The organism is Oerskovia sp. NPDC057915 (assembly GCF_042887685.1).
Taxonomy (GTDB): Bacteria; Actinomycetota; Actinomycetes; order Actinomycetales; family Cellulomonadaceae; genus Oerskovia.
In genome coordinates this window covers 79976-137092 of sequence record NZ_JBHVOS010000010.1, presented here as the reverse complement: position 1 = coordinate 137092, position 57117 = coordinate 79976, and the positions used below count along the sequence as shown (strand labels likewise).

Here is a 57117-nt window from a genome sequence, read left to right as displayed (position 1 = left end):
CCTCGAGAAGCGCGGCGTCACCGTCGACTGTGAGGCGCCGCGCGGGATCGCGCAGGTCAGCCGGTCAGATGGTGAGCCGGCGGCGCAACCCCAGTCCGATCCCGACGACACCGGCGAGCAGGCTCCCGCCCGCGATCGCCGACATGCCGAGCGAGAGCTTTCCGGCCGGGCTGTTCTCGACGTCCGACTTCATCTTGGTCGTGCCGTCCGAGATCTCGACCGTGCCGTCGGCGAGCGTGCCCGCGCCGTCGGCCAGCGCCGAGCTGCCCTTCGCGAGGTCACCCGCACCGTTCGCGAGGGTCGTCGTGCCCGCGTGCAAGGTACCCGCGCCCTCGGCGAGCGCCGAGCTGCCCGCCGCGAGCGACGCCGCACCGCTCGACAGCGCGTTGATGCCCGTGTGGAGGTTCAGCGACCCGTCCTCGAGCTTCGTGGTCCCCGCGAAGAGCTCCCGGGCACCCGTGGCGAGCTTGGCGTTGCCTGCGGCGAGGTCCTTGGCGCCCGACTGCAGCCTGCCGGCGCCGGCGTCGAGCGCGGTCGCGCCCTCCGCGAGCCGGGTGGTGCCCTCCGCGAGCGCGAGCGCTCCACCGTTCGCACGGGCTGCCCCGGCGGACAGCTGGGTCGCGCCGGTGGCGGCGCTCCGGGTGCCGGTGCTGAGCTCGCCGAGCTTCGTCTGGAGCTGGGCCGCCCCGGCCTGGACCCTGCCGATCTCACCGTCGAGGGTCGTGACTCCGGCGGAGAGGGAGTCGACTCCCGCACCCAGCCTGCCGATCCCACCCTTGAGGGCCTGTGCGCCCGCGAGGAGCTGGGGCTTGTCCGCGGTCCCTGTCCCCAGAGCGAACTGGAGTCCGGTGGCACCCGTCTCGAGACCGCCTGCGCCGGTGCCCAGCTTCTCGAACGCCGCGGCCAGCCCGAGGATGCCGGGCTGCTCCGGCGTGCCGCCCTTGAGCGACGTGAGGTCGGCGGCCAGCTTCTCGAACGCGGCCTTGGCGGTCGGGTCCGTGGTCGCGTCGGCGGAGGCCTGTGCCGACGCTGCGAGGGTGCCCAGCGTCGCGGCGGCTGCGCCGGCCTGTGCCTTGGACGCGGCGGCCCCCTCGCGCAGGGACGTCGCGCCGGCCACAAGGTTCCCCGCGCCGGTCCGCGCCGCCGTGAGCCCCTCCGTGACGCGGTCCGCGCCGACGTCGAGCTGGGCCACACCACCACGCAGGCCCGTGACGGCGTCGCCGAGCTTCTGCTTGGCCCCCGCCCTCAGCTCGCCCGACCCGGCGACCAGGCCGCCCGACGCGGTGTGGATGGCTTCGGCGCCGGCGGCAGCGCGTGACGCGCCGTCGGCCAGGGCGGCGGCACCGTTCTTGAGCTCGGTGGAGCCCGCGGCGAGCTGCGCGGACCCTTCCGCCGCCGCGACGGCACCGGGCGCGAGCTCCGCGGTGCCGGCCCGCAGGTCGCCTGCCCCGGCCGCGAGCTTGTTCGCGCCCGCCGAGGCGTCGGCGGCCCCTGGCGCGAGCCGGGCTGCTCCGGCGTTGAGCTCGTCGGCCCCGGCCGCGAGCTGGGCGGCGCCGTCGAGCGCGGTCACGCCGCCGGCGGCGAGCTGGGTCGCGCCGGTCGAGGCCTGCGTCGCGCCGGCGGAGAGCTTCTCGGCCCCGTCCTCGAGGTCCTTCGAGCCGTCGGCGAGCTTGCCGGCGCCCTCCTCGGCGCGGGTCGCACCGTCGGCGAGCTCGGCCGCGCCCGCTTCGAGACGGGTGGCTCCGTCGTCGAGGCGCGTGGCGCCGTCGGCGACCTTGCCGTTGAAGACGAGCAGGTAGGCGACGAGCGCGACGACGGCGAGCGCCAGCACGACAAGGGCGCCGATGGTCAGGGCTGAGTGCGCGCGCGAAGGGCGCGGGAAGGCGTGGTTCGTCATGTGCGAGGGTCCTCTCGTGGCCGGCGTCGTTGCCGGTCTGACTCCGGAGTGCCCATCACCTTGGTGCAACTCCGAGTATCAGATAAATCACCGTCGACGCTAGCAACGGCCGCGAGGGGGAGGAAAGCAAGTATCTGATACTTCGAAAATCACAAGTTGGTAAAGGCCCGCCGCGTCCTGCGCGACGGGCCTCCCCGCGGGTGGCACCGGCGGTGCCGACAGCGCCTGCAGCACCGGCAGTACCGGCGGCGCCCGAGGGTCCCCGGCTCAGATCTCCAGGTTCGCGAACAGGACGCTCGCGAGCGCGAGCCCCACCACGAGGTTGAAGACCGCGGCCGACCCGAACACCACGACCGGCTTCCACCCGGCCTCCCGGACCGCCGTCACGTTGAACTCCAGCCCGATCGACACGAACGCGACGATGAAGAACACCGTGCTCAGCGACTTGAGGATCGCGATGTCGGGCGCGGCCGCGTCCGCGCCCACGGAGCTCACGTAGAGCGTCGCGACGACGGAGGCGAGCAGGAACCCGAGCACGAACTTCGGGAAACGTGTCCACAGCTCGCTCCACCGGGGCGCGGCCGCCCCCGCGACCCGGTCCACCCGGAACGCGAAGTACGCCGTGAGGGCGATCGCGACGACGCCGATCAGGGCGTTCTGGGTGGTCTTGACGATCGCGGCGACCTGCAGCGCCTCGTCCCCGGCCAGCGCCCCCGCAGCGGTCACGGCGGCCGTGGTGTCGATGTTCCCGCCGATCCAGGCCCCCGCGACCGCGGGCGACAGGCCCAGCGCCTCGGACAGCGCGGGCAGGACGAAGATCGACGGCAGGGCGAACAGGATGACGAGGCTCGCCGCGTACGCGAGCTGCTCCTTCTTGGCCTGGACCGCGCCCGCAGCGCTGATCGCGGCGCTCACACCGCAGACCGACACGGCGCTCGCGAGCAGCGCCCGGAGCCTGTCGTCGATCCCGAGCCGCCCACCCAGCCACCACGTGAACCCGAAGACGAGCGTGATGAGCAGGACGGCCTGCGCGATGGCCGGACCGGCGGCCGAGACGATGAGCGACAGGTTGACCGTGGCCCCGAGCAGCACGAGACCGGTCTTGATGAAGAACTCGGTGCGGAAGGCCGCCGCCAGCCGGGAGCGCAGGCCCGCGGCCGACAGCACGGCGTTGCCGAGCAGCCCGAGCGCGATCGCGTACACGGGGTACTCGACGGACTTCGCGATCCCGCCGAGCGGAGTGCCGGCCAGCCACTCCGGGACGCTCTGCTCCAGGAACCGGGCCGACCAGGCGAGCCCGAGGAGGACCACGAAGCCCGCCACCAGGTACAGGCCGCCCGGCGAGCGCCCGTCCTGGACGACCGAGTCCTCGAGCGTCGCCCGGGGCGCCTCGCCGACGGGCGCCTCGCGGAAGGGCGCCCCGTCGACGGGCGCCCCGCCTGCCGCCGTCTCGGGGGAGCGGGCCTCACCCGTGGGCGGCTCGGGACGGATGGTGGTGCCCGTGTCAGGGGTCGTGCCGCTCATCAGGGCACCAGCCCTTCGGGGATCAGGCCCAGGAGGCCGACGGCGACGATCGCCAGGCCGACGACGGTCGCCAGCCAGTCCTCCGAGACGTGGACGCGTCGGACGGCGTCGACCGTCACGGGCCGGGCGGCGGTGGCCGTGGCGGGGTCGCCGGGTTCGACCGGCGGTGCGGCGTCCTCCGTCCTGGCGGGTGGGACGGTGTTCTTGCGAGCGGGCATGGCAGGTCCTCCGGGGCTTCCGGCGTCGGGTGGGCGCGGCGAGGGCGACGGCCGGCGCAGGGCAGCGCGGCGCCGTCGCCCTACGGACACCCCTGCGACGCACGGAAGATCTGCATGGCCGACAGGGTGGCGTTCGCTGCCGGCCGGGACAAGGGGGCGTCCACGCTTCGGGAGGACGTGACGCCGCGTTACACGGTCGGGCGCTCGTCGTCCGCGGCGAGCGCTTCCTCGAAGGCCCGGAGCAGCCGGTCGCCGAACAGCACGAAGCGCACGTCCCCCACGCCCCGGTCGCCGCCGTCGCCCCACGCGCGGACCGCCGCCACGGCGACCCGCGCGACCTCGTCGCCGTCCCAGCCGTAGACCCCTGCGCTCACGGCGGGGAACGCGACGGACGTCGCGCCGAGGTCCGCGGAGACGTCGAGCGAGCGTGTGAAGCACGAGGCGAGCAGCGCGGGGTCGGTCTGGCCGCGGTGGCGGTTCGGCCCGACCGTGTGGACGACCCACCGCGCCGGCAGGTCGAATCCGGGCGTCGCGACGGCCTCGCCGACCGGGAGCCCGTCCGGCAGGGTGGTCCGCCGCAGCTCGCGGCACGCGTCGAGCAGCCGGGGACCGGCCGCGGCGTGGATCGCGCCGTCGACCCCACCACCCCCGAGCAGCGACGAGTTCGCAGCGTTGACGATCACGTCGGCGTCGACGGTCGTGAGGTCCCCGAGCTCCGCGGTCAGGTGCATCCGTCCATCCTCGCGCGTGGCACGCCCGGGCGCGTCCCGTCGCCGAGCGTGACGTTCGGGCTGTTCCCGGGCTCGCGGGCGCACTCGGACGTCACGCTCGACGTGCGGCGCGCGGACCACACGCAGAAGGCGGCCCGACGACGTCACGCACGTGACGCCGTCGGGCCGCCTTCTCGAGGTGAGCCGGTCAGGTCACCAGACCTTGTCGCCCCGGATGACCACGTCCGAACCGCCGTCGACGAAGACGACCTGTCCGCACATGTGGCTGTTCTCCGGGGAGACGAGGAAACGCAGGAGGTTCGCGGGGACCTCGGGACCCATGATCCCGCCGAGCGGCATGGGGACGTGGGACTCGACGGCCCTGGTCGACTCCTCGGTCGCGAGCATCTCGGCCGTCATGCCCGTCTGGACGATGCCCGGGCCGATCGCGTTGAGGGGGATCCCGGCGCCGGCCCAGTCGGCGCTCGGCGCGACGCGGCGCAGCCAGTGCGCGACCGCTGCCTTGCTGCTGCCGTAGATGATGTCGCCCGTCCCGGCGGCGGCGAGCTCGGCCGCGCGGGCCAGCGCGGCGGGCTCGTCGCCCGCGAGGGTGAGGTCGACGAGCTCGTCGTCGACCGGCAGGAGGCTCGCCATGGAGCACGTCACTGCCGCGCGCGGGGCGGGCGACCCCGCCAGGAGCGGGCGCAGGCCCTCGAGCGTCGCGAGGGCGCCGAAGTAGTTGACCGCGAGGGTCGCCGGGCTGCCGTTCGACAGGCCCGCGTTGGCGACGACCGCGTCGACCGTGCCGCCGCTGAGCGCGGTGACCTGCTCGACGAGCCCGGTGCGGCCCGCGTCGGTCGTGAGGTCGACCGTGACGTCGGCGTCGCGCAGGTCGACGCCGATGACGCGGTGGCCGTCGGCCTCCAGCATCCCCTTGAGGGCCTTGCCGATGCCCGAGGCGGTTCCGGTGACGACGACGGTGCGCATGATGCCCTCCAGAGCAGCAGGTGCGGCCAGCTCGTCCTGGCCGTCCCCTTCAGGCTAGGCCTCGAAACTGCTGAGAACGGGCGCCCGGGACCTCCGACGCGGTGATCGTGACGAAGGTCCCTGCGGCCCGTGCGGTCCGCAGCAGCCGGGCGGCCGCCTACCAGCCGCCCTGCGCGAGCACCTTCCGGATGCGCTTCTCGCTCACGGGGCCGTCGGTGCCGAGCTGCTGCGCGAACAGCGACACCCGGAACTCCTCGATGAGCCAGCGGGCCTCGTCGAGCTCGGCGAGGCGCGCCGGGTCGGCGGGGCCGGCCGCGTAGGCGGCGCGCGCCTTGGCGTACGCCTCCTCGACGTCGTGCACGCGCCAGGCGAGCTCGGCGTCGCGGTTCGGGTTGGTCGCGGCCTTCTCGATCCGGTACGACGCCGCCCGCAGGTAGCGGGTCAGGTGCGGCAGGCGGTGGGCCGGGGTGCGGGACACGAAGCCCACGCCCACGAGCCCGGCGACCTGGTCGCGGACGTCCTGGAGCGTGTTGAGCAGCGCGAGGCTGTTGGCCGAGCGGATCTCGCCGTCCAGGGTCCGCGCGGCCGTGAGCGCGGCGACGACGTGCCCGACGATCTGGTGCACCTCGTTCTCGAGGTGCCGCTTCACGAGGTCCCGCGCGGCGACGTACGAATCAGCGCTCCGGATCTGTACAGCATCGGGCAGCGGCCCGTACTGCGAGGACCTGGCCCCGGACGTGAGCGCGATGACGGCCGCGAGCTGGAGGTCGGCGACGAGCGCCTCGGTGTTCCGGTACGGGCTCGCGGCCATGGTCAGGGACTGCGTCCCCGTCCAGCGGCTCGTGACCCGCGCGGTCTGCAGGGCGGTCTCGCCGAGCAGCAGGCGTCGGACGCCGCGCGCGTGCTCACGGTCCTGCCTCGAGCGGTCGGCCAGGACGCGGAGCGCGACCGACGGCTTGCCCTTGGCGTCGACCTCCTCGACGAGCGCGGGGTACCCGCGCACGACCATGCCGGCCCCGGCGGGCGTCGACACGACCTCGGGCAGCACACCGTCGGGGAGGCCCGTGGGCCACGTGGTGAGCCCGGTCGCCTCGGCGACGACGACGGACGGGGCGCCGCCGTCGGGCACACCCGAAGCACCAGCACCCCCTGAGCCCTCACCAGGTCGCCCTGCGGAAGGTGCGCCGGACGCGGTCGCGGGGAGGGGGGCGGTGGCGCCGGAGGGCGTGGAGGGGCTGGCGGGAGCGTCGCGAGGAACGAGCGACGCGGATGGTAGCCCGAGGCCCTCCGCCCCCCTCCCCGCGGCCTCCGCCCCAGCCGCAGCCTCACGCAGCGCCGCGCCGACCGCCCCCTTGACCGCCGCCCGCACCGCCGCCTGCGCCTGGGGCGCGAGGCGTCGCTGGAGCGAGACGAGGTCCTTGGACTCGTCGAGAACGACCTCGCCGCCGCGACGCTCCTCGACGACGCGGAAGGTCATGCGCAGGTGGGCGGGGAGGCGTTCGGTGCGGGCGTCGTCCCAGGCGTCTTCGGGGATGACGACGTCGCGCAGGGCGCGGACGGCACGCGTGAACGCGACGTGGAAGGGTTCGGCCATGTCGCCCGCGCGGGTCACGTCCTCCCACGCGGGGGTGTTCTCGCGGAGCCAGGCGACGACGTCGCGCGCGACGTCGGGGGCGGGGACGAGCTGGACGCGCACGGGCTTGGGCAGCGAGCGGATGGTGGCGGTCGCGAGCTCGTCGAGGAGGCCGGGGACCATCCAGTCGAAGCCGTCGGGGACGACGCGGTTCAGCACGCTGATGGGGACGTGCACGGTCACGCCGTCAGCGTCCGTACCGGGCTGGAACTGGTACGTCAGGGGGAGAGTGAGGTCGCCCTGGACCCAGGTCTCGGGGAACAGCGAGGTGTCGACGGACTCGGCGTCGGGCACGAGCTGTTCGAGCGTGAAGGTGAGCAGGTCGGGGTCGCGGCGCCTGGCGGACTTCCACCAGGTGTCGAAATGGCGGGCGGACACGACGTCGTCGGGGATGCGCTCGTCGTAGAACGCGAACAGGACGTCGTCGTCGACCACGAGGCCGCGCTGTCGCGAGCGGGCCTCGAGCTCCTCGGCCTCCTCGAGGAGGCGGCGGTTCTCGTGGAAGAACTGGTGGTGCGTGGTCCACTCGCCCTGGACGAGCGCGTGGCGGACGAACATCTCGCGCGCGGCCTCGGGGTCGACCTTTCCGTAGAGCACGGTGCGGTCCGCGACGATCGGCACGCCGTAGAGCAGGACCTTCTCCTTGGCCTGCGCGGCACCCTGCTTGGTGGACCAGTGCGGCTCGGAGTAGGTGCGCTTGACCAGGTGCGTCGCGAGCTCCTCGGCCCACTCGGGCTGGATCTTGGCGACGTCGCGGCCCCACAGGCGGCTCGTCTCGACGAGCTCGCCCGCCATGACCCACACGGGGGGCTTCTTCGACAGGGGCGAGCCGGGGAAGATCGCGAAGCGCGCGCCGCGCGCCCCGAGGTACTCGTTGCGGGCCTGCTTCTTGGCCCGCTTCATGGCGAGCTCCTTCTGCGGGCCGCGCAGGTGCGCGACGGACGACGCCTTGACCTCGGTCGCCTCCTGCATGCCGATCTGCGAGAGCAGCCCCGCGAGGAGCGACTGGTGGATGGTGTCGTCGTCCCAGTTGAGGCGGCGCTCGACGGGCTGGTCGGTCGCCTCGGCGATCGTGGTGCCCGACGACGGCGCTCCCGGGCTCGCGTCGCCCCGGGTGCGGGGCGTGTAGGACATGTCGATCCCGAGGGGCTTGCTCATCTCGCGGAGCTGCGCGACGACGTCCTGCCACTCGCGCACGCGCAGGAAGTTGATGTACTCGGCCTTGCACAAGCGCCGGAACGCCGACGACGACAGCTCGTGCTGCTGCTCGCGCACGTACTCCCACAGGTTGAGGTACGTGAGGAAGTCGGAGCGGGGGTCGGCGAAGCGGGCGTGGAGCTGGTCGGCCTGGGCGCGGTACTCGGCGGGTCGCTCGCGCGGGTCCTGGATGGACATGACGGCCGCGATGATCGCGACCTCGCGAGCCACGCCGCGACGCGAGCCCTCCCAGATCATGCGGGCCAGGCGCGGGTCCATGGGGAGCTGGGCGAGGACCCGGCCGATCTCGGTGAGGCGCGTGACGGCGCGACCGGGCTGGGCGTCCGTGCCCGCACCACCGCGGCCGGCAGGCTCTGCCACGGTCTCGAGCGCTCCGAGCTCCGACAGGAGCTGCACGCCGTCGCGGATCGAGCGCGTGTCCGGGGGCTCGACGAACGGGAAGCGCGCGACGTCGTCGGGCGAGGAGACCACGCCCACCGAGATCATCTGCAGCAGGACCGACGCGAGCGACGTGCGCAGGATCTCCGGCTCGGTGAACTCGGGGCGGGAGAGGAAGTCCTCCTCGGAGTACAGGCGGATCGCGATGCCGTCCGCGACACGCCCCGAACGCCCCGAGCGCTGGTTGGCGCTGGCCTGCGCGATCGGCTCGATCGGCAGCCGCTGCACCTTGGTCGCCTTCGAGTAGCGCGAGATGCGGGCCGTGCCGGGGTCGACGACGTAGTGGATGCCCGGGACCGTCAGCGACGTCTCGGCGACGTTGGTCGCGAGCACGACGCGGCGCGAGGAGTGCGCCTGGAACACGCGGTGCTGCTCGGCCGACGACAGGCGCGCGTAGAGCGGCAGGATCTCGACGAAGTCGGGGCGCTTGGCGTCGCGCGTGCGCTCGCCCAGGCGGGACTCGAGCGCGTCGGCCGTGTCGTGGATCTCGCGCTCGCCCGACAGGAACACCAGGACGTCGCCCGGGCCCTCGGCCATGAGCTCGGTGACCGCGTCGACGATGCCCGTGACGAGGTCCTTCTCCTGCGCGCCCTTCGCCGGGCCCTTGGTCTGGCCGCCCCGCTGGACCTTGCCCGTCTCGGGGTCGACGTCGGGGCTCAGGGGGCGGTAGCGGATCTCGACGGGGTACGTGCGGCCCGTGACCTCGATGACGGGAGCCGTCTCGGGAAGGTGCGCGGCGCCGTCGGGCCCCTCGCTCGCGTCGGAAGCAGCCGGAGCGCTCGCCGGGTCCGGCGACCCGGCCGCCGACTCCGCAGCGAGCAGCTCGTCCGCGGTGAGCGGCGGCAGCGGGCCGCCCGGCGCGAAGTGCCGCGCGAACCGCTGCGAGTCGATCGTCGCCGACGTGATGACGACCTTGAGGTCGGGGCGCTGCGGCAGGAGCCGCGTGAGGTACCCGAGCAGGAAGTCGATGTTGAGCGAGCGCTCGTGCGCCTCGTCGATGATGAGCGTGTCGTACGCGAGGAGCTGCGGGTCGCGCTGGATCTGCGCGAGCAGGATGCCGTCGGTCATGACCTTGACGAGCGTCTGGTCGCTCGACTGGTCGGTGAACCGGACCTGGTAGCCGACGATCTCGCCCAGCGGCGTGCCGATCTCCTCGGCTATGCGCTCCGCGACCGTGCGCGCCGCGATCCGTCGGGGCTGCGTGTGCCCGATCTGGCCCTTCCGGCCCCGGCCGAGCTCGAGCGCGATCTTGGGGAGCTGCGTCGTCTTGCCCGAGCCCGTCTCGCCCGCGACGATCACGACCTGGTTCTCCGCGATCGCCTTCGCGATGTCCTCGCGCCGCGCCGAGACGGGCAGCTGCTCGGGGTAGGTGATGGGCGGCACGACGACCTGCGCACGCCGCTCGGCGGCCTTGGCGAGCCGCGTCGGGTCGACCTGCTTCGGGCGTCCGCCGCGGCGGTCGCCACGCGTCGAGGAGCGCTGCTCCCTGCCCGACGGCGGACGCTCGCCCCGGGCGTTCCTGTCGCCCTCGGGCGTCTTCTCGGCGCGGCCGCGGCCGGCGTTCCGGCGGGGGGCGGAGCCCTGGCGGCCGGCGGTCTCGTCGGCCTGCTCACGGTCGGTCCCGCCGGACTGCCCGGGGGTGCCGTCCTGCCCGTCGACCTGGGACTTCACCCGCCCACGCCCCCCACGACGACGCTGGCCCGTACCCTCGCGCGGCTTCCCGGCCGGAGTCCTGTCCAGGGGACTGTCCAGGTCGGGCCGGGCGGGGCCGTGCGGTTCGGTGCTCACGACCAACCATTCTCTCAAGCGGCCGCAACTTCAATTGCGGTGGTGTCGGTGTCGGCGGTGTCGGCGACGTCGCGGTCCGGTCCGTGGCGGGCGGCGCTGCGGCGGGCGGTGGGCGGCAGGCGCGCCGGGTGTCGCGTCCGACGCTACGGTGACGACGTGAACACCGTGGCCGAGGTCGTCGGCGCAGCGCTCCCCCTCGCGGTCGCCGTCGCGCTCAGCCCGCTGCCGATCATCGCGCTCGCGCTGCTCCTGACCTCGCACCGCGGCAGGTCGTCGGCCGTGCTGTTCGTCGCGGCACGGCTCGTGACGCTCGGTGTCCTGCTCGGTGTCGTCGTGGCGGCGTCCGACTACGTCGAGCACCTGCTGGGGTCGAGCGGGCTGCCTGCCGGGGTGCGGCTCGTCCTCGGTCTGTCGCTCATGGCGCTCGGGCTGACCCGGTGGCGGCCGCGCCCCGAGGGGAAGGACGCGGACCTGCCCGGCTGGCTCGCCTCGATCGCCGACGCGTCGCCGTCGCGCAGCCTCGTCCTCGGCGCCCTGGTCACGGTCGCCAACCCCAAGGAGCTCGCGTTCGTGCTCGCCGCGGGCATCACCCTAGGTGGGGCCTCGCTCGGGGTCGCCCAGGAGGTCGTGGTGGTGCTGGCGTTCGTGGCGGTGGGCGGGCTGACGGTGCTGCTCCCTCTGCTCGCGGCGCTCGTCGCTCCCGAGCGTGTCGGGCCGTCGCTCGACCGGCTCCGCGAGTGGCTGACCGTCAACATGAAGCTCGTCATGGGCGTGCTGCTGCTCGTCATCGGGGCGACGGTCGCGGGCGGCGCGATCGGGGACCTGTAGGTCGCCCGTCGACACCGTCGTCTCCTCGGGCCTTGCGGCCACCACGCACCGGGCGCACCCTGAGGGCATGGCCACGTCATGGGTCGACCGCTGGCGGCTGGAGCTCGATCAGCTGCGATGGTTCCCCGCGGCCCAGGAGATCCGGGCGGTGCGGCGGGAGGAGCCGGAGGACGTCGTGATCCGCTCGACGTCGGCCCGTCTCGTCTGGGAGCCGTGGCGGCTGCTGCCGGTCTACGCGGTCCCCGCGGCGGACGTGCACGCGCCCCTCGTCGAGGGCGAGCACCAGGGCGGGCAGGTGCGGCACGGCCTGATCCCGCACCCGCTGCACTTCGAACGACACACCTGCCCGGGGACCGAGCTGTGGCCCGACGGCGCGGACGAGGTCGAGGGCGGTGCGGCCGCCCCGTTCTTCCGTCCCGACGACAAGGACCTCTCCGGGCACGTCCTGGTCGACTTCCAGGCGTTCGACTGGTTCGCCGAGGACCAACCCCTGGCAGCCCACCCCCGCGACCCCTTCAAGCGGGTCGACGTCGTGCCCAGCTCGCGCCACGTCGTCGTCTCCCTGGGCGGCGCGGTGCTCGCCGACAGCGACCGGGCCATGGCGCTCACCGAGACGTACCTGCCGCTGCGGTGGTACGTCCCGCGCGAGGACGTGCGCTGGGAGGCCCTGACACCGAGCCCGACCACGAGCGACTGCGCCTACAAGGGGCACGCCCGCTACTGGTCGCTCGCGTCGGGCGACCCCGACGGCGCGGACATCGGCTGGAGCTACGAGGACCCGTTGTCCGACGGCGAGAGGGTGCGCGGGTACGTCGCGTTCTGGTGCGAGCGCACCGACCTCACGCTCGACGGCGTGGAGATGCCGCGGCCCGAGAGCCTGTTCTTCCCCCGAGGGCGACGCTGACCGGAGCGGCCCCGGCACCTCCCACTCCCACTCCCGGTGCCGAGGGCGCCCGGTGCCGAGCATGCGGTTGTCGTCGCGAATGCCCCGGATACGGACGCCAACCGCATGCTCGCCTGACGCCAACCGCATGTTCGGCGAGCCGGGGCCACCGGCGGGGCGGCAGGCCCGCCCGACCTCAGCCCACGCGGACGCTCAGCACGAGCTGCTCGCCGACGTCGAGCCGGACGTCCGAGAGCGTGACGCCCGGCGGCAGCGAGGACGCGAGGTCGATCCGCTTGCCGTCGACCTCCTCGAGCTTCCCGCGCACGGCCAGGAGGAGCGCCGCGACGACCGGGTTGCGGCTCGTCGCGCCGATGTTGCTCAGGGTGAGGACCATGGCCTGGTCGATCTCGGCGGTCGCGGTGATCTGGGCGCTCGCGGACAGGAAGCCCTTGCGGATCTTCGCGGACGCCACGATCGACGCCGCCCGGGGGCCGCGGGACGTCAGGTCCACGTCGAGCGACGTGAGGGTGAAGCCCTGGTCCGCGAGGGCCTTGGTCGCGAGCTCGCGGACCGTGGTGACGAGCGCGTCGCGGCTCGCCGCTGCGCGCAGGTGGCCGCTCACGGGGTGCTCGGTGCTCTGCCCGGACTCCTCGATCGAGAGCGACCCGTCGGCTCCCTCGACCCAGGTGAAGCGCAGGTCGCGGATCTCGGCGTCGAGGTCGACCGCGACACCGGCGAGCGTGACCGGGTGGCCCTGGGCCCGGATCGTCCGGGCGACCGCCTCCTCGCGCGCGGTCACGTGCTCGACGTTCTCGGCCGGGTCGGGGGCGTCGGCGGCACCCATCGCGCGGACGACGAGCCCGGTCACGTCGACGTCGAGGCTCTGGACGTCGGGGCTGCCGGGGACCGTCGCGGCGTCGATGCGGACGCGGTCGAGGCCTGTGGCGTGGTCGCCCAGGTTCCTGGTCATGACCTCGCGCAGCCGGTCGGCGAGCGCGGGGCCGGTGTCCGGGCGTGGGGCACGGCCGAACGGGAGGACGTCGTGGGCGGGGCTCTGGTCGTCGGACATGCGGTGAGCCTACGACGAGGGCGACGGACACGACTGCCGAGGGTGACGCAGATGCCCGCCGAGGGTGACGTGCGTGCAGGCCGAGGGTGACGCTCGTACCCACCGAGGGTGACGCTCGTACCCGTCGAGGGTGACCGAGCGATCCCCCTCGACGTGCCATCTGGTCACCATCGGCAAGCAGTGGCGTCACCCTCGGCAGGGAGGACGGTCACCGTCGGCGTCCGGCAAGGTCACCCTCGGCGGGGAGGACGGTCACCATCGGCAAGCAGTTGCGTCACCCTCGGCGGGGAGGACGGTCGCCGTCGGCGTCCGGCGAGGTCACCCTCGGCGAGCAGTGACCTCCGCGAACGCCCGCACCGGGAACGTCCCGAACCCCTCCACCTTGGGCGGCACGGCCGTGAAGCGTGCACCTCGCGGCGGCACGTCGCCCAGGTTCGTCAGGTGCTCGACGACGTGGATCCCCGCCGCGAGGAGCAGCGAGTGCGCGGGGCGTGCCCCGCCGGACGTCACGGGGTCGGTGTCGTCGATGTTCAACGAGTCGATCCCGACGAGCACCACGCCCGCGTCGACGAGGTGCTGCGCACCGGCCTCCGTGAGGAACGGCGCGGGCTCGCCGTAGGCGGGAGTGCCGAAGTGCCTGTCCCACCCGGTCTGGAGCAGGACCGCGCTCCCGGCGAGGTCGCGGTCGAGGAAGACCTCGGCGCCGATGCCGCGAGCACCGCCCCGCGAGGGGTCGACGACCTCGCTCAGCCGGAAGACCTCGGCGGGCAGCCCGACGAGGGTCTCGAGCTCGAGCCCGGACAGGTCGGTCCCGCCGTCGTACCGGTGGAAGGGGCTGTCGAGGTAGGTCCCGGTGTTGCCGATCATCGTCAGCACGTCCATCGCGAACTGCGTCCCGGGCGCGTACCTCGCGACGGAGTCGGAGCGCGTCAGGAAGGGCGTGATGGTCGGTGCAGGCAGGCCAGGGTAGGTCACGAGGCCCTCTCGCACGGTGTGGCTCAGGTCGACGAGCCGCACCGCGCGGGGAGTGCCGTCGCCCTCGGCACCAGCGCGGTCACCCTCGGCGTCCACGGCACCACCCACCCCGCGGCTCCCCACGTGCGCTTCCTCGACGATCGTCAGCCCCGTGATCTCGACCGACCCGACCAGCGCGAGGCCGAGGTGGCGGACGAGGAGGCGAGCGACGTCGTCGGGCTGGAGATCACCCGACGGGACGTCGAGGCGGAAACCCTCCGTGCGGAGGCTGCCGCCGTTGGCGAAGGTCACGTGGGCGTCGAAGTGCGCGCGCTGCTCGGTCATCACCGGAGTCTCGCACCGCGCGCGGGCCCTCGGGAAGACGCAGCGAGGCCGCCGCCCCCCGGAGGGGTCGACGGCCTCGTGGCGACGGGAGGTCAGTACGTGCTGAGCTCGCCCGACGAGGCCACGACGACGATCAGGACGATGTAGAGGATCCAGCCGATCGTGCCGATCACCGTGAAGATGATGCTCAGGATGAGGCCCCACTTGGCGAGCTGGTTGTCGAAGCCGGCCTCGCGGGACTTCTTCCGGGCGATCGCGCTGACGACGATGCCTGCGACCGCGAAGACGAAGGCAAGCACGAAGCCGACGATGCCGAGCGTCTTGCCCGGGTCCTCGACAGGGGCGCCGTAGTACTGCGGGGCGGGAGCGGACTGCGGTGCCTGCGGGGCGCCGTAGGGGGTGGTCATGGGGGTTTCTCGTTTCTCTCGCGCGCCCGGCCGTTGTCGGGTGCGTGGGGGCCGTGGCGGCGGGCGCCACGAAGTGCGGTGCTCATTCTGGAGGAGAACGGCACCGTTGCCCAGGGGGATTTCTCCCCGTGCGGGTGAAAAACGAGACCCAGCTCCCCGGGGACGGGGAACGGGGCAGGCGGTCAGGACGCGGCGCGGCTCGTCTCGCCCCGGAGGTGGTCGATGGTGTTCTGCACGTCGCGCAGCGTCGAGCCGACGTCGGCGCCCTGTGCCACGGTCTTGTCGGCGACGTAGCGGAGCTGGGCCGAGGCTGCGTCGAGCGCGACCTGGGCGTCGGTGAGGGCGAGGGCGGCGCGTCCGTCGCCGTACTCGTCGGTCGCGGCCTGGGCGAGCGCGGCGTTGGCCTCGTCGGTCGCGGCCTGAGCGTTCCCGACGGCGTCCTCGACCTCGCTGCGCAGACCGGCCGGCAGGGTGGAGAGCTGGGTGGTGGCCTTCTCGAGGTCCAGGCCGATCGAGTCGACCTGACACTGGGTGTCCTCGAGGAACTGGGTGACCTCTGCGGCCGATGCGGTCGCGCTCAGCGGCAGCATCATCGCCAGGGCGAGGAAGCTGGCGGCGGCGAGCCGGGCGGCTGGTCCTGATGTCTTCGGCGACGTCATGTCGAGAAGTCTGCACGGCGAACCTGGGAAAAGACAGGGAGGACATGGACAGCTGGTGGAGATTTCGCCCACAGTCGTGGGGGCGGGGCGCACGGGCCGTGCCGGCCGTGACGGCGCGTCCGCCCGGGTAGCGTTGCCGTCGTGCCCCACCCCGCAGCCCCCGCCCTCGAGGCGACCCGATGATCCGCCGCGCCCTGGCGCGCGCCTACTGGGCCGTGAGCCGGTGGACCTTGCGCACCGAGCAGCCTCCGACCGACCGGCCCGGCATCCTCATCGGCGCCCCGCACACGTCCAACTGGGACTTCGTGCTCATGCTCGCGATCTCGACGAGCGTGGGTGTCAGGGTCCGCTGGCTCGGCAAGCACACCCTGTTCAAGGGCGTCATGGGGCCGTTCGCGCGGGCCCTGGGCGGCATCCCGGTGGACCGGTCGGACCCCAGCCGAGTCGTCGACGACATCGTGTCGCGCGTGCGCAGGGGCCAGGTGTTCTCGCTCGTCATCACGCCCGAGGGGACGCGCAGCAAGGGTGAGTACTGGAAGTCGGGCTTCTACCGGATCGCGCGTGAGACGAGCATGCCCGTAACGCTCGGCTACGTGGACCGCACGACCATGACCGCGGGGCTCGGCCCCACGCTCGAGCTCACGGGAGACGTGCGCGCCGACATGGACGTGGTCCGCGCGTTCTACGCGGACAAGGCCGGGTTCGACCCGTCGCGGCGCACCGAGCCGCGCCTGCGCGAGGAGGACCGGCCGGCGCCGGACGCGACCACCGGAGAGGTCGGCCCGACCGTCTGACGGACGCGGCGCCGTCGGGCCTGCTGGTCGCCTGCCCGACGGCGCAGCGCACGTCGCGTGCACCAGCGCGCCTCGCGTCGCCCTCAGCCGGCCGCCCTCAGCCCGCCGCAGGGTCGGTCGGCGCATAGACACGCAGGCCGCCGGGCACCATGGTGAGCGTCGCGTCGGTGACCCTGCCCCCGTCGAGCTCGAGCGTCTCGCCGTCGTGCGCGAGGATCACCGCGTCGTGGGGGGTGCCGTCGCCCAGGCGCAGCGAGAGGTCGGGCGTGGTCCAGGCGTCGAGCGCCAGGTGACGTTCGAGGGGCCGCACCCGCTCGGCCACCGAGGACGCGCCGCCGCCCGCGACCGTCTCCAGGAACAGGCGCGCCCTGCTGTACCGCTTCTCGGCGCGGCCCGTGCGGACGTCGAGCACACCGTCGTCGAGCCGGACGCGCTCGACCGGCGCGAGGTTCTGCGGGACGTACCGGTTGACCCCCGCGAAGAAGGACCAGTAGGACCCGACGACCCCGTCGACCGACACCTTCAGCGGGGCCGCGGCCCGCAGCACGCGCGCCGTGGCCCAGACCGTCGCCGGCCACTTCCCGAGCCGCTTCTCGGCACGTTCGCGCTGCGACACGAGCTCGGGGTAGATGCCGAGCGAGAACGTGTTGAGGACCGTGACCGGGTCGCGCCCGTCGACGCGGAGCTCGGCGACGTCGACGCTCACGCCGGACCCGGTCCGGACGGCCTCGACCGTCGCGGACATCGACGTGAGGTCGGCCGCCTTGGCGAAGTGGTTGAGCGTCCCGCCGGGGAGGACCACGAGCGGGAGGTCGTGGTCGCGCGCGGCGCCCGCGGCGGTCGCGACGGTCCCGTCGCCGCCGCTGATCCCGAGGGCGAGCGCCGGGCGGGTCGCACCGGACCCGCCGGACTCCCGGGACCCGCCGGCGTCCTCGCCGCGTGCCGCCCGGTCGTAGATCTCGCGCAGGTCGTCGCCCTCGGCGAGCACGTGCACCCGGGCCTTCGGGAGGTCTCGGCCGAGGACCTCGAGCGGGTCCTCCTTGAGGATCCGTCCGGACCCGGCAGAGGTGTTGACGACGACGAACAGGCCCTCGCCGTCGGGGAGCGCGGGCACGTCGGCGCGCGGCCCTGCGGGCACGTCGGGCCCGGGACCCGGTGGGGAGGGGACGAGCCACCGACCGAGCACCGCGAGCCCGACCCCGAGCGCCGCGCCCCCGACGACGTCCGAGAGCCAGTGCGCGCCCACGTGCAGCCGCGAGTACATGACGGCCCCCGCGACGGGAGCCACGACCAGGCCGGCCGCGGGCCACTCCAGGGCCACGCCCGCGGCGAACGCCCCCGCGGTGGCCGAGTGGCCCGACGGGAACGACGGCGTCGTCGGGTAGCGGCGCAGGCGCCGCACGAGGGGAAGCGGGTCGGCCGAGGGGCGGTCGCCCCCGAACAGCCCCTTGCCGAGCAGGTTCGCGGTCGCGCTCGCGGCGGCGACGCTCACGAGCCCCCGCACCGCGGCCCGGCGTCCGCGCGCACCGGTCGCGGCCAGCCCCGCACCGAGCCCCATCCACAGGACGCTGTGGTTCGCGGCGGTCGTGAGACGCACGAGCGCCGCGTCGGCACGGGGCCCGAGCTGCCGCCGGTACGTCCGGTCGTTCATGCGGCGGTCGAGGCGGGCGACGGCCGGGAACGCCTCGTGGGGCTTGACGAGCCCCGTGAAGCGCGGCTTCCGTCGCGGGGTCTGGGGTGGCGGGACGGGAGCGGACGACATCCAGCCACGGTAGGACGGTCGCGCCCCGCGCGCCCACCCACGCCGTGCCGAGGGACCCCGCGCACCCGGGGGAGCGGCGCCGTCGGGCATCTTCGTGCGGCCCGGCACCCTCGTTCTGACACAACTCCGATAAGTTCTCCCTATGGGCACCACCCCCGACCCGATCCGGGTCTTCCTGCTCGACGACCACGAGGTCGTCCGCCGCGGCGTCGCCGCCCTCCTCGAGGCCGAGGACGACATCACCGTGGTCGGCGAGGCCGGTACCGCCGCCTCGGCGCTGACGCGGATCCGCGCCGTCCGGCCCGACGTGGCCGTGCTCGACGTGCGCCTGCCCGACGGTTCGGGCGTCGAGGTCTGCCGCGACGTGCGCTCGGAGATGCCGGAGATCGGCTGCCTCATGCTCACGTCGTTCGCGGACGACGAGGCGCTGTTCCAGGCGGTCCTCGCGGGCGCCTCGGGCTACGTCCTCAAGCAGATCCACGGCTCGGACCTCGTGGGGGCCGTGCGGACCATCGCGGGCGGCGGCTCGCTGCTCGACCCGGTCAGCACCGCGCGCATCCTCGACCGGCTGCGCACGCCGCAGGCCCAGGAGGTCGACCGTCTCGAGGGGTTGTCGCCACAGGAGCGCCAGATCGTCGACCTCATCGGCGAGGGGCTCACGAACCGGCAGATCGGCGAGCGCCTGTTCCTCGCGGAGAAGACCGTCAAGAACTACGTGTCGCACATCCTCGCGACGCTCGGGCTGCAGCGCCGTACGCAGGTCGCGGTCCTGGCGACCGAGCTGCGCACGGAGGACCGCCCGCGCGGCTGAGCCCGCACGGTTGAGCCCGCACGGGCCGCAGGGCAGCGCCCGACGGCGGGGCGTGCGCGGGTGCGCGGGTCGCCGTGGGCGCGAGCGCGTCACCGTCGGTGACGTGGTCCGTCACCCTCGGCGGTCTGGGTGGTCACCCTCGGTCGTGAGGGCCTCAGGCGTTCGGGATCCGCCACACGAGCGCTGTACCGCGTCCGGCCGGCTCGGCTTCCGCCGGCCCCACGGCGAGCGTCCCGCGCAGCGCCTCGGCGCGCGTCGCGAGGTTGTGCAGGCCACCGCGGTGGTCGCCCGCGTCGACCCCCTCGCACCCGATCCCGTCGTCGACCACGGACAGCGTGATGGCGTCGTCGGTCACGCGCAGCCGCACGTCGACGCGCGACGCGCGCGCGTGGCGGGCCACGTTGGTCAGGGCCTCGCCGACGACGACCACGAGCTGGTCCGCGACCTCGGCGGGCACGAGCGACGAGTCGTCGCTCTCGATGATGATCGACGGCGAGAACCCGAGCGCGGACGTCACGGCACCCGCGGCCGCGGTCAGTCGCTCCTGGAGGCTCGCCTCGGGGGGAGTGGTGGCCTGGAGCGCGAAGATCGTCGAGCGGATCTCGCGGATCGTGTCGTCGAGGTCGTTGACGGCCTCCTCGACGCGCGAGCGCACGAGCTCGTTCTCGATGTGCTTGGTCGTGCTCATGAGGGTCATCGCGGACGCGAAGATGCGCTGGATGACGACGTCGTGCAGGTCGCGCGCGATGCGCTCGCGGTCCTCGAGCACGGCGACGCGGCGCCCGTCCTCGTACAGGCGGGCGTTGTCGACGGCCACGCCCGCGGCGGCCGCCAGGGCTCGGACGGCGGCCTCGTCGTCGCGCGTGAAGGGTGAGCCGTCGCGCTTGTCGGTCAGGTACAGGTTGCCGTACACGGAGTCGCGGACCTGGATGGGGACCCCGAGGAACGTGTGCATGGGCGGGTGTCCGGCGGGGTATCCGGACGCGGCCGGGTAGCCCTCGATCTTGTCGACGCGCAGCGGGTGCGGGTTGCGGATGACCTCGCCCAGCAGGCCGTGCCCGTGGGGCCAGTGGTCGATCGCCTCGACCTCGGAGTCCTTCATGCCGACGGGGACGAACCGTCCGAGCCGGTCCCCGTCGCGCACGCCGAGCGCCCCGTACCGGGCCCCGGTGAGGTCCATCGCGGCCTCGACGATGCGGCGGAGCACGGTGTCGAGGTCGAGGTTGCTCGTGATGGCGACGACGGCGTCGAGCACGCGGTGCGCGACGGCAGAAGGAAGGGACTCGGTCACCCACATGAGTCTGTCAGACGTTCGGGCCGGAGCGGGCCTCGGCAGGACCGGCACGACGCCCTGGTGCGCGTCGTAGGTCTTCAGGTAGTCCAAGACAACCCCCTCGATCTCCGTGAGCTCCGGGTGTGTCCCCGGCCGGCCGGCGGGTGGCCGGCCGGCCGGGGAAAGAGCGACGGCCCTCCGGGAGGTGACCGGGAGGGCCGTCGGGCGGGGCAGGGTCTCGCGTTCCCTGTGGTTCCCCGCGTCTTCCTGGGTGTATCGCCGTGGCGAGCGGATCGCGTCGCCGAACCGGGATCAGACCAACCAGGAGTTCTTGCGGACGAGCGGCAGGCTCTTCCACTGTCGGCCGAGGCCGAGGGTGTCACCGGCGCCGATCATGGCCAGCGAGATGATCGCGAGGGCCTCGACGACGTGGCTGTCGATGATCGGGTTGGTGGTCAGGGGCAGGGAGGCCAGGTACATGAAGCCGAGGAGGACGGTCCCGGCGATCGCCGCGACCCGCATCCCGATCCCGAGCATCAGGGCGAGCCCGATGCCGAGGAGGCCTGCCATGAAGAGCCAGTCGGCCCAGGCGGCACCGGCCATCCCGTTGAAGAGTCCGGCGAACGGTCCCTGGACGCCTCCGAGGAAGCCGGCCGTGGGGCTGCCGCCGTTGATCCAGGCACGCTCCGAGGGGGTCGAGAACCCGAGCCCGAAGGTCTTGTCGAGGAAGGCCCACACGAAGTAGAAGCCCATGACGATCCGGAAGATCCCCAGGACGATCTGGGTCGGGAGGGTTCCGCGGACCGCGAGGCTCGCGGTCGTGGTGGCTCCCGTGACCTCGTGAGGGACGGCACGCACTGCTCGGGCCGAGCGGGCCGAGCCGGCCGGACGTTCGATCGTTGCACTCATGTCGTCTGTCTTCCTCTCCAGGACCGGATCCCCATCCGGTGCGTTGACTCCATTCCACCGGAGCGGGAGGTTCCGTACCCGGGGCGAAGGTCGAGGAACGCGGGGGACCTAGGTCCTCTCCCGCCGGGACCAGCGGGGCGTCAGGGGAACGCGGGATACCCGCCCGACGGCGTGGGTCCCCATTCGCGCTCGGCCCACGCGACGGCGTCGGACAGGACGGTCGCGATGCTCGGGGCGACGTCGCGCAGGTGCTCGGCGCCCCACCTCCAGCGGGACGTCACGAGCTGCCGGTACGACGGCGACCTCCCCTCGGGCCCGACGTGCGGGCGGTCCGCGACCGCACCCTCGAGCAGCCAGCCCGTCATGGCGAGGATCCAGCCGGCGCACGCGAGCAGGACGTCGCGGGTCCAGGCGGGCTCGACGACGGCGTCGGGCCGGTGCCTGCCCAGGCCCGTGGTGAATGCGGCGAGGAGCCCGTCGGTCAGACCGGGGGGTGGGTCGAACACGCACCAGCACGTCGAGAACGGCATGAGCGCGTACGCGGCGTCGAGCGCGGGGTGGTGGACGTTCGTGTCCTCCAGGTCGAGGAACACCCACCCGGCGGGCGTACGGACGGCGTTGTCGGGGCACGTGTCGCCGGGGGAGACGACGGCGGCGCTCCCCTCGGCGCGCAGGCTCGCGACGGCCTCGAGGTCGTCGTGCACGAACGCGAGCATCGCGTCGAGCGGTTCGCGCACGAGACCCGTGGGGGTGGGCAGGGCCTCGACGAGCCGGTGCACCCCGGCGCGGGCGTCCGCGTCGAGGTCCCACCCCTTGACGACACCGCGGGCCGCGAGCTCGGCCGAGAACCGCTCGACGTGCCGCCCGGACGCCCCTGCGAGCTCGCCGAGCGCTGTCGCCCACTCGTGCGCGCCCTGCCAGGCCGCGTCGCGGTCGTCGCCGAGCAGGAGGTCGGCGAGCGTGGGACCGTCGCCGACGTCGCTCATGACGATCAGCCGGTGGGCCTCGTCGACGGCCAGCAGGACGGGGGTGTGGTCGAGGGTCAGGAGCCCTGCGACCTCGTGCTCGAACGGCAGGCCGTGCACGCCCGGGCCGTCGAGGAAGCGCTTGACCACGACAGAGCTGCCCGGTGCGTGCGCCGCGGCGCGGGTCGTGTCGAGGCGGTCGTCCGTGAGCCCGGCCACGACGCGGGCGCGGACGACCAGGGACCGCGCCGACCCGCCGAGGGCGTCGGGCTCGGCGAGCGCGGCGCCGAGGGCGATGCCGGCGAGCGCGAGGGTCTCGTCGAGTTCGGGCGCGGGGGGCTGCGCAGCGGCCCGCGGGGGCGTCGGTGCGGGCGCGGGCGTCGGGGCGACGGAAGGCATGCCTCAGTCTGCCCGCCGGGTGTCGCGCGGTCCACGGTTCGAGCGGCGCGAGGCGCTCAGGGTCGCGCTGCTCGTCGCGCGACGAGCGTCGACGCTCCCGCCGCGAGGCAGATCAGGGCCACCCACGCCGTTGTCAGGGAGTCGGAGCCGGTGCTCGCGAGGACGGAGGCACGGGTGCCGGTGCCTGTCCTGCCGTCACCGGGTGCCGTCTTGGCGGCGACGGTGACCTGTGCACTCGCCGTGTCGTCGCCGGGGTCGTCGTCAGGGGTGCTGGAGGTGACGGCAGCGTCGAGCGGAAGGATCGTGCCAGCAGGTGTCGCAGCGTCCACACGGAGAGAGACGGGGACGAGGACCTGGTCGCCGGGGGCGATGGTCCCGGCGGTGCACGTGACGACCGTGCCGCTCGCGGGGCACGCGGCGGCGAGCTCGATCACGGCCGCGCCCGGGCTGCCCGTCCCGCCGGCGTTGAGGAACGTCGTGCCCGGGGGGACGTGGGTCACGACCGTGACGTCCGTCATCGGGACGTCGCCGGTGTTGGTCACCGTGAGGGTGTGGTCGAGCTGCGATCCGGCGGTGACGGTGGCGGGTGCGTCGAGGGAGACGGCGAGGTTGCCCGTGGTGGGGGTGGGGCCGACGACCGGGAGCGAGGTCGCGGTCGCGGAGTCGTTCGAGGGATCGAGGTCCTGTGCGGAGGTCGTGACGACGGCGGTGTTCGAGAGGGCCGTCCCGGCCAGGGCGGGGTCGTCGACGCGCAGGACGACCGCGCCGGTCCATGTCTGGGTGGCCGTGAGGATCCCCAGGGCGCACGTGACCCGCACGGTGTCGGCAGTGCACCCGTCCGGGCCGTCGACGTAGCTCGTCCCCGGGGGCAGCGTGTCCGTGACCTCGACGTCGGTCGCGTCGTCCGGTCCTGCGTTGGTCACGGTCAGGGGCCAGGTCGTCTCCCCGCCCACCCGGGGCGGGTCCGCCGGGGCCGACTTGGTGACCTGGACGTCCGCGACCCCCAGGGTGGGGCCGGCGTCGGCGCTCGTGTGGTTGTCGTCGTAGCTCGGGTCCTGCACGTCGCCGTAGGCGCTCGCGGTGTTGGTGAGCGTCGTGCCCACGGGCGTGTCGGCCGAGACCTGGGTCCAGACCCGGACCGTGGTCGAGGCGCCGGAGCCCAGGGCGCCCAGGGTGCACTGGGCGTAGGAGTCACGCAGCTCGATGCCCGCCGGGGCAGGAAGGCCCGCGACGGATGACTCGCACGTCGCGCCCTCGACACGGTCGAGGTGCAGGTAGGCGCCGGGGAAGTCGTAGAGCCACACGGTCCCGGCGGGATCCGGTCCGGCGTTGGACACCGTGACGTCCCAGGCGATCAGGTCCCCCGCGACGACGGGGTCCGTGCCCACGAGCGCCTTCGTGACGGAGATGTCCGCGATCCGTGGCGGGGTCTGGGTCCAGCCCGCGAGGCGGAGCACGGTCGAGTCGTACGTGTACGCCTTGGGGCCGTCGGGGCCGGTCGCGGAGAAGTGCACCCAGGTGTTCGAGGCGACCGAGGGGTTCGAGGCGTTGCCCGTGTAGGTGTATCCCAGGGTGCAGGTCCCGCCCACGGGGATCGGTGCGGCGCACGTACCCGGGTCCAGCGCGAAGTCGGGGTCCTGCCCGCCGGTGTCCAGCGCGGACAGCGGGACGCTCGCGAGGTTGGTGAACGTCACGCTCTGGGGAGCGCTCGTCGTTCCTGGGGCGGCCGTGAAGCTCAGCGCACGCGGGTCCCAGTCCAGTGCCCGGACGACTGCGTTGTACGTGACGTACTGCTCGGTCGTCGCGGGCCCTGCGGCGCCCGTCGCGTCCCAGGTACGACCGCCCCAGACGCCGTTCGCGGGCGCGAGGGACACGTTCGGGTTGAACGTCACGGTCATGGTGCAGACCTGGCCCGCGGTCAGGGTCACCGTGCCGTTGAAGACCGACAGGCCGGGGCAGGCTCCGCCGCTGACCTCGCTCAGCCACCGGTCGGGTCCGGGCGTGTACCACCCGCTCGTCGACAGCGTCGTGTCCTGCACCGCGGTCAGCGTGTAGGACAGGGTGATGCTCGGGTCGCCGAACCGCACGTCCTGCCCGAAGTCTAGCGTCGTGTCGGACACCGTCACGTAGTCGGTGAACTCGGCCGCGGAGGCCGGGGGCGCGAGCATCACGGCCCCGCCCAGACCCAGCAGCACCGCCAGGCCCGCGGCGGCGGACCGCCACGCCGAACGTGCGCTCATCGTGCCCCCGGACGTTCCTGCATCGTTGGAGAGACCTGGTTCATGGTGCCATCCGGCGTCTCTGCTCGCTCTCCGGGGGCAGCGGGACCGTTCCGTGCGTCCGGCCCGGGGGCCGTCGTCGGCCCGGCCTCACAGCAGGGCGGTGAGCTCGAGGCGGGCGGGTACCTGGTCCGGGCCCAGCGCCGGGGTGATCGCCACGACCAGGCCGTCGTCGCCCGCGAGCACGTCGAGGTCGGCGGTCACGGCGTGCGCGAACCGTTCGTGCACCACGGCCACCACCACGACGGACGACGGGTGGGGCCCGCCGAGGGTGCGCGCGGCGCCTTCCGGGTCCACGAGCCGGTCGAGCACGACGACGTCGAAGCCGCGCTCGCGCAGGGCGCTCGCGACCCGCAGCGGCCCGGAGTTGCGGGTGTCGTCGACGCCCGCCTTGTAGGTCGAGCCGTAGATCACGACGCGCGGTCGCTCGTCGCGGTCGCTCACGAGCGCCTCGATGCGGGTCGCCAGACGATCGTGCTGGCGGTCGTTGGTCGCGCGTGCCGAGGCCGTCGCCGTCATGTCGACTCCGAGCCGGGCCGCCTGGTCGAGCAGGTAGTAGGGGTCGACGGCGATGCAGTGGCCACCGACCAGGCCCGGGCGGAAGTCCGCGAACGTCGGCTTGGTGCGGCACGCCGCGAGCACCTCGCGGAAGTCGATGCCCCGGGCCAGGGCGTACTCGTTCATCTCGTTCAAGAACGCGATGTTGACGTCGCGCTGGGTGTTCTCGACGATCTTGGTCAGCTCGGCCGCCTCGAGGGTCGAGACGGCCACGAGCCCTGCATCGATGAGGGGGGCGTAGAGGTCCCACGCTGCCTGGAGCGACGCCTCGTCGATCCCGCCGACGACCTTGGCGATCCGGGGGATCTCGGTCTCGCCGGGGGACACCCGTTCGGGGGAGAACGCGAGGTGGAAGTCGCGCCCGGCGACCAGGCCCGAGCCCGCCTCGAGGATCGGGGCGCACACCTCCCGGGTGGCGCCGGGATGCACGGTCGACTCGAGCGAGACGAGGTCGCCGACCCGGAGCACGTCGCCGATGTCGCGGCACGCCGCCTCGACGAAGGACAGGTCGGGTGATCGGTGGTCGTCGACGGGTGTGGGTACGGCCACGACGTACGCGTCGCAGGGCCCGGTCCGGGGCAGGGAGGCGACGACGGTGAAGGTGGCGCCGTCGGCGGCGTCGACCGACCGTGCCTCGCTCTGGGCCTGCTCGCGGCGGCCGGGGGCCACGTCGTAGCCGACGACCCGATGACCGTGGCGGTAGAGCTCCAGGGCGAGCGGGCGCCCCACGTAGCCGAGCCCGACGACGGCCACCGCGCGCAGGCGTGGTGGCCGGCCGTTCCCGGTGGCGAGGCGGTCGAGGGTCGTGGAGGACACGTGCGGCTCCCTGTGCGTCGGAGGCGACGTCCTGAGGCGTCGATGGGCAGGTCAGGACGGAAGGGGTGCGGCGCGATCGCGCACCGAGACCTCGACGCCGTCCTTGCGCGTGCCCCAGGTGCCCGAGCGCAGGGTGGCCAGGGCGTAGAGACGGAGCCAGACGAGCAGGCCGATGTGCAGGAGGCCGTACAGGGGTGCGAGCGCGAACCCGTAGAGCACCTCCCGGCGGGACTTGCGGATGCCCGTGACCTCGAAGTAGCGGGTCGAGCGGGCGTAGGCGAGCAGTGCGGTGTAGACCAGGTACGGCCCGATCAGGAGCGTCCCGGTCAGGATCGGGTTGACGACGATCGCCAGGACCAGCGCGCACGTGAACGTGAACCACGTGCCCAGCTCGATCGCGGTCAGCCAGAACGCCGGGCGGCCGCTCGGCTGGTTCAGGAGGGCCCAGACGGACTCCCGGAAGAAGGACTTGTTCCAGCGGACCTGCTGGCGGACGTAGTGGCCCAGGCGTTCGGGGACCGCGGTGAACGCGACGGCGGTCGACTGGAAGACCGACCTCCCCTCCATGAGCGCGTAGTTGGTCATCCGCCGGTCGTCGCCGAACACGGCCGGCTTTCCCAGGAAGGTCTGGTTGAGGAAGTCCTCGCGGTACTTGCGCACCACGGTCGTGCGGTAGAAGGCCAGCGAGCCGCAGGCGCACAGCACGGCGCCGAGCGACGAGTAGGCTGCCCGCTCGAACAGGAAGCCGTTCGCGTACCGCACGTCCATGAGCCGCGTGAGCACGTTGGTGTCGTGGTTGAGCGGCAGGACGAGGCCGGTCGACGCCATGACCTGCGGGTCGAGCATCGGGGTGAGGCCCTCGGCCACGGCCAGCGGGTCCAGGACGGTGTCGGAGTCGACGCCGAGCAGGACGTCGGCGTCGGGCTGGGCGTCGAAGGCCGCGATCAGGCCCTGGCGCTTGCCGCGGTTCTCGTCGAACCGCACGACCTGCATCGCGATCCCGACGTCGGCGAAGCGGTCCACCCAGCGGTCGGCCTCCTCGACGGCACGCAGGTCGGACGAGCCGTCGTCGACGACCACGACCGACTGCGGGCGCCGGGTCTGGTCGTACAGGGACTTCAGTGTGCGCGAGAGGAGCGCCGGGTCCTCGTTGAAGCTCGGGACCGCGACCCCGACGCGCAGGGCGTCGAGCTGCGCCTGGTCCTCGGGCGTGGTCACGGTCGCGTCCTTCGCACGCCAGGACAGGATCATCTTGGCGGCCAGGAGCGACATGATCGCGACGCCGTACCAGGACGGACCGCCCGCCTGCCACCACATGAACGCGGCGCTCGTGACGACGACCGCGAGCGAGAGGACGCCGAGCGGCTTCACCGTGCCTTCCGGCGGTGGATGCGCCGCGCGACGAACAGCAGCGATCCGCCGACGACGACGAACAGCGCGGCCACCCACCAGGCGTCGAAGACGATGGGACCGAGGACCATGGCGCCGAGTCCTGTCATCGCCAGCTCGTTCTCGTACATGGGGTCCCTCTCGTCCGGGCGGGGTGGTCACCCCGTCGGTGCTCGGGTCAGCAGGAGCAGGCATCGGCGCGAGACCGAGGATCGACGCCGGACCGTCGTGCCGTCGTCGGGCCGGGGACGACCGCCCCCCGTGGAGGGCCGCGACCGTGCCGCCCTCGATCTCAGCGTGCGCCGCCCGGACACCGCCCGCAACCTCTCGTGCACCCGTTGCCGGGACGGTCCGGCGCAGCTGCCGGGCTCGGTGCGCCCCGGCCGACGGTCGGGCGCTCCCTCCTTGCGGGTGCGGCGTCCGGGGTCTGGCGCGAGCATGAGGGCACCACCAGTCCTGGGAGGCGCCGTGGTGCACCCGAGGCAGACGATCCCTCCGACCAGCGCGGCCGACGACGGCCACGGCGTGTCGGCCTCGCCCGAGCAGGCCTCGCCCGAGCTGCGCGGCGCCGTCCGCGTGCGCTCGGGCGACCGCCCGGACGAGGCGCCGCGACGGGACCTGCTCCGGGCGCTGCCGACGGGGGTGCTCGGCCTCCTCTGGTTCCTCTGGGGTGCGGGGGCCCACCCGCTCCAGGGCGACGAGTACGCGACCTGGCACGCGGCATCGCTGGACGTCGACGGCCTGGGACGGCTCATCGCCCACAAGGACCTGGTGCAGGCGCCGTACTACGCCGTGATCCACGTGTGGATCGACGCCTTCGGCGACTCGGAGCTCTCGCTGCGAATGCCGTCGGTCCTCGCGCTGGCGGCAGCGACGTACCTGGTCACCGTCCTGGGCTTCCGGCTCGCGGACCGGGCGAGCGGCTACGTCGCAGCGGTGCTCTTCGTGCTGGTCCCGAGCATGACGGACCTGGCGCAGTTCGCCCGAGGCTACGCGCTGGCCGTGCTCCTGACCGTCGCTGCGACGCTGGCCTTCCTCGCGGCCCGGCGCACGGGCCGCGCGTGGCGGTGGGGCGTCTACGGCCTGCTCCTGGTCCTCCTGGCGGCCGCGCACCTCCTGGCCCTGTCCGTCGTCGTCGCGCACGCGGCCCTTCTGCTGCGTCGAGGCACTCCGCGCAGCGTGCGCCTCGCGTTCTGGACGGTGGTGGGAGCGGTCGCCGTGCTCCTGGTCCCCGCCGTGTGGTGGGCGCACGGACAGGCCGACCTCATGCTGAGCTGGAACGTCGTGACCGAGGAGTCGTTGCGCAGCTACGCCTACCAGCTCGTGCACTCCCGGGCCGCGGCGACGGGGCTCGCGGTCTTCGCCGGGATGGGGGTCCTGGTCCTCGCCAGGAGGCCGGACCGCGGGCCCCTCGTGCTGCTGCTCTCCTGGGCGCTGCTCCCGCCGGTCGTCCTGCTGCTGGCGTCGTGGAGCGCGCCGCTCTTCTACTACCGGTACCTGCAGTTCACGGTGCCGGCGATCACCCTCCTCGCGGGCATCGGGCTCGTCGGTGGCCTGCGCGAGCTGTCCGGCAGACGGACCGCCTGGGCGCTGCCGGCGGTGGCCCTCGTCCTGTGCGCCACGGCGTGGTCGGTCTGGGGGGACCAGCGGTGGGCTCGCAGTGCCGACCGGTCGGACCGGCCCGACGTGGCGGGGGCGTCCGAGGTCGTCCTGGACCGTTCGGCACCGGGCGACGTGGTCGTCTTCGGTGACCAGGGCGACCGCACCCGGACGCCCTTCGACCATGCAGCGCGGGACCGCGCCCAGCGTCCGCGCGACGTGCTGGTGGAGAGGACCGGCGCGGTGTCCGGCTGGTTCGGGGCGACCGAGTGCGGCCAGCCCGTCGAGTGCCTCGGGGACCCCGCCCGCATCTGGCTGATGAACCTCCCGGCGGCCGACGACCCCTTATCAGGGCTGGACCCGGACCTGCGCCTCCACCTGGTCGAGGGCTACCGGATCGTGCAGCGGTGGGACCTCACGGGGACCCAGGTGGTCGAGCTCGTCCCGAAGGACCCGGCCGGTGGCGCGGGGAGCGGATAGCGCCCGCGCCACCGGTGCCGGCCGTCAGGACGTCGCGCCCTCGACGTCCTGCGAGAACTTCTCGACCTCGCCGCGCAGGTCGTCGAGCGAGGTGCTGACGGCCTGGTCGGCCGACTTCACGGCCTCGGACGCCGACTGGAGCTGCGCCGACGCCTCGTCGAGCCGCGCACGGGCGTCCGCGACGCGCTGCTCGGCCTGCGCCCTGGTCTCCTCGGTCGCGGTGGCCGCTTCGTCGAGGGCGGTCTGGAGGTCCGCCGACGCGGTCTTGGCCGAGGTCACGGCCTCCTCGACCTGTGCTCGCTGGTCGGCGGGCAGCGAGCCGAGCGAGTCGACGAGCGACTGGACGTCCCCGCCGATGGCCTCGGCCTGAGCCTTGGCGTCGTCGACGAGCTGGTCGAGCTGGTCGCTCGAGATGGAGATCTCCGGGATCGTGATGCTGCCGTCCTCGCCGCACGCCCCCAGCACGGACGTGGACAGGACGAGCGCGAGACCGACGGCGGCGCTCCGGCGGGTGCGTCGGGCGCGTGCGGTGTGCTGCGTTGCGTGGTTGTCCATCACCCCATTGTGCAGACCTCCGATGAGAAGTCACCCATGAAGTTCCCAGACAAGGGTGGCGCGCACGCCCGAACTCCCTCAGGCTGGAGTCTGACCGTGTTCGCAGATACCCTCGCACGGTCGAACGTCGCAGAACGGACATGGGAGTCTCGTGGTGACCTTGCCGACGCACCGGGTGCGTTCCAGCGGCCCAGGAGGCCGGCACGGCGCGTCTCGCGCCGAGCCCGCCACCAGCGTCGTGCCCGCTACCGCTGCCGACACGGTCGTGCTCGACGACGCGGTCGAGCCCGCCCGTCCCGCGCCCGTGCCGGGGCACGACGTCGAGGCCCGTCATGCACGGCGCCCGGCGCGAGCGGTCCCCATGATCCTCTCGTCGACGCTGGTCCTCGGGTCGGCCATGACGGTCGGTTTCGTCGGGTCCTCGATCGCCCACCAGGAGGCGTGGTCGGTGCAGTACGCGGCGGAGGAGCCCGTGGCCGGCGCCGCGTTCGGCGTGCAGCCGCAGGCCTACGAGCCGCCCAGCGAGGACGTCCAGCTCGACCGTGTGGTCAAGATGCTCGACCGTTCCGACGAGGTGATCGGCGCCGATGCCGCGGTCTCGGAGACCGTTCTGCAGGCACGGTCGGAGCTCGGCATGCTGCTCGCGACCTACCAGGCGCAGCAGGCTGCGGCCGGGGGAGGTTCGCGGGGTTCGGTCGACGCCCCCGGGCCCGTCGCGCCCGGTGCCCTGCCCGGGGAGGACCTCGCGACGCCCGCGGCGCCGACCCCCCTCACCCCGACGACGCCGGAGGCCCCGGCCGCTCCGGCCGAACCGGCTCCTTCGGGCGGGTCTGCTGCGCCGGGCACCGTCGACGGGCAGACGACGGCCGTCGTCCCGGTCGGCCCGGGGGTCCAGCCCGCCGCGAACCCGGTGGACCCGCAGCCCACGACACCCGCGGAACCGGCCGACGGCGCAGCGGACGGCTTCGACCCGGAGGCCGGCTCCGCGGCGGACCCGGCCACCGACCCCGGCGACCCGGCCACCGATCCCGGGGCCCCGGGCACCGACCCCGGCGACCCGACCGACGACGAGGCCCCGTCGCACGAGGGCCTGGTGACGATCGACGACGTCGTCGTCGCCGCCACCCAGCTCGCCGAGCTCATGGGGCCCGCGTACGCGCTCGCGGCCGTGGGAGTCGTCCCGGCGGACGGCGTGGTCCCCACGGGCGGCACCCTGGCCGACCAGCTCGCCGCGGCCGTCGCGAGGTACGCGGGCAGCACGGCGCAGTACGCCAACGGTCAGCTCCCCGACTCGGCGCTGTGCCCGCTCGCCTTCGCGCCCGGGCAGAGCCTGCGCTGCGACGCCGCCGAGCAGCTCGAGGCGCTCGCGGCCGAGTACCAGAAGGCGTTCGGCAAGCCGCTGCGCATCACGGACTCGTACCGCAGCTACGACGACCAGGTCGCGGTCAAGGCGGCCAAGCCTTTCCTCGCCGCCGTCCCCGGTACGTCCCAGCACGGGTGGGGCCTCGCGATCGACGTCGGCTCCCCGGTCTCGACCGGGAAGAGCGCCGAGTACCTGTGGATGCGCCTGCACGCCCCGGACTACGGCTGGGACAACCCCACGTGGGCGCGCCCCGACGGGCGCAAGCCCGAGCCGTGGCACTTCGAGTTCTACGCGGCCGGGGCCATGCCGGACCGGTACGCACAAGGAGCCGAGGGGACACGGACGGCGCCTCCCGTGCCGACGACCCCCACCTCGCCCACAACCCCTCCACCAGCGCCCGCGCCCTCGCCGACGACCCCGGCTCCGACGCCGACCCCGACGACGCCGGTCCCGACGGACCCGCCGCCGACGCCGACCCCGACGCCGACGGAACCGACGCCCACCCCCACCCCGACGACGCCGGACCCGACTCCCACCACGCCGGTGCCGACCCCGGACCCGACGGACCCGCCGACGACCCCGACCCCGTCTCCGAGCACGCCGACACCGAGCACGCCGGCGCCGAGCGAGCCGGCCGCTCCGGCGACCTCGCCGACGAACATCCCGGCGCCGACCGCGGTGTCCTAGGCCCATGACCACCCCGGCCGTCGAACGTCCCGACGTGCGCGACCACGGGTTCCTCCGGGTGTGCGTCGACCTCGCCCGGGATGCGCTCGACGCGGGCGACGAGCCGTTCGGTTCGGTGCTCGTCGACGCCGGGGGGACGATCCTGCGGTCGGACCGCAACCGGGTCCGCGGCGGCGACGCGACCCAGCACCCCGAGCTCGCGCTCGCCCGCTGGGCGGCCGAGCACCTCGACGCCGAGCAGCGCCGGACGAGCACGGTCTACACCTCGGGCGAGCACTGCCCGATGTGCAGCGCGGCTCATGCGTGGGTCGGGCTCGGACGGATCGTGTATGCCGCGAGCAGCGCGCAGCTCACCGGGTGGCGTGCGCGGTGGGGTCTGCCACCCGGGCCCGTCGCGCCCCTGCCGATCCACGCCGTCGCGCCGGGGGTCGCGGTGTCCGGTCCGGACCCGGCCCTGGCGGACGAGGTGCGGGCGCTCCACGCGCGTCTGCTGGGCGTGGACGATCACGGGTCCACGAGCCCGTAATCGGCTCGCGGGTCGCCCGTGCGACCCCGTAGGGTGGCCCTCATGTGGATCTGAGCCTGCTCGCGAGACCCCCTTCCTCCTCGCGCTCCGACGTCGCCCCGCGACACGACGTCCTCGTCGTGCCCCGGCTGCGCTCGACGTCGGCAGGCAGCCTCCGTGCCGCCGCGGCGCCCTCTTCGTCAGGTGATCCCATGCCCCAGCCGTCCTCCGCCCTTCTCTCTGCCGTCGACCTCACCAGGTCCTACGGTGACCGCACCGTCCTCGCGGGGGTGAGTCTCGCCGTCGACCCGGGTCACCGGACCGGTCTGGTGGGCGAGAACGGCGTCGGCAAGTCGACGCTCCTGCGCCTGCTCGCGGGGGTCGAGGACCCCGACTCGGGGACGGTCACGCGGCCCCCGGACCTCGGTTACCTGCACCAGGAGCTCCCGTACGGCCCGACGACGTCGGTCGGCCAGGTCGTCGAGGACGCCCTCGCGGGGGTCCGGGAGATCGAGCGCGGGCTCGAGTCGGCGGCTGCGGCGCTCGCGTCGCTGCCTGAACCGGGGCCGGGCCCGGAAGGGCCCGGCCCCGAGAACCGGTCCGCCGACGTCGACGCCCTCACCGCGGCCTACGACCTGGCGCTCGCGCGCGCCGAGCAGTCGGACGTGTGGGGAGCTGATGCCCGTGCTGCGCGCGCCCTCGCGGGCCTGGGGCTCGACGTGATCCACCGCGACCGCCTGGTCTCGCGGCTCTCGGGCGGGCAGCGCACACGGCTGGGTCTCGCGGCGCTCCTCATCCGCCAGCCGGGCGCGCTCCTGCTCGACGAGCCGACGAACCACCTCGACGACGAGGCCGCCGAGTTCCTCGCGTCGGCCCTGCGCGCCCTGCCCGGGGCCGTGCTGCTCGCGAGCCACGACCGCGTGTTCCTCGACGAGGTCTGCACCGAGATCCTCGACCTCGACCCGTCGCAGGAGGCCAGCTCCGCAGGCCGTACGGGCGGCACCCTGTACGCGGGCAGCTACCGCGAGTACCTGCGGGCCAAGCGTGTCGAGCGCGCCCGCTGGGAGCAGCAGTTCGCGGCCGAGCAGGACGAGCTCAAGGCGCTGCGCCGGTCGGTCGCGACGACGGCCCGCAACGTCTCGCACAACCGTGAGCGCGGCAACCAGTCGAAGCTGCTCTACGACGCCAAGGGCGAGCGCGTGCAGTCGCAGGTGTCCCGGCGCGTGCGCAACGCTCAGCAGCGCCTCGACACGCTCCAGGCGGAGCAGGTGCGCAGGCCGCCCGAGCCGTTGCGTTTCGCGCCGCCGCACCTCGCGCGGGCGGCGAGCAGCTCGCCCGGGCGTTCGGGCGGGACCGACGGTCTGGCGCTGTGGGCGCGCGACGTCGTCGTGCAGGGAGGGGCGAGCGGGCACGATCCTGCCGCCCCCGGGCGTCCCCGCCTCGACCTGCGGGCGGCCGGGGTCCCCTCGATCGACCTCGCCCCGGGCGCCAAGCTGCTCGTGACCGGGGCCAACGGGTCCGGGAAGTCGACGCTGCTGCACGTGCTCGCGGGCGACCTGCTGCCCTCGTCGGGCACGGTCGGGCGCGCGCGAGGCGTCGAGGTCGCCCTGCTGGAGCAGGACGTCCGCCTGCACGACGACGCGCGCACCCCGCGCGACCTGCTCGCCCTCGTCACGGGCCAGGACCCCGCGGACCGCCCGCACGTCGACGCGCACGGGCTCGTCGCGCCCCGCGACCTGGACAGGCCCTTGGGCGTGCTGAGCGTGGGGCAGCGGCGGCGTGTGGTCCTCGCGATGCTCGTCACGCAGGCCCCCGACGTGCTGCTGCTCGACGAACCGACCAACCACGTGTCCCTCACGCTCGCGGAGGAGCTCATGGCTGCGGTCGAGACGTGGCCCGGCGCCGTGGTCGTGGCCTCGCACGACCGGTGGCTGCGGCGGACCTGGAAGGGCGACGTGGTGCACCTCGGCTGACGGGTTTCCGTCGGCACCGGTCGGCACGGTCGGCACCGTCGGCACGGTCGGTGCCGACGGAGATGCTCAGGCGGGCGCGGTGAGGCGCGCGCGGATCTCCCGCACGACCTCCTTCTGGACCTCGACGGGCGGCGACCCGTCGGGATACAGGCCCAGCAGCGTCGCGAGCCGGAGCTGCGCCTCCTGGAGGTCGGCCAGCCGACGGCTCTCGGCCCGCCCGCCCGCGCGCCGGGCAGCCTTGCGGGCCGCGCGCCGTCCGTGGACGGACCGCAGGGCCTCCGTCTCGCCGGGGGTCACGACGTCGTCGGGCTGGTCGGCGAGTGCCGCCTCGAACCAGCGGTGGTCGATGTGCCGCGCGTACCGGAACACGAGCACGAACGCGAGGACCAGGACGACGTACTTGAGGACGACCGACCCGAACGCGCCGGCCTCCGACGACGGGAAGAAGATCTCGGGGGCGTTCCACGCGAAGTGCAGCACCCAGGCGAGCGCATAGGCCGCGACCGCCGTCGTGACGCGCCGCACCGTGGACACGTGGAACGCCACGAGGGCGTAGGCGATGCCGAAGCCCGCGATCGCGCTGAACATCGCGTGCCCGCCCAGTCCGATCAGGACGCGGCTCAGGCCGACCTGGAGCGCGCCTACGGCGTCGGAGCTCGGGTCCATGAGCGCGCCCTGCACGATGTAGCTGATGTTCTCGCTGACCTCGAACCCCAGGCCCACCATGGCCCCGTAGACCAGGCCGTTGAGCGGGCGGGTCACGTGCGCGCGGCCCGCGTAGAGGACCAGCACCACGCCGAGGAGCTTGATGAGCTCCTCGTCGGTGGGGCCGACGACGGCGGCGGCCCAGGAGGCGAGGCCCGTCCGCTCGAACACGGAGACGAGGTGGTCGTTCGCGACCACGACGAGCGTCGGCGCGACGACGAAGCCCCACGCGTAGGCGGCGACGAGCATGCCGCCCGGCTCGTCCTCGAACAGGTCGAGCCGTCGCACGACGGCCGTGAGGAGCAGCGTGACGACGGCCGCGAGCAGGATCCCGATCCCGAGGCCCTCGGGGGTGAGGAGCAGGTCCTGCCGGACGGCCTGGAGCATCCCGAAGCCGGCGACGACCATGCACACCCAGTAGAGCCACGTGGCCCACTGGTAGTGCGGGAAGAGGCCGCGACGCCGCCGCCCGGGCGCGTTCGTGGGGAGGACGACGGGGACGTTGCGGAGGACCTGGTCGGTCACGAGATCGTCACCGCTTCCACCAGGGCGGCCACGGCCTCGGCCTGCGCGTGAAGGTTCGACGACGTCCCGTACGCCAGGACCGACACCCCGCCCTGGGCGTGCTGCGCCGTGACCTTGACCGTGAGCGAGGCGGCCTCGGGGCCGCCCGACCGGAAGACGCCCGAGACCTCGGCGGGGTCGCCCTCGGACACGATCTGCGCGTCGTACAGGGTCGTGCCGGTCGACAGCTCCGCGAGCCGGGCCCGCCGCGTGAAGAACACGTTCGGGTTCTCGACGCCCGAGACGACGTCGATCTGGACCTCGACGCCCGCTCGGTCGACCGTGAGGCTGCCGCCCTCGAACGTCGACCCGCTCGCGTCCCCCGACGCGCTGATGTCGGCCGTGGTGGACCATCCCTCGGGGAACCGGATCGTCGCGGTCGAGGCGCCGTCGGACACCGTCACGATCCTGCCCGCGGCGATCTCGGTCTCGGTGGGCGGGGTACCTTCGTCGACCGCCGTCGGGACGAGCCACAGGGCGACCATCGCGAGCAGGACGACGGCCGTCGCGAGGGACCCCACCCGGTCCATGCCGAAGCGTCCGCGGCGCTCGGGCCGCAGCAGCGGCGGGGGTTCGGGGCGCATCGCTCTCCTTCGGCTCGTCCGGGCCGGACGTCCCTCGATGCAAGCACCGGGACGTCGGGTCCGCGACCGGGGAGAGCGCGGACGCCGCGAGGAGGTGACGTGGACGACACGTGCCGATCCGCCCTCCGCGTGGTGAGTGTGGGCGGCGGTGCCTAGGGTCGAGGACATGAGCGAAGAGCGGGCACGCGCCGCACTCGAAGCGTCCGGGATCGACTTCACGATCACCCGTCACGGCCCGGTGGGTTCTCTCGAGGAGGCCGCTGCGGCGCGGGGGATCGACCCGGCGAACATCGTCAAGACGCTCGTGGTGCGCCGTGGTGACGACGACTACCTGTTCGTCCTGGTCCCGGGGGACCGGACCATCTCGTGGCCCAGGCTGCGGACCCTCCTGGGCGTCTCGCGCCTGTCCATGCCGGACAAGGAGGTCGCCCGCGAGGTCACGGGGTACGAGCGCGGCACGATCACCCCGTTCGGCGCGACGACCGCCTGGCCCGTGGTCGCCGACTCCCGGGTCGTCGACCGCGACGGGGCGTCGCCGCTCGTGTCGATCGGCGGGGGCGCTTTCGGGGTCGCGGCGAGCGTGGACGGTGCGAGCCTCGCGACGGCGTTGGGCGCGCAGGTCGCGGACGTGACCGAGCCGGTCTAACCTCTCAGAGTTTGACCTTCACGGATCCCGACCGCGGGAACACCGTTCATTGCCCGATCGTTGACCAGGAGGACGGTCCGCGAGGCCACCCTCACCGACTGACGGAGCACGAGAAGAGCATGACCATCCCCAGTACGTACGACTCAGGCATCAGCTACGAGGCGACCCCCGAAGGCTCGCTCATCACCCTGTGGGGAGAGATCGACGCAGCGCTGAGGGACCGCGCGAGCGACGCCATGGCGCAGGTGCTCACGCACCCCGGTCCGGTGACGATCGACGTCGGGCGCGTGACGTTCATCGACTCGTCGGGCATCGCCTTCATCCTCCAGGTCTACATGCTGGGCTCCGAGGACGGGCGCGCCGTGGTCCTGCAGGACCCGACGACCTCGCTCGAGGACCTGCTCGACATGATCGGCATGGGCGGGACCATCCCCGTCGTGCGGACCGCGACCGCGGGGTCGTAGCCCGCAGGGCCCTCCTGGCCTGCACGGGGTGACGACGAGGTCGCCCCGTGGCCGGTGGGTCTCGGGTGCGCGGGGCTGTGGGTGGCGCCCGCTACCGTTCGGGTCATGCGCATCCTGCACACCTCGGACTGGCACCTCGGTCGCACGCTGCACGGCGTCGACCTGCTGGACCACCAGGCTGCGTATCTCGACCACCTCGTGGACGTCGTCCGCTCGGAGGGCGTCGGTGCGGTCCTCGTCGCGGGTGACGTGTACGACCGCGCGATCCCGCCCGTGGACGCCGTGAACCTCCTCTCGGACACGGTCGCGAGGCTCTCCGAGCATGCGGACGTGGTGCTCACGCCGGGCAACCACGACTCGGCGATCCGGTTGGGCTTCGGGGCGTCGCTCATGCGTGCGGGCGTCCACTTCCGCACACGCGTGCCCGACGTCGGCACGCCCGTCGTCCTGGACCCCGCCTCGCGCGGTGGTTCGGGCGGGCGCGTCGCGGTCTACGCGATGCCCTACCTCGACCCGGACGCGGTGCGGTGGGAGCTCGCGGACGGCTGCTGCGACGGTGAGGCTCCCGAGGAGGGCCAGGACCCGACAGGCGCGCGGGGCCCGCTGCCGCGCTCGCACGAGGCCGTGACCGCGGCGGCCCTGCGGAGGGTCGCGGCGGACGTCGCGCGCCGCCGCGAGGAAGGCGGTGGCCGGCTGCGGAACGTGGTCGTGGCCCATGCGTTCGTCGTCGGAGGGCAGGCCTCGGAGTCCGAGCGGGACATCCGGGTGGGCGGCGTGGACTCCGTGCCCGCCGGGGTGTTCGGGGGAGCGGGGGTGGACTACGTCGCACTGGGCCACCTGCACGGCCCGCAGGTCGTCACGGTGCCCGGTGTTTCACGTGAAACCACAGGTCACGATCACGATGCGGCGACGGTCGCCCGCTACTCGGGCTCGCCCCTCGCGTACTCGTTCTCGGAGATGCACCAGAAGAAGTCGACCGTCCTCCTGGACCTCGACGCGACCGGGGACGCGCGGACCGAGCTGCTCCCGGCGCCGGTCCCGCGGCGCCTCGCGGAGGTCGCGGGCACGCTCGACGACCTCCTGGGTACGGCCGGCGAACCGCACACGGACGACTGGCTGCGCGTGTTCGTCACCGATCCCGCCAGGCCGACCGAGATGTACGCGCGCGTCCGCGCACGGTTCCCGCACGCGCTCCAGGTCCAGCACCGCCCACCGGTGACGGCCGAGCGCGAGGTGATCTCCGTCGTCGGGCAGGGGCGTGACCCGCTCGAGGTGACCCACGAGTTCGTCCAGCACGTCACGGGGGCCGGCCCCGACCAGGCCGAGGGCGACGCGCTGCGCACCGCGCTCGAACGCGCCCTCGCGAGCGAGCGGAGCGCCTGATGCACCTGCACACCCTGACCCTCCAGGCGATCGGGCCGTTCGCCGGGCGGCACGTCATCGACTTCGCCGAGCTCGCGACCTCGGGCATCTTCCTGCTCGAAGGCCCGACGGGAGCCGGGAAGTCGACCATCATCGACGCTGTCGTCTTCGCGCTGTACGGCAAGGTCGCGTCCGAGGCGGCGAGCGAGGACCGGCTCCGGTCGGCGTACGCCGCTCCCGACGTCGAGTCGTCCGTGGACCTCGTCTTCGAGACCGGGTCCGGGGTCTACCGCGTGCGACGGACCCCCGAGTTCCAGCGCGCCAAGAAGCGCGGCACCGGGACCACGACCCAGCAGGCCGGGGTCAGGCTCTGGCGGCTCGCCGGGGCGGACCAGGCCGTGCCGGCGCCGGGAGCCGACGCCGACGACGTGCCCGGTGAGCTCCTCTCGACGCGGCTCGACGAGGCCGGGCTGGAGATCCAGCGGGCGGTCGGGCTCGACCGTCGTCAGTTCGTCCAGACCATCGTGCTGCCGCAGGGCGAGTTCGCGAACTTCCTCCGGGCGGACCCCGAGCACCGTCGCAGCCTCCTCCAGAAGGTCTTCGGTACCGAGGTCTACGACCGCGTGCAGACCGAGCTCGCGGCACTGAACCGCGAGGCGCAGGGTGTGGTGTCGGTCGCCAGGGCGACCGCGACCGGGGCGGTCGAGAGCTTCGTCGGTGCCGCCGGGCTCACGAGCGACGCCGCCGCGTCCTTGCGCGAGGGAGCCCGTGACGACGTCCGGCTCGGCGGGCCGCTCGACGCGACGGAGGAGCCGGCGGGCGAGAGCGAGATCGACGGCGCGAATGCCGGTGACGGTGACGGTGACCGAGGCGCCGACGAGCCTGCCGGGGCCGGGGCCGGCGGGACCGCCCGGATCGAGCCCGCCGCGGTGGTCGCCCCGCCGTCGGTCCGGACCCTCGCCCACCGGCACGTCGCGACGATGCAGCGGACCGCCGACGAGCTCGGCGCACGCGAGATCTCGGCCAACGCCGCGCTCGTCGCGGCCCGCGACGCCTTCGAGGCGGCGCGCACGCTGAGCGCCGCGGTCGAGCGCCGCGACGGGCTGCTCGCCGAGCGGGCGGCGCTCGACGCCGCCGCGGACCAGGTGGCTACCGACCGAGAGGTCCTCGCCGCCGCGCGGCGGGCCGCCGGGGTGGAGCCCGTGGTCGCGGGCGCCCGCCGCGCCGTGACGGAGCACGCTGCCGCGCACGAGCGGCTCCTGCTCGCCCGCACCGGGGTCCCGGAGTCGCTGGCCTCGGCCGACGTCACGGCCCTCGACGTGCTGAGGTCGAGCCTCGCGGCCGCGAGCACCCGCCTGGCCCGGCTCCTGCCCGTCGGGGAGTCGCTGCCCCTCCGGGAGCGCGACCTGGTCGACGGCCGCAAGGAGGTCGAGCGTGACCGCGAGGAACGGGCACGCGTGCTCGCGGACCTCCAGGCGCGCCCTGCCGAACGCGCCGAGCGGGAGTCGCGACGCGACCAGCTCGCCGACGTCGCCGGCCGCCTCGGGGAACGGCAGGAGAAGGTGCTCGCGGCCGAGTCCGTGCTGCGTGCGGCCCGCCAGGCCGTCGAGACCGGTACCTCCCTCGACGGTGCCCGAGCCGCTCAGGAGCGGGCGGTCGCCGCCGCCCGGACTGCGTCCGACGCCGAGCACGCGCTGCGCACGGCTTGGCTCGGCGGGATCGCGGGCGAGCTCGCGGCCGGTCTCGAGCCCGGGGACGCGTGCCCGGTGTGCGGCGCGCACGAGCACCCCGCACCCGCCCGGACGAGCGACGAGCACGCGAGCCGGGACGACGTCGAGGTCGCAGAGGCCACCCGTCGGGCTGCCGAGGAGCTCGTCGCAGCGACGTCCGCCGAGGTCGCCACCCTCGCCGAACGCCTCGACGGGCTCCTGCGGGCTGCCGGAGGCGTCGTCGTCGACGAGGCACAGGAGGCGCTCGCCACGGCCAAGGAGCTCGTGTCGGCGTCGTCCGCAGCCGTGACCGACCGGGCCGAGGCCTCGACGGCCCTCTCGACCTTCGACGCCGAGACCGGTGACCTGACCACCCTGGCCTCGACCCTCGCCGAGCGGGTCGCGGGCGAGAGTGCGCGCCTCGACGCTCTCGCCGCGGGGATCGAGCAGGACCGTCGCGACATCGTCGCCGAGCTCGATGCGACCGGACCGCTCCTCGCGGACGCCGACCTCCCGGACCTGGTGGCCGACGCGGGCGCGCCCGCCAACCCCGTCGCCGTGCTCGCGGCAGCGGTCCGGCACCGCGACCTCGCCGTGAGCGCCCTGCTCGACGCCGAGGGCGCCGTCGCCCGCACGTCGGCCGCGGTCGAAGCACGGGCCGCCGAGGTCGAGGCGGTCGTCGCCGAGGCCGGTTTCGAGGACGAGCAGCAGGCGGTCGACGCGCTCCTGCCGGCCGAGCGGCGCGAGCAGCTCGAACGCAGGCTCCGTACGGTCGACGCGGACACCGAGCGCGTCCGGCGAGGGCTCGCCGAGGAGGTCGTCGCGTCCCTGCCCGCAGACATGGACGTCGACCTCGACGGGGCGCGCGACGCCGTCGGGCAGGCAGAGGCCGCCGAGCGGATGGCCGCCCTCCAGGCGAACGGCGCGTCCCGGCGCGCGACCGCAGCCGCGCACGCCGCGACGGAGATCGAGTCGACCGTGGCCGCCTGGGCCCGTGCCCGTGAGGACGCCGCGCCCGTCGCACGCATGGCCACGCTCGCCGCAGGCTCCGGCAGCGACAATGCCAAGGCGCTGTCGCTCGCGACGTTCGTGCTGGTCAGACGCTTCGAGGACGTCGTCGCGGCAGCCAACGAACGGCTCCGCGAGATGTCGGACGGACGCTACGAGCTCGAACGCTCCGACGAGAAGGAGGACGTCCGCACCCGTCGGACCGGCCTCGCGATGAAGGTCCTCGACCACCGCACCGAGCAGGCGCGCGACCCCCGCACGCTCTCGGGCGGCGAGACCTTCTACGTCTCGCTGTGCCTCGCGCTCGGCATGGCCGACGTCGTGACCGCGGAGGCCGGGGGCGTGGACCTCGGGACGCTGTTCGTCGACGAGGGCTTCGGGACGCTCGACCCGGAGACCCTCGAAGCCGTGCTCGGCGAGCTCGGAAGGCTCCGCGCGGGTGGTCGCGTCGTCGGCGTCGTGTCCCACGTCGACGCGCTCAAGCAGTCCATCGCGGAACGCGTCGAGGTGCGGCGGCTCGCGGACGGGTCGAGCACGCTCACGGTGCGGGCGTAGCGCCGTCGGAAGAGGTCGGTGGCAGCGATGTCACAGGACGGCCGTCCGACGCTCCCTCCAGGGGTCGGCATGCGCAGGGATGCTGCCGACGCGGAGGGAGAACACCATGAACGACCCACGTCTGGATCGTGAGCTGCGCCGGATGGCGGTCATCGCTCGTCTCGAGACGCTGCGGATCGTGGGCGGCGAACGCCCGCAGGTCGTCCAGCGCCGTCGCCTCGCCGTCTCGGTGCGTGCTCACGAGATGCGCCCGCGCCTGCCGTGACCCCAGGGGCCGGACCTCGGTCCGGTCCCTCATCCGTCGGCGGCGAGGTCTCGCGCCCGCAGCAGCACGGCATCGAGCATCTCGGGCGTCAAGCGACCCGTGAAGGTGTTCTGCTGGCTCACGTGGAAGCACCCGAGCAGGGTCAGGCTGCGCCCGTCGGGGTGCGTGACCCGCACCTCGGCGCCGTGTCCGAACACCGGCCGGGGCCGCGGCACCGCCCACCCCTGGTCGGTCAGCGTCGCGAGCAGCGCCTGCCACCCGAACGCCCCGAGCACCACCGCGACCCGTGGGCCGACGAGCTCGAGCTCGCGCCCCAGGTACGGCGCGCACGTGCGGCGCTCGGTCGGCGTCGGCTTGTTCGCGGGCGGGGCGCAGCGGACGGGAGCCGTGACGCGGATCCCGTCCAGGACGAGCCCGTCGTCGGCGCTCACCGACGTCGGCTGGTTCGCGAAGCCCGTGCGGAACATCGACGCGAACAGGAAGTCGCCCGACCGGTCGCCCGTGAACATGCGTCCCGTGCGGTTCGCGCCGTGCGCGGCCGGCGCCAGCCCGACGACGAGGACCCGCGCCCGCTCGTCGCCGAACCCGGGCACGGGCCGCGCCCAGTACGTCTCGCCGCGGAACGAGGCCCGCTTCTCCGTCGCGACCCGTTCGCGCCACGCGACCAGGCGCGGGCAGGCCCTGCACCCGACGAGCACCTCGTCGAGCGCCGCGATGCTCCCGGCGGAGCGCGCCTGGAGGGGGTACGTGACGTCGTCGGGCCCGACGACGGCGCTCACCTCGCGGGGCACCTCGCGACCCGAGGGGCTCACGGGCGGTGCCGGGGACGTACCGTGGGCGCCGCTGTCACGCCTGCGGGACGAGCTGCTGCAACGCCCAGGTGTTGCCGTCGGGGTCCGCGAAGTACGTGAACCGGCCCCACGGCAGGTCCTCGACAGGAGGGGCGTCGACGCCGTGGTCGAGGAGATGCTGGCGGGCCTCGTCGGCGTCGGGCACGACGATCTGCAGTCCGCGCTGAGCGCCCGACGGCATGTCCGTCATGTTGACGTCGAGCACGATCGAGCAGGCCGAGCCCGGTGGGGTGAGCTGCACGAACCGCAGGTCGTCGTTGACGGGGATGTCGTGGTCGGCATGGAACCCGACCTGGTCGACGTAGAACGCCTTGGCCCGGTCGATGTCCGACACGGGCACGGGGATGAGCTCGAGCTTCCAGTCCATGGTCGTCGCTCCTTGCTGATCGGCTGCCGATGGGCGCGGCACCGCGACAGATGTGCGGTGGGCACGTCTCCACCGTACGAAGAGAAGCGGCCACCCGCTGACCTGGACGGTCCCGCGTCGCTGCCCTCGGTGCTACCCCCTCGGTGCTACCCCCTTCGGTGCCGAGCATGCGGTTGGCGTCGCGATCCGGGGGAATACGGACGCGAACCGCATGCTCGGCGGACGCCAACCGCATGTTCGACCCGCGTCGACCGGACGCGGGGCGGCAGACGTGGTCCAAGAAGGCGCGGCGCGGCTCAGGCGCGGCGGGGTGCCGGGGTTGCGGTCGCCGACGCCTCGGCGGCCTCGACCACGGCCTCGGCTGCCGCGACGATCCCGAGCTCGGACGCGTCGGAGGCGAGCACCGGCTCGTCGGCTGCGTCGGCCGCGCCCGCTGCCGAACCGTCGTCCGCCGCGACCCGGTCGCCCGCGTCGCCGTCGTCCGTCCCGGCGACCGGAGCCGCCCTCAGCGACCGCGTCAGGCTCAGCAGCAGCAGCCCTGCGACCGAGATGACGCCGAACATGACCGCGGCCATGGTGATCGTGACGTCGCCGCCGATCAGGCCCGTGAGAGGTGCGATGCCCGCACCCACGCCGAACTGCATGGCCCCGAGCAGGGCCGCTGCGCTACCGGCGCGGTGCGCGTTGCGCTCGAGGGCGACCGCGGGGACCGACGGCATGACGAACCCGGCCGTGCCGAGCGTCAGGACGATCAGGGCGACGATCACGGGCAGGCCCGCACCGCTCAGGGTCGCGGCGAGCAACCCCGCGGAGAGGACTATCCCGACCGGCACGATCACGCGCAGGATCTGCTCGGGCGTCACGCGCCCGACGAGCGCGCCGTTGACCTGGCTGCCGATCGTCACGGACACCGCGCCCGCGCCGAAGATGATCGCGTACTGCTGGGCGCTCAGCCCGAACTGCTCCTGGAAGACGAACGTCGACGCCGAGATGTAGGTGAACATGGCGGCCATGTAGAAGCCGCCGAGCAGCGCGAGGCCGAAGAACGACCAGTCGCGCACGAGCGACCCGTACGAGCGCAACGCCGCGACAGTCCCTCCCGTCCGCCGCATCGACGTGGGCAACGACTCCTTGAGGCGCAGCGCCGCGAGGACCAGCAGCAGCACGCCGAAGACCGCGAGGGCGACGAACATCAGGCGCCACGAACCCATGCGCAGGAACTGGGCGCCGATCGTCGGGGCCAGGATCGGCGCGACGCCCACGACGAGCATGAGGCGTGCGATGACCTTGCCGACGAGGAAGCCCTCGAAGTTGTCACGCACGATCGCCATCGACAGGACCATGCCGGCCGCGGCCGTGAGGCCCTGGACGAACCGCAGCACGGTCAGCATCTCGATCGACTGGACGAACACGATCCCGACCGAGGCCAGGACGTAGACGGAGAGCGCGGACAGGAGCGGCAGTCGCCGCCCGATCGCGTCGGAGAGCGAGCCGATGAGGAGCTGGCCCAGCGCGAGGCCCGCGAGGGTCGCGGTGAGCGTGAGCTGGATGCGGGACTCGGTCGTGCCGAGCTCCGTGACGATCTGCGGGAAGGCCGACAGGTACAGGTCGATCGTGAGCGGGCCGATCGCCGTGAGGGCCGACAGGAGCAGGACGAAGCCGACGGTGATCCGGGTGGCTCGCGTGGGTGCGGAGGTTGACGACACCGACGAGGCTGACGGGTGCGGGACCGCGTCAGAGGTGGTCGACGCTGGTGGTGGGGTGGCCATGACTGCGGCAACCCCGACCACCAGGTCGTTGTTCCCGGACGGCGTACGGCATCCGAGGGGTGAGACGGGTCAGGCCCGGGCGCGCGCGTCGCGCCACGCGACCCACTGCTTCACGAGCGACAGGTCGTAGTCGGGTCCGCTGACCCCGACGGTCAGGAGCGTCGCGCCGAGGTCCACGAGCTCCTCGCCCACCTCGGCGGGCGGACGGTTGACCGCGACCGACCGCTCGACGAGCGAGGCCGTGTCCCGACCGACGGCGGCGCCGTGCTCGTCGAGGATCGCGCTCTTGCGGGCGAGCGTCGCGGCGTCACCGAACGAGTGCCAGGCCGTCGCGTGCTCGGCCACGATGCGCAGCGTCTTGCGCTCACCGCCGCCCCCGACGAGGATGGGGATCTCACGCGTGGGCGCCGGGTTGGACGCGGCCCAGCGGGCCTTGATGCGGGGGAGCGCGTCCGCGAGGTCGGCGATGCGCGAGCCCGCGGTGCCGAACTCGTAGCCGAACTGGTCGTAGTCCTTCTCGAACCAGCCCGCCCCGATCCCGAGGATCAGGCGGCCACCCGAGATGTGGTCGACCGTGCGGGCCATGTCCGCGAGGAGCTCGGGGTTCCGGTAGCTGTTGCACGTGACGAGCGCGCCGATCTCGACGCGGCTCGTCTGCTCGGCCCATGCGCCGAGCATCGTCCAGCACTCGAAGTGCTTGCCGTCGGGGTCGCCCGTGAGGGGGAAGAAGTGGTCCCAGTTGAAGATCACGTCGACCCCGGCGTCCTCGGCGCGGGCGACCGCGTCACGGATCTGAGGGTAGTCGGCATGCTGGGGCTGGAGCTGGACACCGATGCGTACGGGACGAGTCATGGAGGTCACCCTAGGCAGACACCGGGGCGTGGTGGCGACCTCTTTCCCGGGGACGCACCCAACTCCGCAGGTCACAGATGTGCAACAGCCAGGCACCGCCCAGATTCGGCACCTAGGGTGGGCGGATGAAGCGATGGTGGTGGGTGGTCGGCGGGCTCGTCGTCCTGGTGCTCGTGCTCGTGGTGGTCGACCGTGTCACGGTGCGCATCGCCGAGGGGACCGCCGTGCGCTCCATGGAGCAGGGTGACGTCGAGCTGACCGACGCGAACCTCGACATCCTGGGCTTCCCGTTCCTGACCCAGGTCGCGGGCGGCGAGCTGGACCACGTCACCGGGTCCGCCGCGACGGCGACGTTCGGCGGGTACACCGTGACCGACCTGCACCTCGACGCCCACGGCGTCTCGACGAGCGACCCGTACGTCGTGCGGTCGGGGACCGCGACGGGCTACCTCGCGCCGTCGTCGCTCGACGCGGTCGTGAGCGAGGCGGCCGGAGCGCCGGTCACGTTCGCCGCCGAGGGGGACCTGCTCGTCGCGAGCATGGACGTCCTGGGGGTGCCGTTGTCCGCACGGCTCACGCCACGCGTCGACGGCAACACGATCGCGGTCGATGTCTCCGCGCTCACCCTCGGCCCCGCGACCATCACGATCTCGGACCTCCCGGCGCCGATCGCGAAGCTCGTGACGAACCTGAAGGTCCCGCTCGACCTCCCGACCGGGGTCACGCTCACCTCCGTGGGTGTCTCGGACGGGGCGATCCGGGTCGAGCTGTCCGGGAAGGACGTCGCGCTCGCGGACCTCGCGGTCTCGTGAGCCGGGCCTGAGAGAGCGTGAGCCGGGCCCGAGAGACCAGGTGGGGGTGAGGGCATGGGTGGTGCCGGGTCGCCCGACGCGGCGAGGGTCGTCGCGACGCGCCTAGCCGCGCACCACCTGCGGGGCGCCGGTCTCGCGAGCGGGCGCGACGTCGTCGGGCACCTGGGGGCCGTCCAGTCGCAGGAGTTCCACCCGTCCCTGTGGGGGATCGCGCAGCGCGCCGGGGGGACGCCGTACGCCGCGTCCCTCCGCGAGGACTTCTCTGAGGGGGCGTTCCTGCGCACGCACGTCCTGCGCCCCACGTGGCACCACGTCCTGCCCGACGACGCCCGCTGGCTCCTGCGCCTCACCGCTCCCCGCGTGCATCGCCTCAACCGTCCGTACTACCCGGACCTGGGCGGCTCGGCGCAGGACGCCGCCGCGACCGACCTGCTCGCCGAGGCCGTCGCGGGAGGGAACCACCGCACGCGCGCCGAGCTCGCGGCGCTGCTCGCGGACCGTGGCCTGCCGTCGACCGGGCTCGGGCTCACGTACATCGTGATGCGCGCCGAGCTCGACGAGGTCCTCGTCAGCGGCGTACTTCGCGGCAAGCAGCAGACGTACGCGGCGTTCGACGAGCGCGTGCCCGCCGGGTACGGACCGCTCGGTGCGACGTACGACGACGACGCCGCGCTCGTGGAGCTGCTGCGGCGCTACCTGCGCAGCCGGGGTCTCGCGACGGTCAAGGACTTCGCAGGCTGGTCGGGCCTCACGCTCACGCGGACGCGCGAGGGGCTGGCGCTGCTGGGCGCGGACGTCGAGCAGGTCGACGGCGGGGGCGATACCGAGGGCCTGTCGTTCTGGCGGCTCGTCGACGGCCCGCCGCCCGCCGCGCAGGGCGCCACCGAGCGCGTTGTACAGGTGGACCTGCTCCAGGGGTACGACGAGTACTTCGTGTCGTACAAGGACAGCCGTGACCTGGCCCGCGACCCGCTCTCGGCCGGGGCCCCCGCCGTGCTCCCGCTGCGCCTGCCCGGCAAGGAGGAGTCGCCGTTCCTGCACGTGATCGCCGTGGGCGGCCGCGTCGTCGGGCGGTGGCGGCACGTCCTGACCGCGAAGACCCTGCGCCTCGACACCCAGCTCTTCCGGCCGCTGACCCGGGACGAGCGGCAGGGGCTCGAGGTCCAGGCGGAGCGGCTCGCGGCCCACTGGGGTGTGGCGTACGAGGCTTCCTGATCAGGTGCCGGGCCGAGGCAGGTCGGGCGGCTCGACCGAGCCGGCCGACCCACCCGACCCACCTCGGGCGCGACAGGGCTACGCGTACGCGCCCGCCTGGAGGCCGAACAGCTCCGCGTACAGGTCCCCGCGCGCCATGAGGGTCGCGTGGTCGCCGTGCTCGCGGACCTTCCCGGCGTCGAGCACGACGATCTGGTCCGCGTCGCGCACGGTCGAGAACCGGTGCGACACGAAGCACGTGATCGCGCCCCCGGCCCGCCCGGCCTCGTCGGCGGTCGCGACGAACCGCTCGAACAGCGCGTGCTCGGCCGCCGCGTCGAGCGCCGCAGCGGGCTCGTCGAGGACGAGGAGCAGCGGCCCGCGGCGCAGGAGCGTGCGCCCGAGCCCGAGCGTCTGCCACTGGCCGCCCGACAGGCCGACGCCGTTCCCGTACCCGTGGCCCAGGAGCTGGTCGAGCCCGCTCGCCTGCTTCTCGACGATGCTGCGACCGCGCGCCCGGTCGAGCGCGGCCCACAGGTCCTCGTCGACGTCGAGCGACGCGAGCCGCCCCACGCCCACGTTCTCGCGGATCGTGAGCTCGAACCGCGCGAAGTCCTGGAACAGGGTCGCGGTGCGCGCCTGCCACTCGGCGTCGTCGAGGTCGCGCAGGTCGACGCCGTCGACCAGGATCCGCCCCGACGTCGGCCGGTACAGGCCGCACAGCAGCTTGACGAGCGTGCTCTTGCCCGCGCCGTTGTCGCCCACGACCGCGAGCGTCGACCCCGCGGGCACGTCGAGGCTCACACCGTCGAGGATGAGGCGGTCCGTGTCGGGATACGTGAACGTCACGTCCTCGAAGCGCACGCCGTGCGTGAGCCGCGCGGGCACGCCGCTCGCCGGGGTCTCGTCCGCAGGTTCGCGCACGGTTCCGGCCGGCACGGCCCGGGTGCCCGACGGCGTCGCGCCCTGGTCTCCCGGCACCGGGGCGCCGGACGCACCCGGGTGCGCGGCGCCGTCGGGCACCGTGGACGCCGCGGGGGCCGCGAGACCCGCGGGGGCCGCGAGACCCGCGCCCGCCCGGGCGGGACGCGCGACCGACGCCCGCAGCTCCTCGATGTGCGACACCGTGCGCCCGACGCCCTGCAACGTGCCGAGCAGCGCGAGCGCGCCCGAGACCTGGACGCTCACCTGGACCGCGAGCGTGATGACCAGGACGACCTGGCCCACGTTCGCCGACCCCGTGACGGCCTGGCGCACGACCAGGAACACCGCGACGCCGTACGCGCACGCGAACCAAGCCTGCCCGGCCGCGCGCAACAGGGCGCTGCGGCGGTGCGCCGACCACACGCGCGCCGTCGTCGCCGACCATGCGGCACGCTGGCGCGCGACGACCGGGGCCTGCGCGCCGAACAGCCGCACCTCCTTGGCCGAGCTGCCCGTGGTCGCGAGCGAGACGAGGTGCGTCGAGAGCTGGACCTCGTGCGCGGACGCGTCGCGTGCGGAGTCGAGCACCTTCTGGGCCTTGTTGTTGAGGAGCACGGGCGGCAGCGCGGCGAGCGGTAGGAGCAGCAGCCAGGGCTCGACCATCGCCAGGATGACGGTCGTGATCGTGACCTGGAGCAGCAGCCCGCTGAGCTGGAGCGTCGCCTCGAGCGCGGACCGCACCCGCTGCAGCCCCTCCGTGACCAGGGTCAGGAGCTCGGCGAACCGGGGCCGGTCGAACTGGTCGATCTGCGGGTTGCCGTGCGCGAGCCGCGCGACCTCGTCGGTCAGCTCGAGCTGCTGCAGGTCGGCGAGCTCGAAGTAGTACAGGTGCGCGAAGTGGCCCATCATGAGCTCGAAGATCAGCAGGACCGCGACGCACACGCCCAGGCCGATCGCGAGGCTCGTCTCCTGGTCGAGGGCGGCGTTCGTCAGGGCACCCAGCGCGACGCCGACGAGCGGCCCGGCGAGGTAGCCGATCGTCATGAGGACCGCGGCCGTGAGCAGTCGGCGTCGGTCCGTGCGGTAGCCCAGGACGAGGAAGAAGCGCGCGGCTCTCAGCATGGTCCTCACGATGCGGTCTCCTTCTCTGCGGCGGGGCTGGTGGGGTCGTCGGCCTCGGCCGACGTGGTCGCGCCCACGGACGCGGTGTCGCGGAACCGCTGCGCCTGGAGCTCGAACAGGTCGGCGTACCGTCCTCCGAGGGCGACGAGCTCGACGTGGTCGCCGCACTCGACGACGCGGCCGTGCTCGATCACCGCGATCCGGTCCGCGTGGCGGACCGTCGAGAAGCGGTGCGAGATGACGACGCTCGTGATGTCCTCCGTGGTCGCGAGGAAGCGGTCGAAGAACTCGGCCTCGGCGCGCACGTCGAGCTGCGCGGTCGGCTCGTCGAGGACCAGGACGGACGAGCCACCCTGGATCGCGAGGAGCGCCCGGGCGAGCGCGACCCGCTGCCACTGCCCGCCCGACAGGTCGCGCCCGCCGGGGTAGCGACGCGACAGCGTGGTGTCGAGCCCTTCCGGCAGGCCGCTCAGGGCGTCGAGCGCCCCGGCCTGACGGGCGGCGGTCGTGATGGCGTCGCGGTCGTCGAGCAGCGCGGGCGCGCCCAGGCCGATGTTCTCCGCCGCCGTGAGCTCGTAGCGCACGTAGTCCTGGAAGATCAGCGCGAGCTGGCGCTGCCAGTCCTGCGTGTCGAGGTCGCGCAGGTCGACGCCGTCGACCAGGATCCGGCCCTCGACCGGTGGGTAGAGCCCGGCGAGGAGCTTGACGAGCGTCGTCTTGCCCGCGCCGTTGAGCCCCACGATCGCGGTGGACCGCCCGGCGCCGAGCTCGAGGTCGAGGCCGTCGAGCACCCACGGGGTGTCGTCGGTGTACCGGAAGCGCACGCCCTCGAAGCGGATGCCCTGCTCGGGGCGCCGCACGGCGACGGGGGTTGCGGGACCTGCCGGACGTGCCGAGGCGATCTGCTGCTCGAACGTCCGCAGCGCGTGGAACGAGTGCAGGCCGAACTGGGTCTGCACGTCGGCCTCGGGGAAGTACACGCCGAACCGCATGGGGATCAGCACGGCCTGGAGCGCGACGCCGAGCTGGAACAGGTTCAGCCGGCCGGACGCGGCGGCGTCCGCCAGGAGCGCGAGGACGACCGCGCCGCCCACGAGACCCACGCACGAGAGCCCGACGATCGGCCAGAGCTGAAGCTTGCGGCTCCCCGCCCACGCGGGCTCGTAGGCGGCCATCGTGTCCGCGCGCAGGCGGGCCCGCACCCAGGGGAGCAGACCCAGCAGGCGGATCTCCTTGGCTGCCCGCGCGCCCGTGGCGAGGTCGCGCAGGTAGAAGACCTTGCGCCGCGAGCCCGACAGCGCGTCCCACATGTCGGCGAACTTCCCGAGGGTCCCGCGCACCCCGAAGCGCATCGAGAGCCCGGTCGCCAGGATCACGATCCCCGCGAGGGGCGAGATGACGACGCCCACCAGCACGATCGCGCCGAGCAGCTGGACGTAGCGCGACAGGAGCGACAGCAGTGCCGCGGCCGCATCGCCCGGCGGGCGGGCCTCGCGGGCGAAGGCCGCGCGGGCGTCGGCCAGCAGGTCGAGGGCCTCGGGGCTCTCGAGCGTGCTGAGCGGTGCGTCGTGCAGCGCGGCGCTCATGAGCCGGTCGATGCAGTGCTCGTCGACGCGTCGCGCGACGACCTCGGTGACGCCCGCCTGGAACGGCGCGAGGACCTGCTGGACCACGAACACGCCGACCGCGAGGGCGAGGGTCGTGAGCAGGTCGGACCATCCCGGGGAGGCACCTGCGGGGCCCCCGTCGGCGGCGGCCGCGACCTGCGGGACGAGGTACAGGACGTAGCCGACGAGCACGATGAACGCGAGCGGCAGCAGCCCCAGCAGGACGTTGAGCAGCGCGGCCGCGGCGACGAGCGGCCTGCCCGCCTGCGGCAGGAGCTGCGCGAGGTCGATCCAGCGCGAGGCGCGGGCGGCGAGCGCGGCCTTCAGCGCGCTCGTGCGGGGAGGGTGCGCCACGCCGTCGGGAGCGTGCGCGGGCGGGTCGTCGGTCATCGATGCCTCCGGTGGGTGGGACGGGTCGGTCTGCGGGTGCGCCCGCCTGCGAGGGCGCGCGGCCCGACGGCGCCGCTCACGTCCGGGGACGGGGACGCCGACGGATGGGTCGGGCGGGGTGCGGGTGCGTCGCTGCGGCCGGCCGGGACGCATGGCTTCGCGGGTCGCGGGGACTCCGTGCGGCGGACGGACGGAGAGTGCGGGACTGCGGGAGACGGACGGGGTGGGCTCGGAACGATGCTGGTCGGCTCCGGGGAGCCTGCCGAGCGAACGTCCCGTGCCGCGTCATCCGGCGGTGACCTGGCGGGGTGTGCAGGGGGAGGGGCGCCAGCGGCGGCACGTCGGTGTGCGTGTCATGGGCGGCTCCCCTCCGGAGGCGTGCGGTCGCCGTCGGTGGCGGCCGTCTGTCGGTGCGCGCCGACAGTAGCGCAGGTGGTTGGTGAGGGTCGCTTCCTTTTCGCAGTGTGGTCGGCGCGGGGGTGGAGGAGCGCGCGTCGGTGCCCGACCGAAACCCGTCCGTGACGCGAGCGAGACGTATCGCCCCTAGAGTGACGCGCCACGACGTACCCACCCGATCGGAGCTCTCATGCGCAAGATGCCACTCCTCGTCGCGGTCGCGGCCGCTGCGACCCTGGCGCTCACGGCCTGCACGGACGCCTCGCAGCCCGCCGACTCCTCGTCCGGCGGCGCCTCGGACGAGACGGCCACGGTGACCCCCTTCGACCTCACGTCGGTGCAGAAGGACGACGCCGCGGCGGCGCTGCTGCCGGCCGAGATCGCGAGCACGGGCAAGCTCGTCGTCGCGTCGAACACCGAGTACGCGCCGGCCGAGTTCATCGCGGCGGACGGGTCGACGCCCGTCGGCTACGACATCGACATCATCTCGGCCGTGGGCGCCGTCCTGGGGCTCGAGGTCGTCGTCGAGTCGGCGGACTTCCCCGGCATCATCCCGGCGCTGGGCACCAAGTACGACGTCGGGATCTCGTCGTTCACGATCACGGCCGAGCGCATGGCCGAGGCCAACATGATCAGCTACTTCAACGCGGGCGAGGCGTTCTCGGTGCAGAAGGGCAACCCGAAGGACGTCGACCCGACGAACATCTGCGGGCTGACCGTCGCAGTCCAGACGGGCACGGTCGAGGACGACGGCGCGGCCGAGATCAGCTCGACGTGCGAGGAGGACGGCGAGCAGCCGCTCCAGATCCTGCGCTACGACAACCAGGCGGACGCCACGACCAACCTCGTCGGCGGCAAGGCCGACATCATGTACGCGGACTCGCCCATCGTGTCGTACGCGATCGAGCAGACCAAGGGTCAGATCGAGCAGATCGGGGAGGTCTTCGACTCGGCGCCCCAGGGCATCGTGACCGCGAAGGCCGACACCGCTCTCGCGGCCGCGATCCAGGCGGCGCTCACGGTCCTCATGGAGGACGGCACGTTCACGGACATCCTCGCCTCGTGGGGCAACGAGGACGGGGCTCTCGACGAGGCAGTGGTCAACCCGCCGGCGTCCTGAGGCTGCCGGTGGTGCCGTACCCGAGGATGGTCGGGCAGCCGCGCCCGGTGGCCCGACCGGCCTCGGGTACGGCGCGTCCGAGGTGCGACCGAGGTATCGCCGGGACGCCACGACGTGCCCCCGTTTTGCCAGTCCGGGCGCCCGCGCGGGAAACTGGGAGGGCAACGGTGCGGCGCCGCTCCGTGCTGCCCGCGTTGCGCGGTGCACGACCCACCCCCCTGAGGCCGGCGCCGGAGATCACCACCATGAAACGAGAGACCCCCATGCGCAGGCTGCCCGTCCTCACCGCCCTCACCGCCATCGCCGCGACGCTCGCGCTCACGGCGTGCACCGACGCCTCCTCGGGCTCGGGCTCCTCGCCCTCCGAGGGCGGCTCGTCGGCCGAGGCGTTCGACCCGTCGACCATCGCCAAGGACGACGCGATCGCAGCGATGCTCCCGGCCGACGTGGCCGAGGCTGGCACCCTGACGGTCGGTACCAACGCGACCTACGCCCCGGCCGAGTTCATCGGTGACGACGGCAAGACGATCGTCGGGTACGACGTCGACCTCGCCAAGGCGATCGGGGCGGTGCTGGGTCTCGACGTCGAGGTCACCAACGCCGACTTCGCGTCGATCATCCCGGCGATCGGCAGCAAGTACGACATCGGCGTCTCGGGCTTCACGATCACCCCGGAGCGCATGGCCGAGGTCAACATGGTCAGCTACTTCCGCGCGGGCGAGGCGTTCGCGGTGGCCAAGGGCAACCCCAAGGACGTCGACCCGTCCGACGTGTGCGGCCTGAGCATCGCCGTCCAGACCGGCACCGTCGAGGACGACGCGCTCGACGGGCTCATGGCGGACTGCGAGGCCGCGGGCAAGGCGGACATCACGCCGCTGCGCTACGCGAGCCAGGCCGACGTCACGACGAACCTCGTCGGCGGCAAGGCCGACGTCATGTACGCGGACTCGCAGGTCGTCGCGTACGCCGTGACGCAGACCGGTGGCCAGATCGAGCAGCTCGGCGACATCTTCGCCGACTCGCTGCACGGCATCGCGATCGCCAAGGACGACACCGCGCTCGCGCAGGCCGTCCAGGCCGCGGTGCAGAAGCTCATGGACGACAGCGACTACACGACGATCCTCGACACCTGGGGCAACACCTCCGGTGCGGTGACCACGGCCGAGCTCAACCCCGTGGTCTCCTGAGCTGATCCCCTGACAGAACAGAGGTAGCCATGGCCCAGCCGCCCAGCACCCCGACGCCCGACGGTCCTCCGAGCGGTGGCTCGGCGAGCCTCGGCACGGCGACCAAGCCAGTAGACCGGATACCGGACCGCATCCACGCGGTCCCGGTGCCTCGGCCGGGGCGCTGGGCGGCGGCCGTGGTCCTCCTCGTCCTCGCGGCCATGGCCGTGCACGGCCTGGTCACGAACGAGAAGTTCCGGTGGGACGTCGTCTGGCTCTACCTGCGGGACGTGCAGATCATGCGCGGTGTGGGATGGACCCTGATCCTGACGTTCTCGTCGATGGCCATAGCGGTCGTGCTCGCGGTGATCCTGGCGATCATGCGCCGCTCGGACAACCCGGTCATGCGTGCGACGAGCTGGTTCTACATCTGGTTCTTCCGCGGCACCCCGATCTACACGCAGCTCGTGTTCTGGGGACTCATCTCGGTGCTGTACCCCAAGCTCAGCCTGGGGATCCCGTTCGGGCCCGAGTGGTTCGTGTTCGACACCGCGGACCTCTTCACGGCCGCGCGCGCCGCGATCCTGGGCCTTGCGCTCAACGAGGCCGCGTACCTCGCGGAGATCGTGCGCGCCGGTCTCGGGTCGGTCGACCCGGGGCAGGCCGAGGCCGCGAAGGCCCTGGGCATGAAGGACGGCAAGATCCTGCGGCGCATCATCCTGCCGCAGGCCATGCGCGTGATCGTCCCGCCGACGGGTAACGAGACGATCTCGATGCTCAAGACCACGTCGCTGGTCCTGGCGGTGCCGTTCAGCCTGGACCTGACCTTCGCGTCCAACGCGATCGCGAACCGCATCTTCCTCCCGATCCCGCTGCTCATGGTCGCGGCGATCTGGTACCTGCTGATCACGAGCATCCTCATGGTCGGGCAGCACTTCATCGAGCAGTACTACGGGCGCGGGTTCGGTACGTCGACGGGTTCGAGCCGTCGTCGCAAGCCGGGCAAGGGCCCGACGAAGCCGAGCAAGCAGGAGGCGATAGCGGCGTCGGGCACGACCGCCAACGCCGACCCCTTCCTGGAGGTGACCCCGTGACCGCGGACGCACTCGACAGCACGTCCGGCGCTGCGGCCGCGGCGACGGGCCCGACGGCGTCGCTCGCCGACGCGTCCGTCGCGCCCATGGTGGAGATCGTCGGGGTGCACAAGGCCTTCGGTGACGTGCACGTCCTCAAGGGTGTGGACCTCGAGGTGCCGCGCGGCTCGGTGTGCGTCGTGCTGGGGCCGTCGGGCTCGGGCAAGTCCACGCTGCTGCGCTGCATCAACGAGCTCGAGGACCTCACGGCGGGACGCATCTACGTCGACGGCGACCTGATCGGCTACCGCGAGGTCGAGAACAACGGCAGGAAGCGGCTGCACCGCCTGCACCCCAAGGTCATCGCGGAGCAGCGCTCGCGCATCGGCATGGTGTTCCAGCGCTTCAACCTGTTCCCGCACATGACGGCGCTGCAGAACGTCATGGAGGCGCCGGTGCAGGTCCGTGGGCTGTCGCGGGCGAAGGCGCGCGAGCGGGCCGTGGAGCTGCTCGGACGGGTCGGCCTCGCGGACCGCATGGACCACTACCCGGCCCAGCTCTCGGGCGGCCAGCAGCAGCGTGTCGCGATCGCGCGGGCGCTCGCGATGGACCCCGAGCTCATGCTGTTCGACGAGCCGACGTCCGCGCTCGACCCCGAGCTCGTGGGCGAGGTCCTCGCGGTCATGCGCGACCTCGCCGAGAGCGGCATGACGATGATCGTCGTGACCCACGAGATCGGCTTCGCGCGCGAGGTCGGCGACCACGTCGTCTTCATGGACGACGGTGTGATCGTCGAGCAGGGCGACCCGCGCGAGGTGCTCACGAACCCGCGCGAGGAGCGGACCCGGGAGTTCCTGGCGCACGTTCTGTAGGTGCACTGGCGCGAGCGCGTGCCCGTCGAGAGTCGTGGCCCCTGGATCCGCTGATCCAGGGG

The 57117-nt window shown here is 73.5% G+C and carries 46 protein-coding genes; 19 read left to right on the top strand and 27 right to left on the bottom strand.

All coding sequences use genetic code 11. The features are described from left to right. Positions 1-64: 64 nt before the first annotated feature. From ACFVQ3_RS08905 to ACFVQ3_RS08880, 6 genes are all read right to left on the bottom strand, one after another. Positions 65-1897: a hypothetical protein gene (locus ACFVQ3_RS08905; protein WP_387637665.1), complete on the bottom strand. Its 1833-nt coding sequence runs from the start codon at positions 1895-1897 to the stop codon at positions 65-67. Positions 1898-2164: 267 nt separating this feature from the next. Then, entirely contained in the window at positions 2165-3421 is a 1257-nt protein-coding gene (locus ACFVQ3_RS08900) for a YeiH family protein (protein ID WP_387637662.1), read from the bottom strand. Then, positions 3421-3639 carry a hypothetical protein gene (locus ACFVQ3_RS08895; protein WP_387637659.1) on the bottom strand — a complete coding sequence of 73 codons (219 nt, stop codon included), beginning with the start codon at positions 3637-3639 and terminating at the stop codon, positions 3421-3423. Before ACFVQ3_RS08895 ends, ACFVQ3_RS08900 begins: the two co-directional genes overlap by 1 nt. 188 nt (positions 3640-3827) lie before the next feature. Next, positions 3828-4370 (bottom strand): O-acetyl-ADP-ribose deacetylase, encoded by a 543-nt coding sequence (locus tag ACFVQ3_RS08890; protein ID WP_387637657.1) that lies wholly within the window; start codon positions 4368-4370, stop codon positions 3828-3830. A gap of 192 nt (positions 4371-4562) precedes the next feature. Then, a complete protein-coding gene (locus ACFVQ3_RS08885) occupies positions 4563-5336 on the bottom strand; it encodes an SDR family oxidoreductase (protein WP_387637654.1) in 774 nt (257 codons plus the stop codon). 157 nt (positions 5337-5493) lie between these two features. Then, positions 5494-10413, bottom strand: coding sequence for a DUF3418 domain-containing protein (locus ACFVQ3_RS08880; protein ID WP_387637651.1), 4920 nt, complete (start codon positions 10411-10413; stop codon positions 5494-5496). A 156-nt stretch (positions 10414-10569) separates the two neighbouring features. On the opposite strand from ACFVQ3_RS08880, the gene ACFVQ3_RS08875 reads away from it, so the two are divergent. Together ACFVQ3_RS08875 and ACFVQ3_RS08870 are read left to right on the top strand one after the other, a co-directional pair. Continuing rightward, a complete protein-coding gene (locus ACFVQ3_RS08875) occupies positions 10570-11241 on the top strand; it encodes a GAP family protein (RefSeq protein WP_387637648.1) in 672 nt (223 codons plus the stop codon). Between the two features lie 67 nt (positions 11242-11308). Beyond that, positions 11309-12145 (top strand): DUF427 domain-containing protein, encoded by an 837-nt coding sequence (locus ACFVQ3_RS08870; RefSeq protein ID WP_387637645.1) that lies wholly within the window; start codon positions 11309-11311, stop codon positions 12143-12145. Positions 12146-12320: 175 nt separating this feature from the next. Here the strand turns inward: ACFVQ3_RS08870 and ACFVQ3_RS08865 are convergent, their stop codons facing one another. The 4 genes from ACFVQ3_RS08865 to ACFVQ3_RS08850 all read right to left on the bottom strand — a co-directional run bounded on the left by ACFVQ3_RS08865 (position 12321) and on the right by ACFVQ3_RS08850 (position 15561). Next, complete coding sequence (locus ACFVQ3_RS08865) at positions 12321-13196, bottom strand: hypothetical protein (protein WP_387637643.1); 876 nt, start codon at positions 13194-13196, stop codon at positions 12321-12323. Between the two features lie 318 nt (positions 13197-13514). Then, positions 13515-14495, bottom strand: coding sequence for a cyclase family protein (locus ACFVQ3_RS08860; protein ID WP_387637640.1), 981 nt, complete (start codon positions 14493-14495; stop codon positions 13515-13517). 92 nt (positions 14496-14587) lie between these two features. Beyond that, positions 14588-14902, bottom strand: coding sequence for a hypothetical protein (locus tag ACFVQ3_RS08855; protein WP_387637637.1), 315 nt, complete (start codon positions 14900-14902; stop codon positions 14588-14590). Positions 14903-15084: 182 nt separating this feature from the next. After that, positions 15085-15561 (bottom strand): hypothetical protein, encoded by a 477-nt coding sequence (locus tag ACFVQ3_RS08850; RefSeq protein WP_387637634.1) that lies wholly within the window; start codon positions 15559-15561, stop codon positions 15085-15087. 179 nt (positions 15562-15740) lie between these two features. Here ACFVQ3_RS08850 and ACFVQ3_RS08845 point away from each other — a divergent pair, with 179 nt between their 5' ends. Further along, complete coding sequence (locus tag ACFVQ3_RS08845; RefSeq protein WP_387637632.1) at positions 15741-16355, top strand: 1-acyl-sn-glycerol-3-phosphate acyltransferase; 615 nt, start codon at positions 15741-15743, stop codon at positions 16353-16355. A gap of 97 nt (positions 16356-16452) precedes the next feature. Here the strand turns inward: ACFVQ3_RS08845 and ACFVQ3_RS08840 are convergent, their stop codons facing one another. Beyond that, positions 16453-18117, bottom strand: a complete 1665-nt coding sequence (locus ACFVQ3_RS08840; protein ID WP_387637629.1) for a bifunctional phosphatase PAP2/diacylglycerol kinase family protein — start codon at positions 18115-18117, stop codon at positions 16453-16455. A gap of 142 nt (positions 18118-18259) precedes the next feature. On the opposite strand from ACFVQ3_RS08840, the gene ACFVQ3_RS08835 reads away from it, so the two are divergent. After that, positions 18260-18928 carry a response regulator gene (locus ACFVQ3_RS08835; protein ID WP_377677122.1) on the top strand — a complete coding sequence of 223 codons (669 nt, stop codon included), beginning with the start codon at positions 18260-18262 and terminating at the stop codon, positions 18926-18928. A 154-nt stretch (positions 18929-19082) separates the two neighbouring features. On the opposite strand, the gene ACFVQ3_RS08830 is transcribed toward ACFVQ3_RS08835, so the two are convergent. The 7 genes from ACFVQ3_RS08830 to ACFVQ3_RS08800 form a co-directional block, all read right to left on the bottom strand. Next, positions 19083-20219, bottom strand: coding sequence for a GAF domain-containing sensor histidine kinase (locus ACFVQ3_RS08830; RefSeq protein WP_387637626.1), 1137 nt, complete (start codon positions 20217-20219; stop codon positions 19083-19085). Between the two features lie 294 nt (positions 20220-20513). Continuing rightward, positions 20514-21110 carry a hypothetical protein gene (locus tag ACFVQ3_RS08825; protein ID WP_387637623.1) on the bottom strand — a complete coding sequence of 199 codons (597 nt, stop codon included), beginning with the start codon at positions 21108-21110 and terminating at the stop codon, positions 20514-20516. Between the two features lie 140 nt (positions 21111-21250). Further along, entirely contained in the window at positions 21251-22474 is a 1224-nt protein-coding gene (locus ACFVQ3_RS08820; protein ID WP_387637621.1) for a hypothetical protein, read from the bottom strand. Positions 22475-22530: 56 nt separating this feature from the next. Continuing rightward, complete coding sequence (locus ACFVQ3_RS08815; RefSeq protein ID WP_387637619.1) at positions 22531-24714, bottom strand: hypothetical protein; 2184 nt, start codon at positions 24712-24714, stop codon at positions 22531-22533. 129 nt (positions 24715-24843) lie between these two features. Further along, the gene (locus tag ACFVQ3_RS08810; RefSeq protein WP_387637617.1) at positions 24844-26127 is read right to left on the bottom strand and encodes a nucleotide sugar dehydrogenase; all 1284 of its coding nucleotides are present in this window, start codon (positions 26125-26127) and stop codon (positions 24844-24846) included. Between the two features lie 51 nt (positions 26128-26178). After that, positions 26179-27498, bottom strand: a complete 1320-nt coding sequence (locus tag ACFVQ3_RS08805) for a glycosyltransferase (protein WP_387637615.1) — start codon at positions 27496-27498, stop codon at positions 26179-26181. After that, positions 27495-27626, bottom strand: a complete 132-nt coding sequence (locus ACFVQ3_RS08800; protein ID WP_387637613.1) for a hypothetical protein — start codon at positions 27624-27626, stop codon at positions 27495-27497. Before ACFVQ3_RS08800 ends, ACFVQ3_RS08805 begins: the two co-directional genes overlap by 4 nt. A 328-nt stretch (positions 27627-27954) precedes the next feature. On the opposite strand from ACFVQ3_RS08800, the gene ACFVQ3_RS08795 reads away from it, so the two are divergent. Then, a complete protein-coding gene (locus ACFVQ3_RS08795) occupies positions 27955-29595 on the top strand; it encodes a hypothetical protein (RefSeq protein ID WP_387637611.1) in 1641 nt (546 codons plus the stop codon). Positions 29596-29619: 24 nt separating this feature from the next. Here the strand turns inward: ACFVQ3_RS08795 and ACFVQ3_RS08790 are convergent, their stop codons facing one another. Continuing rightward, complete coding sequence (locus ACFVQ3_RS08790; RefSeq protein ID WP_387637608.1) at positions 29620-30150, bottom strand: hypothetical protein; 531 nt, start codon at positions 30148-30150, stop codon at positions 29620-29622. A gap of 238 nt (positions 30151-30388) precedes the next feature. Between ACFVQ3_RS08790 and ACFVQ3_RS08785 the strand changes: the two genes are divergently transcribed. The 3 genes from ACFVQ3_RS08785 (at position 30389) to ACFVQ3_RS08775 (ending at position 34678) form a co-directional block, all read left to right on the top strand. Further along, complete coding sequence (locus tag ACFVQ3_RS08785) at positions 30389-32200, top strand: M15 family metallopeptidase (protein WP_387637605.1); 1812 nt, start codon at positions 30389-30391, stop codon at positions 32198-32200. Between the two features lie 4 nt (positions 32201-32204). Next, positions 32205-32726 carry a nucleoside deaminase gene (locus tag ACFVQ3_RS08780; protein ID WP_387637602.1) on the top strand — a complete coding sequence of 174 codons (522 nt, stop codon included), beginning with the start codon at positions 32205-32207 and terminating at the stop codon, positions 32724-32726. A 191-nt stretch (positions 32727-32917) separates the two neighbouring features. Next, positions 32918-34678 (top strand): ABC-F family ATP-binding cassette domain-containing protein, encoded by a 1761-nt coding sequence (locus ACFVQ3_RS08775; protein ID WP_387637600.1) that lies wholly within the window; start codon positions 32918-32920, stop codon positions 34676-34678. Between the two features lie 66 nt (positions 34679-34744). Here the strand turns inward: ACFVQ3_RS08775 and ACFVQ3_RS08770 are convergent, their stop codons facing one another. Continuing rightward, entirely contained in the window at positions 34745-35908 is a 1164-nt protein-coding gene (locus tag ACFVQ3_RS08770) for a PrsW family intramembrane metalloprotease (RefSeq protein WP_387637597.1), read from the bottom strand. After that, on the bottom strand, positions 35905-36531 hold the full coding sequence (locus ACFVQ3_RS08765) for a hypothetical protein (RefSeq protein ID WP_387637595.1): 627 nt from the start codon (positions 36529-36531) through the stop codon (positions 35905-35907). The genes ACFVQ3_RS08770 and ACFVQ3_RS08765 overlap by 4 nt, the downstream gene beginning before the upstream one ends. Positions 36532-36697: 166 nt before the next feature. Here ACFVQ3_RS08765 and ACFVQ3_RS08760 point away from each other — a divergent pair, with 166 nt between their 5' ends. From ACFVQ3_RS08760 to ACFVQ3_RS08740, 5 genes are all read left to right on the top strand, one after another. Continuing rightward, positions 36698-37177 (top strand): aminoacyl-tRNA deacylase, encoded by a 480-nt coding sequence (locus ACFVQ3_RS08760; protein ID WP_387637593.1) that lies wholly within the window; start codon positions 36698-36700, stop codon positions 37175-37177. Positions 37178-37296: 119 nt separating this feature from the next. Next, positions 37297-37641, top strand: coding sequence for an STAS domain-containing protein (locus tag ACFVQ3_RS08755; protein WP_387637591.1), 345 nt, complete (start codon positions 37297-37299; stop codon positions 37639-37641). 105 nt (positions 37642-37746) lie between these two features. Further along, a complete protein-coding gene (locus tag ACFVQ3_RS08750) occupies positions 37747-39024 on the top strand; it encodes an exonuclease SbcCD subunit D (protein WP_387637588.1) in 1278 nt (425 codons plus the stop codon). Next, positions 39024-42275: an AAA family ATPase gene (locus ACFVQ3_RS08745; RefSeq protein WP_387637586.1), complete on the top strand. Its 3252-nt coding sequence runs from the start codon at positions 39024-39026 to the stop codon at positions 42273-42275. The genes ACFVQ3_RS08750 and ACFVQ3_RS08745 overlap by 1 nt, the downstream gene beginning before the upstream one ends. Positions 42276-42381: 106 nt before the next feature. Further along, a complete protein-coding gene (locus ACFVQ3_RS08740) occupies positions 42382-42540 on the top strand; it encodes a hypothetical protein (RefSeq protein ID WP_387480522.1) in 159 nt (52 codons plus the stop codon). 29 nt (positions 42541-42569) lie between these two features. On the opposite strand, the gene ACFVQ3_RS08735 is transcribed toward ACFVQ3_RS08740, so the two are convergent. From ACFVQ3_RS08735 to ACFVQ3_RS08720, 4 genes are all read right to left on the bottom strand, one after another. Continuing rightward, positions 42570-43319 carry a uracil-DNA glycosylase gene (locus tag ACFVQ3_RS08735; RefSeq protein WP_387637584.1) on the bottom strand — a complete coding sequence of 250 codons (750 nt, stop codon included), beginning with the start codon at positions 43317-43319 and terminating at the stop codon, positions 42570-42572. 67 nt (positions 43320-43386) lie between these two features. After that, entirely contained in the window at positions 43387-43758 is a 372-nt protein-coding gene (locus ACFVQ3_RS08730; RefSeq protein WP_387637581.1) for a VOC family protein, read from the bottom strand. A 296-nt stretch (positions 43759-44054) separates the two neighbouring features. Beyond that, positions 44055-45464: a multidrug effflux MFS transporter gene (locus ACFVQ3_RS08725; RefSeq protein ID WP_387637579.1), complete on the bottom strand. Its 1410-nt coding sequence runs from the start codon at positions 45462-45464 to the stop codon at positions 44055-44057. A gap of 132 nt (positions 45465-45596) precedes the next feature. Further along, a complete protein-coding gene (locus tag ACFVQ3_RS08720; RefSeq protein ID WP_387637577.1) occupies positions 45597-46379 on the bottom strand; it encodes an LLM class F420-dependent oxidoreductase in 783 nt (260 codons plus the stop codon). A gap of 125 nt (positions 46380-46504) precedes the next feature. Here ACFVQ3_RS08720 and ACFVQ3_RS08715 point away from each other — a divergent pair, with 125 nt between their 5' ends. Together ACFVQ3_RS08715 and ACFVQ3_RS08710 are read left to right on the top strand one after the other, a co-directional pair. Continuing rightward, on the top strand, positions 46505-47191 hold the full coding sequence (locus tag ACFVQ3_RS08715; protein WP_387637574.1) for a DUF2993 domain-containing protein: 687 nt from the start codon (positions 46505-46507) through the stop codon (positions 47189-47191). 54 nt (positions 47192-47245) lie between these two features. Next, complete coding sequence (locus ACFVQ3_RS08710) at positions 47246-48406, top strand: winged helix DNA-binding domain-containing protein (RefSeq protein ID WP_387637572.1); 1161 nt, start codon at positions 47246-47248, stop codon at positions 48404-48406. 78 nt (positions 48407-48484) lie between these two features. Here ACFVQ3_RS08710 and ACFVQ3_RS08705 read toward each other — a convergent pair whose 3' ends face one another. Both ACFVQ3_RS08705 and ACFVQ3_RS08700 read right to left on the bottom strand, forming a co-directional pair. Beyond that, the gene (locus tag ACFVQ3_RS08705; protein ID WP_387637689.1) at positions 48485-50431 is read right to left on the bottom strand and encodes an ATP-binding cassette domain-containing protein; all 1947 of its coding nucleotides are present in this window, start codon (positions 50429-50431) and stop codon (positions 48485-48487) included. A gap of 5 nt (positions 50432-50436) precedes the next feature. Beyond that, positions 50437-52428, bottom strand: coding sequence for an ABC transporter ATP-binding protein (locus ACFVQ3_RS08700; protein WP_387637570.1), 1992 nt, complete (start codon positions 52426-52428; stop codon positions 50437-50439). Between the two features lie 586 nt (positions 52429-53014). On the opposite strand from ACFVQ3_RS08700, the gene ACFVQ3_RS08695 reads away from it, so the two are divergent. The 4 genes from ACFVQ3_RS08695 (at position 53015) to ACFVQ3_RS08680 (ending at position 57055) form a co-directional block, all read left to right on the top strand. Next, the gene (locus ACFVQ3_RS08695) at positions 53015-53944 is read left to right on the top strand and encodes an ABC transporter substrate-binding protein (protein ID WP_387637567.1); all 930 of its coding nucleotides are present in this window, start codon (positions 53015-53017) and stop codon (positions 53942-53944) included. 263 nt (positions 53945-54207) lie between these two features. Beyond that, positions 54208-55131 (top strand): ABC transporter substrate-binding protein, encoded by a 924-nt coding sequence (locus ACFVQ3_RS08690; RefSeq protein ID WP_387637564.1) that lies wholly within the window; start codon positions 54208-54210, stop codon positions 55129-55131. Between the two features lie 29 nt (positions 55132-55160). Beyond that, positions 55161-56204 carry an amino acid ABC transporter permease gene (locus tag ACFVQ3_RS08685; RefSeq protein ID WP_387637562.1) on the top strand — a complete coding sequence of 348 codons (1044 nt, stop codon included), beginning with the start codon at positions 55161-55163 and terminating at the stop codon, positions 56202-56204. Between the two features lie 86 nt (positions 56205-56290). Beyond that, on the top strand, positions 56291-57055 hold the full coding sequence (locus ACFVQ3_RS08680) for an amino acid ABC transporter ATP-binding protein (RefSeq protein WP_387637686.1): 765 nt from the start codon (positions 56291-56293) through the stop codon (positions 57053-57055). The last annotated feature ends 62 nt before the right edge of the window (positions 57056-57117 follow it).

Bases quoted from the DNA above. Each gene is read 5' to 3' on its own strand.
- ACFVQ3_RS08905 (WP_387637665.1), bottom strand. From the start codon at position 1,897: ATGACGAACCACGCCTTCCCGCGCCCTTCGCGCGCGCACTCAGCCCTG.
- ACFVQ3_RS08900 (WP_387637662.1), bottom strand. From the start codon at position 3,421: ATGAGCGGCACGACCCCTGACACGGGCACCACCATCCGTCCCGAGCCG.
- ACFVQ3_RS08895 (WP_387637659.1), bottom strand. From the start codon at position 3,639: ATGCCCGCTCGCAAGAACACCGTCCCACCCGCCAGGACGGAGGACGCC.
- ACFVQ3_RS08890 (WP_387637657.1), bottom strand. From the start codon at position 4,370: ATGCACCTGACCGCGGAGCTCGGGGACCTCACGACCGTCGACGCCGAC.
- ACFVQ3_RS08885 (WP_387637654.1), bottom strand. From the start codon at position 5,336: ATGCGCACCGTCGTCGTCACCGGAACCGCCTCGGGCATCGGCAAGGCC.
- ACFVQ3_RS08870 (WP_387637645.1), top strand. From the start codon at position 11,309: ATGGCCACGTCATGGGTCGACCGCTGGCGGCTGGAGCTCGATCAGCTG.
- ACFVQ3_RS08865 (WP_387637643.1), bottom strand. From the start codon at position 13,196: ATGTCCGACGACCAGAGCCCCGCCCACGACGTCCTCCCGTTCGGCCGT.
- ACFVQ3_RS08860 (WP_387637640.1), bottom strand. From the start codon at position 14,495: ATGACCGAGCAGCGCGCGCACTTCGACGCCCACGTGACCTTCGCCAAC.
- ACFVQ3_RS08855 (WP_387637637.1), bottom strand. From the start codon at position 14,902: ATGACCACCCCCTACGGCGCCCCGCAGGCACCGCAGTCCGCTCCCGCC.
- ACFVQ3_RS08850 (WP_387637634.1), bottom strand. From the start codon at position 15,561: ATGACGTCGCCGAAGACATCAGGACCAGCCGCCCGGCTCGCCGCCGCC.
- ACFVQ3_RS08845 (WP_387637632.1), top strand. From the start codon at position 15,741: ATGATCCGCCGCGCCCTGGCGCGCGCCTACTGGGCCGTGAGCCGGTGG.
- ACFVQ3_RS08840 (WP_387637629.1), bottom strand. From the start codon at position 18,117: ATGTCGTCCGCTCCCGTCCCGCCACCCCAGACCCCGCGACGGAAGCCG.
- ACFVQ3_RS08835 (WP_377677122.1), top strand. From the start codon at position 18,260: ATGGGCACCACCCCCGACCCGATCCGGGTCTTCCTGCTCGACGACCAC.
- ACFVQ3_RS08825 (WP_387637623.1), bottom strand. From the start codon at position 21,110: ATGAGTGCAACGATCGAACGTCCGGCCGGCTCGGCCCGCTCGGCCCGA.
- ACFVQ3_RS08820 (WP_387637621.1), bottom strand. From the start codon at position 22,474: ATGCCTTCCGTCGCCCCGACGCCCGCGCCCGCACCGACGCCCCCGCGG.
- ACFVQ3_RS08815 (WP_387637619.1), bottom strand. From the start codon at position 24,714: ATGAGCGCACGTTCGGCGTGGCGGTCCGCCGCCGCGGGCCTGGCGGTG.
- ACFVQ3_RS08800 (WP_387637613.1), bottom strand. From the start codon at position 27,626: ATGACAGGACTCGGCGCCATGGTCCTCGGTCCCATCGTCTTCGACGCC.
- ACFVQ3_RS08795 (WP_387637611.1), top strand. From the start codon at position 27,955: ATGAGGGCACCACCAGTCCTGGGAGGCGCCGTGGTGCACCCGAGGCAG.
- ACFVQ3_RS08790 (WP_387637608.1), bottom strand. From the start codon at position 30,150: ATGGACAACCACGCAACGCAGCACACCGCACGCGCCCGACGCACCCGC.
- ACFVQ3_RS08780 (WP_387637602.1), top strand. From the start codon at position 32,205: ATGACCACCCCGGCCGTCGAACGTCCCGACGTGCGCGACCACGGGTTC.
- ACFVQ3_RS08775 (WP_387637600.1), top strand. From the start codon at position 32,918: ATGCCCCAGCCGTCCTCCGCCCTTCTCTCTGCCGTCGACCTCACCAGG.
- ACFVQ3_RS08765 (WP_387637595.1), bottom strand. From the start codon at position 36,531: ATGCGCCCCGAACCCCCGCCGCTGCTGCGGCCCGAGCGCCGCGGACGC.
- ACFVQ3_RS08760 (WP_387637593.1), top strand. From the start codon at position 36,698: ATGAGCGAAGAGCGGGCACGCGCCGCACTCGAAGCGTCCGGGATCGAC.
- ACFVQ3_RS08755 (WP_387637591.1), top strand. From the start codon at position 37,297: ATGACCATCCCCAGTACGTACGACTCAGGCATCAGCTACGAGGCGACC.
- ACFVQ3_RS08750 (WP_387637588.1), top strand. From the start codon at position 37,747: ATGCGCATCCTGCACACCTCGGACTGGCACCTCGGTCGCACGCTGCAC.
- ACFVQ3_RS08745 (WP_387637586.1), top strand. From the start codon at position 39,024: ATGCACCTGCACACCCTGACCCTCCAGGCGATCGGGCCGTTCGCCGGG.
- ACFVQ3_RS08740 (WP_387480522.1), top strand. From the start codon at position 42,382: ATGAACGACCCACGTCTGGATCGTGAGCTGCGCCGGATGGCGGTCATC.
- ACFVQ3_RS08730 (WP_387637581.1), bottom strand. From the start codon at position 43,758: ATGGACTGGAAGCTCGAGCTCATCCCCGTGCCCGTGTCGGACATCGAC.
- ACFVQ3_RS08720 (WP_387637577.1), bottom strand. From the start codon at position 46,379: ATGACTCGTCCCGTACGCATCGGTGTCCAGCTCCAGCCCCAGCATGCC.
- ACFVQ3_RS08715 (WP_387637574.1), top strand. From the start codon at position 46,505: ATGAAGCGATGGTGGTGGGTGGTCGGCGGGCTCGTCGTCCTGGTGCTC.
- ACFVQ3_RS08710 (WP_387637572.1), top strand. From the start codon at position 47,246: ATGGGTGGTGCCGGGTCGCCCGACGCGGCGAGGGTCGTCGCGACGCGC.
- ACFVQ3_RS08705 (WP_387637689.1), bottom strand. From the start codon at position 50,431: ATGCTGAGAGCCGCGCGCTTCTTCCTCGTCCTGGGCTACCGCACGGAC.
- ACFVQ3_RS08700 (WP_387637570.1), bottom strand. From the start codon at position 52,428: ATGACCGACGACCCGCCCGCGCACGCTCCCGACGGCGTGGCGCACCCT.
- ACFVQ3_RS08695 (WP_387637567.1), top strand. From the start codon at position 53,015: ATGCGCAAGATGCCACTCCTCGTCGCGGTCGCGGCCGCTGCGACCCTG.
- ACFVQ3_RS08690 (WP_387637564.1), top strand. From the start codon at position 54,208: ATGCGCAGGCTGCCCGTCCTCACCGCCCTCACCGCCATCGCCGCGACG.
- ACFVQ3_RS08685 (WP_387637562.1), top strand. From the start codon at position 55,161: ATGGCCCAGCCGCCCAGCACCCCGACGCCCGACGGTCCTCCGAGCGGT.
- ACFVQ3_RS08680 (WP_387637686.1), top strand. From the start codon at position 56,291: ATGGTGGAGATCGTCGGGGTGCACAAGGCCTTCGGTGACGTGCACGTC.